At 45.0% G+C, this 57,671-nt stretch carries 52 protein-coding genes, 1 riboswitch and 1 other annotated feature (1 of these 54 running past the window's edge); of the genes, 13 read left to right on the forward strand and 39 right to left on the reverse strand.

Going from position 1 to position 57,671, the window contains the following annotated elements:
• The 5 genes from NLX74_RS15585 to NLX74_RS15605 form a co-directional block, all read right to left on the reverse strand.
• Positions 1-993, reverse strand: the 5' portion of a protein-coding gene (locus NLX74_RS15585; protein ID WP_254329243.1) for a methionine ABC transporter ATP-binding protein. 30 nt of this gene lie to the left of the window's left edge; 993 of the gene's 1,023 nt are visible here — the first part of the coding sequence; it begins with the start codon at positions 991-993; its stop codon lies off the left edge, out of view.
• A gap of 136 nt (positions 994-1,129) precedes the next feature.
• A riboswitch (SAM riboswitch) is annotated at positions 1,130-1,269 on the reverse strand.
• Positions 1,270-1,394: 125 nt separating this feature from the next.
• Positions 1,395-2,120, reverse strand: coding sequence for a Cthe_2314 family HEPN domain-containing protein (locus tag NLX74_RS15590; RefSeq protein ID WP_254329244.1), 726 nt, complete (start codon positions 2,118-2,120; stop codon positions 1,395-1,397).
• A 51-nt stretch (positions 2,121-2,171) separates the two neighbouring features.
• Positions 2,172-3,938, reverse strand: coding sequence for a UbiD family decarboxylase (locus NLX74_RS15595; protein WP_254329245.1), 1,767 nt, complete (start codon positions 3,936-3,938; stop codon positions 2,172-2,174).
• Between the two features lie 129 nt (positions 3,939-4,067).
• Entirely contained in the window at positions 4,068-4,997 is a 930-nt protein-coding gene (locus tag NLX74_RS15600) for a COX15/CtaA family protein (protein ID WP_483311654.1), read from the reverse strand.
• A gap of 219 nt (positions 4,998-5,216) precedes the next feature.
• Complete coding sequence (locus tag NLX74_RS15605; RefSeq protein WP_025723593.1) at positions 5,217-5,561, reverse strand: thioredoxin family protein; 345 nt, start codon at positions 5,559-5,561, stop codon at positions 5,217-5,219.
• Between the two features lie 238 nt (positions 5,562-5,799).
• On the opposite strand from NLX74_RS15605, the gene NLX74_RS15610 reads away from it, so the two are divergent.
• The gene (locus NLX74_RS15610; RefSeq protein ID WP_254329246.1) at positions 5,800-7,089 is read left to right on the forward strand and encodes a DUF2515 family protein; all 1,290 of its coding nucleotides are present in this window, start codon (positions 5,800-5,802) and stop codon (positions 7,087-7,089) included.
• Between the two features lie 17 nt (positions 7,090-7,106).
• On the opposite strand, the gene NLX74_RS15615 is transcribed toward NLX74_RS15610, so the two are convergent.
• From NLX74_RS15615 to NLX74_RS15645, 7 genes are all read right to left on the reverse strand, one after another.
• Positions 7,107-8,741 (reverse strand): putative polysaccharide biosynthesis protein, encoded by a 1,635-nt coding sequence (locus NLX74_RS15615; RefSeq protein WP_254329247.1) that lies wholly within the window; start codon positions 8,739-8,741, stop codon positions 7,107-7,109.
• 138 nt (positions 8,742-8,879) lie between these two features.
• Positions 8,880-9,359, reverse strand: a complete 480-nt coding sequence (locus tag NLX74_RS15620) for a DUF456 domain-containing protein (RefSeq protein WP_061829850.1) — start codon at positions 9,357-9,359, stop codon at positions 8,880-8,882.
• Positions 9,360-9,410: 51 nt separating this feature from the next.
• Positions 9,411-10,160 (reverse strand): Cof-type HAD-IIB family hydrolase, encoded by a 750-nt coding sequence (locus NLX74_RS15625; protein ID WP_061829851.1) that lies wholly within the window; start codon positions 10,158-10,160, stop codon positions 9,411-9,413.
• A gap of 82 nt (positions 10,161-10,242) precedes the next feature.
• Entirely contained in the window at positions 10,243-12,321 is a 2,079-nt protein-coding gene (locus tag NLX74_RS15630; protein ID WP_254329248.1) for a peptidoglycan D,D-transpeptidase FtsI family protein, read from the reverse strand.
• A 178-nt stretch (positions 12,322-12,499) separates the two neighbouring features.
• Positions 12,500-14,584, reverse strand: a complete 2,085-nt coding sequence (locus NLX74_RS15635; protein WP_254329249.1) for a peptidoglycan D,D-transpeptidase FtsI family protein — start codon at positions 14,582-14,584, stop codon at positions 12,500-12,502.
• 20 nt (positions 14,585-14,604) lie between these two features.
• Positions 14,605-15,756, reverse strand: coding sequence for a transglutaminase domain-containing protein (locus NLX74_RS15640; protein ID WP_254329250.1), 1,152 nt, complete (start codon positions 15,754-15,756; stop codon positions 14,605-14,607).
• A gap of 16 nt (positions 15,757-15,772) precedes the next feature.
• The gene (locus NLX74_RS15645) at positions 15,773-16,255 is read right to left on the reverse strand and encodes a hypothetical protein (RefSeq protein ID WP_071558288.1); all 483 of its coding nucleotides are present in this window, start codon (positions 16,253-16,255) and stop codon (positions 15,773-15,775) included.
• 223 nt (positions 16,256-16,478) lie between these two features.
• Between NLX74_RS15645 and NLX74_RS15650 the strand changes: the two genes are divergently transcribed.
• Complete coding sequence (locus NLX74_RS15650; protein WP_235308412.1) at positions 16,479-17,651, forward strand: MFS transporter; 1,173 nt, start codon at positions 16,479-16,481, stop codon at positions 17,649-17,651.
• Between the two features lie 419 nt (positions 17,652-18,070).
• Positions 18,071-18,415 carry a toprim domain-containing protein gene (locus tag NLX74_RS15660; protein ID WP_235308411.1) on the forward strand — a complete coding sequence of 115 codons (345 nt, stop codon included), beginning with the start codon at positions 18,071-18,073 and terminating at the stop codon, positions 18,413-18,415.
• A 90-nt stretch (positions 18,416-18,505) separates the two neighbouring features.
• Here the strand turns inward: NLX74_RS15660 and cyoE are convergent, their stop codons facing one another.
• Positions 18,506-19,450: a heme o synthase gene (cyoE, locus tag NLX74_RS15665; RefSeq protein ID WP_013311855.1), complete on the reverse strand. Its 945-nt coding sequence runs from the start codon at positions 19,448-19,450 to the stop codon at positions 18,506-18,508.
• Between the two features lie 203 nt (positions 19,451-19,653).
• On the opposite strand from cyoE, the gene NLX74_RS15670 reads away from it, so the two are divergent.
• Positions 19,654-20,637: a metal-dependent hydrolase gene (locus tag NLX74_RS15670; protein WP_061829858.1), complete on the forward strand. Its 984-nt coding sequence runs from the start codon at positions 19,654-19,656 to the stop codon at positions 20,635-20,637.
• Between the two features lie 252 nt (positions 20,638-20,889).
• On the opposite strand, the gene NLX74_RS15675 is transcribed toward NLX74_RS15670, so the two are convergent.
• Entirely contained in the window at positions 20,890-21,111 is a 222-nt protein-coding gene (locus NLX74_RS15675) for an alpha/beta-type small acid-soluble spore protein (RefSeq protein ID WP_013311857.1), read from the reverse strand.
• Between the two features lie 121 nt (positions 21,112-21,232).
• Between NLX74_RS15675 and NLX74_RS15680 the strand changes: the two genes are divergently transcribed.
• The gene (locus NLX74_RS15680; protein ID WP_254329251.1) at positions 21,233-21,400 is read left to right on the forward strand and encodes a hypothetical protein; all 168 of its coding nucleotides are present in this window, start codon (positions 21,233-21,235) and stop codon (positions 21,398-21,400) included.
• A 43-nt stretch (positions 21,401-21,443) separates the two neighbouring features.
• Here NLX74_RS15680 and trpS read toward each other — a convergent pair whose 3' ends face one another.
• Positions 21,444-22,433 (reverse strand): tryptophan--tRNA ligase, encoded by a 990-nt coding sequence (gene trpS, locus NLX74_RS15685; RefSeq protein ID WP_061829859.1) that lies wholly within the window; start codon positions 22,431-22,433, stop codon positions 21,444-21,446.
• A gap of 51 nt (positions 22,434-22,484) precedes the next feature.
• Positions 22,485-22,742 (reverse strand) — a binding site (T-box leader).
• Positions 22,743-22,884: 142 nt separating this feature from the next.
• Between trpS and NLX74_RS15690 the strand changes: the two genes are divergently transcribed.
• Positions 22,885-23,850, forward strand: a complete 966-nt coding sequence (locus NLX74_RS15690) for an aldose 1-epimerase (protein WP_235308410.1) — start codon at positions 22,885-22,887, stop codon at positions 23,848-23,850.
• Between the two features lie 90 nt (positions 23,851-23,940).
• Entirely contained in the window at positions 23,941-24,177 is a 237-nt protein-coding gene (locus NLX74_RS15695) for an alpha/beta-type small acid-soluble spore protein (protein WP_013311861.1), read from the forward strand.
• Between the two features lie 122 nt (positions 24,178-24,299).
• Here the strand turns inward: NLX74_RS15695 and NLX74_RS15700 are convergent, their stop codons facing one another.
• Complete coding sequence (locus NLX74_RS15700; protein ID WP_013311862.1) at positions 24,300-24,701, reverse strand: hypothetical protein; 402 nt, start codon at positions 24,699-24,701, stop codon at positions 24,300-24,302.
• Positions 24,702-24,962: 261 nt separating this feature from the next.
• The gene (locus NLX74_RS15705) at positions 24,963-26,750 is read right to left on the reverse strand and encodes a M3 family oligoendopeptidase (protein ID WP_254329252.1); all 1,788 of its coding nucleotides are present in this window, start codon (positions 26,748-26,750) and stop codon (positions 24,963-24,965) included.
• Between the two features lie 97 nt (positions 26,751-26,847).
• Between NLX74_RS15705 and NLX74_RS15710 the strand changes: the two genes are divergently transcribed.
• Both NLX74_RS15710 and NLX74_RS15715 read left to right on the forward strand, forming a co-directional pair.
• On the forward strand, positions 26,848-27,018 hold the full coding sequence (locus NLX74_RS15710; protein WP_013311864.1) for a YycC family protein: 171 nt from the start codon (positions 26,848-26,850) through the stop codon (positions 27,016-27,018).
• Positions 27,015-27,251 carry a hypothetical protein gene (locus NLX74_RS15715; RefSeq protein WP_023990206.1) on the forward strand — a complete coding sequence of 79 codons (237 nt, stop codon included), beginning with the start codon at positions 27,015-27,017 and terminating at the stop codon, positions 27,249-27,251. The genes NLX74_RS15710 and NLX74_RS15715 overlap by 4 nt, the downstream gene beginning before the upstream one ends.
• Before the next feature lie 92 nt (positions 27,252-27,343).
• Here NLX74_RS15715 and NLX74_RS15720 read toward each other — a convergent pair whose 3' ends face one another.
• Both NLX74_RS15720 and NLX74_RS15725 read right to left on the reverse strand, forming a co-directional pair.
• Positions 27,344-28,075 (reverse strand): DUF2225 domain-containing protein, encoded by a 732-nt coding sequence (locus NLX74_RS15720; protein ID WP_254329253.1) that lies wholly within the window; start codon positions 28,073-28,075, stop codon positions 27,344-27,346.
• Between the two features lie 21 nt (positions 28,076-28,096).
• Positions 28,097-28,474: a globin domain-containing protein gene (locus tag NLX74_RS15725; protein WP_023990208.1), complete on the reverse strand. Its 378-nt coding sequence runs from the start codon at positions 28,472-28,474 to the stop codon at positions 28,097-28,099.
• 411 nt (positions 28,475-28,885) lie between these two features.
• Between NLX74_RS15725 and ylbJ the strand changes: the two genes are divergently transcribed.
• On the forward strand, positions 28,886-30,184 hold the full coding sequence (gene ylbJ, locus NLX74_RS15730; protein WP_254329254.1) for a sporulation integral membrane protein YlbJ: 1,299 nt from the start codon (positions 28,886-28,888) through the stop codon (positions 30,182-30,184).
• 66 nt (positions 30,185-30,250) lie between these two features.
• Positions 30,251-31,054: an NAD kinase gene (locus tag NLX74_RS15735; protein WP_013372943.1), complete on the forward strand. Its 804-nt coding sequence runs from the start codon at positions 30,251-30,253 to the stop codon at positions 31,052-31,054.
• 58 nt (positions 31,055-31,112) lie between these two features.
• Here the strand turns inward: NLX74_RS15735 and NLX74_RS15740 are convergent, their stop codons facing one another.
• Both NLX74_RS15740 and lipA read right to left on the reverse strand, forming a co-directional pair.
• Positions 31,113-31,964 carry a YutD-like domain-containing protein gene (locus NLX74_RS15740; protein WP_254329255.1) on the reverse strand — a complete coding sequence of 284 codons (852 nt, stop codon included), beginning with the start codon at positions 31,962-31,964 and terminating at the stop codon, positions 31,113-31,115.
• Between the two features lie 24 nt (positions 31,965-31,988).
• Positions 31,989-32,891 carry a lipoyl synthase gene (gene lipA / locus NLX74_RS15745; protein WP_069290345.1) on the reverse strand — a complete coding sequence of 301 codons (903 nt, stop codon included), beginning with the start codon at positions 32,889-32,891 and terminating at the stop codon, positions 31,989-31,991.
• Between the two features lie 247 nt (positions 32,892-33,138).
• Here lipA and NLX74_RS15750 point away from each other — a divergent pair, with 247 nt between their 5' ends.
• On the forward strand, positions 33,139-34,245 hold the full coding sequence (locus NLX74_RS15750) for a M23 family metallopeptidase (RefSeq protein WP_254329256.1): 1,107 nt from the start codon (positions 33,139-33,141) through the stop codon (positions 34,243-34,245).
• A 46-nt stretch (positions 34,246-34,291) separates the two neighbouring features.
• Here the strand turns inward: NLX74_RS15750 and yunB are convergent, their stop codons facing one another.
• From yunB to NLX74_RS25870, 17 genes are all read right to left on the reverse strand, one after another.
• Positions 34,292-35,098, reverse strand: coding sequence for a sporulation protein YunB (gene yunB, locus NLX74_RS15755; RefSeq protein ID WP_483311655.1), 807 nt, complete (start codon positions 35,096-35,098; stop codon positions 34,292-34,294).
• Positions 35,099-35,227: 129 nt separating this feature from the next.
• Positions 35,228-36,160 carry an aldo/keto reductase gene (locus NLX74_RS15760; RefSeq protein ID WP_254329258.1) on the reverse strand — a complete coding sequence of 311 codons (933 nt, stop codon included), beginning with the start codon at positions 36,158-36,160 and terminating at the stop codon, positions 35,228-35,230.
• 83 nt (positions 36,161-36,243) lie between these two features.
• On the reverse strand, positions 36,244-37,080 hold the full coding sequence (locus NLX74_RS15765) for a carbohydrate ABC transporter permease (RefSeq protein WP_254329259.1): 837 nt from the start codon (positions 37,078-37,080) through the stop codon (positions 36,244-36,246).
• 2 nt (positions 37,081-37,082) lie between these two features.
• Positions 37,083-37,985: a carbohydrate ABC transporter permease gene (locus tag NLX74_RS15770; protein WP_069290350.1), complete on the reverse strand. Its 903-nt coding sequence runs from the start codon at positions 37,983-37,985 to the stop codon at positions 37,083-37,085.
• 32 nt (positions 37,986-38,017) lie between these two features.
• Positions 38,018-39,382 carry an ABC transporter substrate-binding protein gene (locus NLX74_RS15775; protein WP_254329260.1) on the reverse strand — a complete coding sequence of 455 codons (1,365 nt, stop codon included), beginning with the start codon at positions 39,380-39,382 and terminating at the stop codon, positions 38,018-38,020.
• A 99-nt stretch (positions 39,383-39,481) separates the two neighbouring features.
• On the reverse strand, positions 39,482-41,338 hold the full coding sequence (locus tag NLX74_RS15780; RefSeq protein ID WP_254329261.1) for a histidine kinase: 1,857 nt from the start codon (positions 41,336-41,338) through the stop codon (positions 39,482-39,484).
• Between the two features lie 23 nt (positions 41,339-41,361).
• Entirely contained in the window at positions 41,362-42,957 is a 1,596-nt protein-coding gene (locus NLX74_RS15785) for a response regulator transcription factor (protein ID WP_254329262.1), read from the reverse strand.
• 68 nt (positions 42,958-43,025) lie between these two features.
• Entirely contained in the window at positions 43,026-43,715 is a 690-nt protein-coding gene (locus tag NLX74_RS15790) for a DNA alkylation repair protein (protein WP_254329263.1), read from the reverse strand.
• A 19-nt stretch (positions 43,716-43,734) separates the two neighbouring features.
• Entirely contained in the window at positions 43,735-44,352 is a 618-nt protein-coding gene (locus NLX74_RS15795) for a DNA-3-methyladenine glycosylase family protein (RefSeq protein WP_235308403.1), read from the reverse strand.
• A gap of 63 nt (positions 44,353-44,415) precedes the next feature.
• A complete protein-coding gene (locus tag NLX74_RS15800) occupies positions 44,416-45,231 on the reverse strand; it encodes an SPL family radical SAM protein (RefSeq protein ID WP_235308402.1) in 816 nt (271 codons plus the stop codon).
• Positions 45,221-45,763 (reverse strand): methylated-DNA--[protein]-cysteine S-methyltransferase, encoded by a 543-nt coding sequence (locus NLX74_RS15805; protein WP_254329264.1) that lies wholly within the window; start codon positions 45,761-45,763, stop codon positions 45,221-45,223. The genes NLX74_RS15800 and NLX74_RS15805 overlap by 11 nt, the downstream gene beginning before the upstream one ends.
• Complete coding sequence (locus tag NLX74_RS15810) at positions 45,744-46,349, reverse strand: bifunctional transcriptional activator/DNA repair enzyme AdaA (RefSeq protein WP_254329265.1); 606 nt, start codon at positions 46,347-46,349, stop codon at positions 45,744-45,746. The genes NLX74_RS15805 and NLX74_RS15810 overlap by 20 nt, the downstream gene beginning before the upstream one ends.
• Positions 46,350-46,535: 186 nt before the next feature.
• Positions 46,536-48,026 carry an alanine/glycine:cation symporter family protein gene (locus tag NLX74_RS15815; protein WP_254329266.1) on the reverse strand — a complete coding sequence of 497 codons (1,491 nt, stop codon included), beginning with the start codon at positions 48,024-48,026 and terminating at the stop codon, positions 46,536-46,538.
• Positions 48,027-48,246: 220 nt separating this feature from the next.
• Positions 48,247-50,136 (reverse strand): beta-glucoside-specific PTS transporter subunit IIABC, encoded by a 1,890-nt coding sequence (locus NLX74_RS15820; protein ID WP_254329267.1) that lies wholly within the window; start codon positions 50,134-50,136, stop codon positions 48,247-48,249.
• Between the two features lie 250 nt (positions 50,137-50,386).
• Complete coding sequence (licT, locus tag NLX74_RS15825) at positions 50,387-51,217, reverse strand: BglG family transcription antiterminator LicT (RefSeq protein WP_235308397.1); 831 nt, start codon at positions 51,215-51,217, stop codon at positions 50,387-50,389.
• Positions 51,218-51,493: 276 nt separating this feature from the next.
• Positions 51,494-52,933 carry a 6-phospho-beta-glucosidase gene (locus tag NLX74_RS15830; RefSeq protein WP_061829882.1) on the reverse strand — a complete coding sequence of 480 codons (1,440 nt, stop codon included), beginning with the start codon at positions 52,931-52,933 and terminating at the stop codon, positions 51,494-51,496.
• Between the two features lie 1,356 nt (positions 52,934-54,289).
• On the reverse strand, positions 54,290-54,568 hold the full coding sequence (locus NLX74_RS25870) for a rhodanese-like domain-containing protein (RefSeq protein ID WP_367997046.1): 279 nt from the start codon (positions 54,566-54,568) through the stop codon (positions 54,290-54,292).
• Between the two features lie 1,155 nt (positions 54,569-55,723).
• Between NLX74_RS25870 and NLX74_RS15835 the strand changes: the two genes are divergently transcribed.
• Positions 55,724-56,392, forward strand: coding sequence for an ArsR/SmtB family transcription factor (locus NLX74_RS15835; RefSeq protein ID WP_254329268.1), 669 nt, complete (start codon positions 55,724-55,726; stop codon positions 56,390-56,392).
• A gap of 134 nt (positions 56,393-56,526) precedes the next feature.
• Here the strand turns inward: NLX74_RS15835 and NLX74_RS15840 are convergent, their stop codons facing one another.
• A complete protein-coding gene (locus NLX74_RS15840) occupies positions 56,527-57,012 on the reverse strand; it encodes an OsmC family protein (protein WP_235308394.1) in 486 nt (161 codons plus the stop codon).
• Between the last annotated feature and the right edge of the window lie 659 nt (positions 57,013-57,671).

The raw sequence follows: 57,671 nt of genomic DNA on the forward strand, positions 1-57,671 counted from the left end.
TTGCCCAGACACTTCGCGCAACGTATGCTCTATATCCTCATGATTTCCTTCAAAACGAACGATTAGCTGTCCATAGGGTACATTTTTAATCGTAGATATAGTTCCCTGCAAGATCGCAAAATCAACACCAGTACTTCGAGCCGTACGCGACAGAATCGCATCATATGTTTTGCTGCCCAAGAAGGAGATACGCACCACCTGCGCTGACTCGCCGCCACCTGCTGCCGCAATCGCTGCTTGCAGCTCCTCGGGATGTTCTGACTCCCGTTGAATAAAGTCCTTGGTTACCTGGTGCTGCGGCTTCAAAAATACTTCCGCTACCGGACCTTGCTCCACGATGTCGCCCTGATGAATAACACCAACTCGATCACAAATGCTTTGAATGACATGCATTTCATGTGTAATCAGCACGATGGTTAAATTAAAACGTTGATTAATATCCAGCAGCAATTTCAGGATAGACCCCGTCGTCTGCGGATCAAGCGCAGAAGTCGCTTCGTCACACAGCAATACATGAGGATCACTAGCCAGCGCCCGTGCAATTCCTACCCGCTGTTTCTGTCCACCTGAGAGCTGTGACGGATACTTTCTACTATGTTCTTCCAGACCCACCAGTTCCAGCAGCTCACGAACCTTCATGTCCACCTTCTGCTTGGGAGTGTTTACGAGACGCAATGGAAATGCAATATTGTCATACACCGTCGCCGAAGACAACAAATTAAAATGCTGAAAAATCATTCCGATTTTTCGACGTTGCTTCTGTAACTGGGATTGACTCACAGTGGTGAGGTTTACCCCGTCTACCCATACTTCACCTGAAGTAGGGCGTTCCAATAAATTAATACAGCGGATCAATGTACTTTTCCCCGCCCCGGAGTGACCAATCACTCCGAATATTTCTCCACGCTTTATAGAAAGATTCAACCCAGACAGCGCATTAACGCGTCGGTTGCCTTTGCCATAATGCTTGGTTAACTGCTTAAGCTCTATCAACGTGCTGCGACCCCCTTCACTTCTTCCTTACCCTTTTAACCAGTTGTCATCTCTCAGGATTGTATAAAATCGCTATTTATTTATACAAAAAAGAGCCCCTTTCACAGAATGAAAAGGGCCCCACCTTGCGAACCTTTTCTCATCTGCCAAAATCGCTATAACTCTAGCGGTTTTGTAGGAATTAGCACCATCATGTTCCCTCCCAGTGTATTACACCGGGAAAGAACGGGTTGCCGGGCTTCATCGGGCCAGTCCCTCCACCTCTCTGGATAAGAAAAATATGTTAAACTCCAGCTTTAGCTGTCCGTTAAGTTTATATAAAAAAATATAATTCAAGCATTTTTCTGAAACTAGGTTTCAGTATAGATAGTTTACATAGCTTTGTCAAAGGATATTTTCTATCATATTTTTGGGCGTACTGCCCGGTTCTCCCATTGTTTCGCAGTATAAGTAAAGGCGTTTGACAGCGACCGACACACCATTTCCAAGCCCTGCTGCAAATCTTCCAAATGGTGATCGAGGTCCTCCAGTTGGATTTTTCCATACAAAGCTCGGTGTCGTTGCCAGAGATCATCCTGCATTTCCGTATTCATATAGTGTATCTCCGTATTCCGACGCTTACGCAGCCGATTGATGGCATCGTTGTATGTGTCCTTGATATCAATTAAATTATCGGTCAATACAGGATGCATTTTGAGATACTTGAGCTGCCGCAACACGGTAAAATACGAATAATGAGCCTTATACTGCCCTGTTTTTAAATCACACAGATCATTTAGCCAGTTGCCCAGCTTATCTAAAATGGAGAATACCCTCACAAACCCATCTTTATAAAAGAAAACATATAATGCATAGTCGGATTTTTCATCCTCGCTCATATCTTCAGCATATCCGGCTTTCACATTCATACGAAAAAAGGCAGCAGCATGATGGCTCTGCTCCAGTTCATCCAGAGATGACATTAGACCGCGTGTCAAAATATCCGCCTTCCGAAAATCGTGGGTCGGATCTCCACCAGCCTGAATTTGCCGCTCCAGCAGGTTCAACATATCTGACATGCTATTCATGGCATCCAGCAAGATGCCCTTGTTCACACGTGGCGGCTCACCCAGTAGCTTGCGTATCATGCTTACGCCTCCTTATAAATGTAAAATCCGGCTGTAGGTTTCATTAGGGCGTCAAGCGAAATAACTCGTCCATCGTTGATCTACAAGCTTAACAATATCCTCACGCGGTAACACCTCATCCGGATACCCCGGCTTCATACGCGCATCCACTACAATCGGCAGCTTATAGTTCAGATGATGCAAACGCACTTCGCTGTCCGCGTACATATCCGTAGCCGGGTTAAAGCGTGTGAACACTGTCCACAGGAACGAGGCTTGAGAGCGAACAACTTCTTTGGCATCGTCCACAATGAAGACGAGCGGCCACTCTTGCTCACTCGCTGCTAGTCGCTCCAAAACACGTGCCGCCAGCTCAGGCTCCTGCTCAAAGGACGCACCCGATACGACGAGGCATCCTCCGCAATAGGGCTTAATTTCACGAATTCCCGGCAGATCGCCTCCCTCATAAGCACGAGGCAATTCACGTACAGGCTCACCTATCCCCATCAGGATCGCCTTACTACCATGATTCAGCTTGCGGCCTGTGTAATCGAGTGTATCGTGTGACGTGTGATTGAAAATAAATAAATCCGTTGCTGGATTAAATCGCTCCAGAATGGTTTCCAACAGCAGGTTAAAGTCAGATAAATCAATTACTCGATCCGTCAGCATCAGGAACTTGGTCAACGATAATTGACCTTGACCCAAAATAGTAAAACCGGATACAAGCGCTTCACGGGAGTAGCTTTCACGTACGACTGCCGCTGCCAGCGCATGTACGCCCGTTTCCGCATACGCCCACAGGGACTTGACGGAAGGCATCACAAGCGGATATGCAGGCGACAGCAGACGTTGCAAGAACTCACCGAGATAATAGTCTTCTTGCCGAGGCTTACCTACAATGGTTGCCGGATAAATGGCATCCTTGCGGTGATGCATATGTTTGACATGAAATACAGGGAAATCATGCTGTAATGAATAATATCCAAAATGATCACCAAACGGGCCTTCTGGACGGCGTTCATGAGGCGGCACATAACCGCTGATTGCAAATTCTGCTTCTGCTGGAATCCGGTGACCCCCAAGCGGATCTTCTGTCATGGGCAGCTTGCCTCCCATAATAAGCGAAGCCAGCAGCAGCTCAGGTAAGTTTTCCGGTGCTGGAGCAATGGCAGACGCAATCAGGGCAGGCGGGCCACCAATGATAATCGTCGTAGGCAATGGCTCATTACGCAGCTCCGCTTCATGATAATGGAAACCGCCGCCTTTATGAATTTGCCAGTGAATGCCCGTCGTCTGATCATCATAAATCTGAATGCGGTACATCCCCAGATTATGATCCTTGGGCTGACCTGGCTTCTCGGTATACACAAGTGGAAGCGTAATAAACGGCCCCCCGTCCTCATGCCAACTGGTCACTTTAGGCAGTGGCGCTAACGGAGCCTCTGTACGGCGAACTCCCAATACAGGGGCCTCGCTATGAGATACTGTTTTTAGCCCTACTTTTAGCATGTCCTTAATCAGGCCACGTTCATTCCACAATGCTTTGGGTGTAGGTGGAAACAATGTTTTGGTGGCTCCGACAATCGCATCCATCAGTTGCTCTGGTCGCGGGCCAAAAGCCATATCCACACGGCGATTCGTGCCAAACAGATTACTGGCTACAGGAAACGGGGTTCCTTTTACATTCGTGAACAGCAGTGCCGGCCCTTCTTCCTCAATGACTCTTCGATGAATCTCAGCCAGCTCCAAGTAAGGATCGACAGGTGCCTCTATAATTTTAAGATGATTTTCTTTACGCAACGCTTCAATAAATTGGCGCAAATTCTGGTAGATCAACTGGACGACTCCTCCTAAGCAAATCAAGCCCTCGAGAAACTCGTGGGCCTGGTTTGTTTCTTATATGCTATTATACGTGTTTAAACGCCTCTTGGGCAAAAATCCGCTTCACTATGATCTATGAAATGCTTAGGTACGTTGTGCTTGGGTCGGAACAAGCTTGCGGTCTGGTGACAATTGCCATACACGATAGCTCAGATAAGCCAAAATGGAGAACAACGATGCAATCACCAGCATATGTCCCAGCACGATAAACATATAGATTTCAGGTCTGTTGACGTACAACAAGATAATTCCAATCACCACTTGAAGCAAAATTAACAAGACCGATACGACACCCAATATACGGATATCTCGGTGATTCGGGTGATAACGGTATGAGTAGTGACCCACAGCCAAGATAATGACGAACAGCAGACCGGCTGAAATCTGATGAAGCAGCAGTGGAGATATGAAGCCCCCAATATTTACAACCTTCTGGATGACCGAGTGACTAAGCAACGCCCCTGAATAAACAGCAATATAGGTATAGATCGTCGATAGCCATATAAAGTTGCGATAGCCCCGACTGACACGCCCAGGAATCAGACGCGGAGTGTAGCGTGAGTCCGCGTGCTCCTGCCAGGCCCCCAGCGTCATCATAGTTGCACTGGCAAAGGCGATAAGCGCAAAGCCAAAATGCAGTCCCATGACTGCAGCCGATTGGGAGAAAATAACAGCCAACGCCCCCATGGCACCTTGTATGATGACAAACAAGAGCGTGAGCAGCGAGAATAGCTGTAAATCCTTCCGATGCTTCATAAACAGCAAAAAGCCAACAAATGAGGCGATAGAAAGAATCCCGGCCATGGCACTAACGGAACGATGAGAGAACTCAATAAGGGATGCGATCGTATGTGCCGGAACCAGCTTGCCATTGCAAAGCGGGAATTCCCGGCCACAGCCAAGACCCGAATCCGTCCGTGTCACGACACCTCCACCGAAGGTAGCCAAAAACATGACAATACATGTTACGAGTGCCAGCCATTTTAATATTCTAATTTTGTTATTCAAATTCACCCGTATCCTTCCAAATATAATATTTATTCACTTTATATGTTGTGAAATGATCACTTAAAGTAATTATAACTGATATATCGTTCCTTGACATACGAGCTTTGTTGACAAAATGTGAACGTGTCCGTGAGAAAGCCGCCCCCTTAGAAGGAAGCGGCTTTCTGAATGTCTTGATGTTTAAAATTCACTTTGTAACCTTCATGCATGCATGCACAGCATTCATTATTTTGCCAAGCTCGCATGGACTTCAACAGCCCGATCCAAAAATTGCTCAATCTCCTCGCGGGATTTGCGCAGTCTGTTCACCAGACGTACCAGTTCCCTGCCTTCACTGTAAGCGATAAAGCTAGGAATCCCCAATACATTCTGCTCTTGACTGACGCTTTCGGCCTGTTCTACATCAATCTCAATTAATGTAAGCTTATCTGCATATTGTTGTTCCACATCAGGCATGAACGGATCAATGAAATGACAATCCCCACACCAGTCCGCCTTAAATACAGCCACCGTTACGCCGGGAGTAGATATTGCCTTATTAAAGTCTTCATGAGAGACGATTTTTTGCATGGATGATTCCTCCTTAAATTCTTTTTATGCTGAAAAGATTGCACTTTCTATTGTAACGCCAAGTGAAGCTTTTGCACACTCCCCCATTCTGCTCACATGCCGATTGGAAGCCCTCTCATTGAGGCATACTAAAGATACACTTAAGAATCTACACAAGCACGACATCCTAACAGCATACCCAACATACTTGGCAGGATACGGGGATGCTTGCAATTGGAAAGGAGGTTATTTAGTAGTCATGTCTCTTACCGAATGGCTCCATACAGCATCTCGACAGCTTCAAGGAGGGCTAAAGTTACTGGGTTCCGTTCCTCGTGTTGCAGAGGAAGCTTGGGAGGGCAAACGGGCGGCTTGGACCGAATCCCGCAAATTACGCTACCCCTTGCGTGAACTAGCGTGGGATTATCATACAGCACAGGCCGCTATGAATGAAGCTGAAGCGTTAATGCTGGTGAACAGACCCGCTACGCGTCCATCTTCTCTGAATATGCCCTTATGCGAAACAGACTGTGAGCTGCTGGAGCGGATCAAAAATGATACAGCACAGGAGAATCGCAGCAACGTCACCCGCACGGCCGCTTACCTTGAATGCTATCGTGGCTACCCGGAGTTACACTGGGCATTACTGGCCCACCTGGTTTCTCGTAATGGCGGCTATAATATGACCGATCTGAAAGGGGGACTGATTGGCAACCTGTTCGGCGAACAGGAAAAGGAATGGCTGTATCGGCTACTGGAGCGCTGTAATGCCCTTATTTTTCAAGACGCTTATCCGCAGTTGCAACTTTACATGCACAGCCGTCATTTGGGTCGGAGTTGCTTTCATTTGTTGCCTTATTTTCACGTTTCGCCATTCATGAAGCCCTTTTGGGAACGTTTTTGGGCTTGGCGGGATAGCTCTCTGTTGACTGTGGCGCTCATCATTAATGAACAAAACTATATTGAAGGACGTGTGGTAAAAGATCCGTATTTTCAAAAATTCGTGACACACAAGCCGGGCTTTTATTTGCATGACTGGCTCCAGCTTAATCAGGTTATATTTCCACTTGGGCTGAACGGTGGACTTGCTGGACTAGTGATGGAGCGTTTCGGCCATTTGGACGAGCGGATCGGCTTTGGCAAAAGTCTCTATGCTATGCTCTTCGGCCATCAGCAGGTGCTGGACCAGGTATCAGCATTCGCTAACAGTGTGCCACATACGGGTTCACGCAGTGACTATTGGCCCGGATTGTTCACCCCGAATGAAGAAAAAGCGCTGCACTCTCCAGATGAAAGTGCAACGCTTTTAGCACATGAATGGCTACCGCCAGGACAACGTCTGTACAGCCCGGAGCTGAACGCCGTCTGGTCCGATACAGCTTATGATCCAATCCCCCGTTACGACTGGTTTCAGGACGGCTCCACACTTGGGCATCTGAGCGAACCAAGGCGACCCCTGTTATTTGCCATGCGCCATGAGCATCGCCACGGCATCCAAAAAACAGCAATGGCCCACGTTGCCCATAACAGCTTGCAACCTTTCCACTGATAGACTGGAGGACTCTTTTAGCCTTGTTGTCCTGTGGATTCACGCTGTAGGCGCATTAACGGACGCAGTACCTTTTGCAACATACGTGGGTAGTTCCCCAGCTCGTCCCTGCGCAATACGCGCAGTACAACCAGCAACAGCAAGTAGCATACCAGTACAGCTGCCCCGGCAATGCAGCACGCGATCAAGAAGGCCACACGCGCAGGCATCAGATGCACCAGCAGGATACTGGCTTCATTTACACCGTATCCGATAGCTCCCGAGACGATGACTGCGGTTAAGAAACCTGCCCAGCGACGGCCCATGATGGAAAAGGAGACGATCCCTTTAAGCACACGCAAATTCAGCAACGTGATCACGAGGAAACATAATCCGGTTGCGGCAATGATCCCGTAAATTCCAAGCCAACCAGCCAGCAGCCAGCTCGCTGCAAACTTGACGACGATACCGACCATGACATTAACCATTGAAATACGCGGCTTGCCCATACCGATCAGTATTGAATTAGAAGTCATCATCGTAATCTGAAATATCGTTCCGAGTGTCAGAACAGCGATGATACCACTGCCTCCAAGCGAGCTGAACAGTAAACCATTAATAGAATAGGCGGTTACACATAAAGCTAGCACAATTGGCATTCCAGTCAAAATAGAGATACGCAAGGCCAGCGTCATCTGATTTTGTAAATGCTGCTCATCTTTACGGGCAAATGCCGCTGAAATGATCGGAATGAGCGATTGGCTGAGCGCAATGGCCAAAATCGGCGGAATTCCCGCCACACTCTGTGCCCGAGAGCCTAGATAACCCAACTGAGTAGTCGCCTGATCCAATCCCACTTGACCAGATAGCAGTCTCACCACAATTGACGTATCAATAAAGTTGACCGCCGGAACCGTCAGAGACGACAATACAATGGGAATGGAAAGCTTGAAAATATCTTTGTAAATGCGCATCATCGGTAGCGCGGAGCTTTCCTCTTGGAATTGATCTTGGCGGTCCTGTCGATCCTGGCGGCGCAATTTCACCGTGTAGTACAACATGACCGCTAGAGCGCCAAGACTTCCCATGACACCTCCAAAGGAGGCCCCGGCCGCAACCTCGCGATCTCCATAACCCAGCTTCAAAATAATAAAAGCAAGTACAATAGCAGTCGCTACACGTGCAACCTGCTCCACAATTTGTGAAATACCGCCTGCGGTCATATTACCGCGCCCTTGGAAGTACCCACGCATCATGGCGATGGCAGGGAACAGCAGTAATGCTGGTGCCAAAGCCTGAATGGCCAAAGCGGATTGCGGAACCCCCGCTACATGCTCGGCAAAGTAAGGTGCTCCAAAATACAGTAGCGCTGTAATGATAATGCCTGCCGCGGCCGCGAATATCAAAGCCGCACGATACACACGTCGCGCTTCCGAAGGCCGATTCAGTGCATAACGTTCTGAAACCATTTTGCTCAATGTACTTGGAATACCGGCTGTAGCCACTGTGAGCAGCATCAAATAAGCGTTGTTGGCAATGGTAAACGAGGCGTTCCCAACGGAACCAAGCAGATGCTCCAATGGAACACGCTGTACCAGACCAAGCACTCTGGCCACCAAGGCAGCAGCGGCTAAAATAAGCGTACCTTTAAGGAATGTTTCTTTATTGGACAAAATGCGTTCCCTTCTTTCTTGCTGTTCACACGCATGCAAAAGCCCCGCACAAACAGTCATGGCCTGAGCCATCACCGGTGCGGAGCCGCATGTCGATTCTGTCTCTGCAAATCATAATAAACGAAAACGAATCTCGGGTCATAACACCCAAATCAAGAATACAATAATCATGGCAAGCTGCAAAATCACTTTCATCACGGTGCTGGTAAAAAGGCCTAATACAGAGCCAAAGCCCACTTTAATAGCTCGGTCCAGCGGGGCTTTGCCAATTAGCTCACCCAGCACAGCGCCGATAAATGGCCCCAAAATCAGACCAAATGCCGGAATAACGAAGGGACCAATAATAATTCCGACAGTGCTGAGGATCGCCGACAGACGCGAGCCGCCAAATCGCTTGACTCCCCAGGCATTCACAGCATAATCTGCAACAAAAAGGGCAACCACGATTAGTGTTTGTATAATCCAAAACAATGCATTGTATGGAGCAAACGAGAAAAACCAGCCGTAAACAAAAAATGCAAAATAGATGGCGAGCGCCCCCGGCAATACGGGATATACCGCCCCGGCCATGCCCACAATGAACAGCACAATAACAACAATCCAGCCTACAACGTCCATGGGCCTCCTCCTTCTCGTCCATTCATCCTGCTAGCTGCATCATTCGTTTTATTACACAAGCACATAATCACGAATCACTTCTACAATGCCGTCGTCATTGTTCGAAGCCACGACCACATCAGCGGCTTCTTTAACCGTATCCTGAGCATTCCCCATGGCTACGCCCAGCCCAACCGCTTGAATCACAGCCAGGTCATTCAGACTGTCGCCAACGGCAACCACCTGCTCAAGAGTAATGCCAAGCAGGTCGCACACTTCAGCGATTCCACTGGCTTTGGATATACCAGCTGGGTTAATTTCCAAATTTGTCATCGAGGAATTGGAAATTTCAAGTCCCCCCATGTCCTGAAGCTTAAGTAAAATTTGGTGGCGAATTTCGTCATTTTCCGTATTATAACCGAATTTGAGCCATTCCTGTGTGTCCAATGTATCCGGCCAACGATCTCTGTTATATAATTCCTCCGTTGAGTAAGCCCAGAACCAAGAGCCTGTTTCTACGGCAATCTGGTGCATCTTACGAACGAGCTCCTTATCAAGTAAATAACGGCGCCACAACTCGTGGGGTGATTTCCACACCTCACTGCCGTTTACAGTTACCATTGGCGTCTCCAGGCCGAGTTGCTGACCGTAAGGCAGAGCATGCATCGCTGCACGTCCAGTAGATAAGCATACATGGATCCCTTCCTGAATCGCCTTGTTAATCCAGTTAATCGTTTCCAAGGAAATTTCATGATTATCATTCAGTAAGGTTCCGTCCATGTCGAGCGCAAGCAGTTTGTATTTATATTGGTTTTCTCCCATAGTCTCTCTTCCTCCTGTATGTCCCTTATGTCCAACGACATTTTACCATGAAAAAGAGAAGCCCACAAAAGTATTCAAGACCTTACTTGGCTGCCACAGGCTTTTTAGGAGTACCATCTAGCCCGTAAACTTCGTCATACGCATCAAATATTTTACGCGCAACCGGTCCCGCGCTCGTCGCACCAAAGCCCCCTTCAGGAATGATGACCGCTACCGCCAGCTTCGGATTTTGACGCGGAGCAAAAGCGATGAACACCCCATTATCTTTAACCGTACGTCCTACCACCTGCTGAGAAGTCCCCGTTTTGCGGGCATAATCATAAGGAAATCCGTTAAAGGCTTTAACATCCGTAGCCATACCCCGAATCACTGTATTCCAGTACGTATCTGAAAAGGCGACCTCATTCAGCACCTTCGGCTTAAACTCACGTACGAGATTCCCCTGATCATCTACAATTTTGCTGACTAAATGAGGCTGCATACGCTTGCCCTTTGTTGCCAGCACAGTTGTATACTGGGCTAACTGCATCGCTGTATATTTTCCCTGCTGACCAAAGGATGCCTGCACCAAACGTGTCAGCGCACTTTCATGCTTGCTCGTATACTCAAGTCTCCCCGCCCACTCGCCCGGCAGATCTACTTCTGTCGGTACGCCTAATCCAAATTCCTTCATATACTTGTCCCATACGTCAATTCCCTGATGCACCCCTGGATTACTTCCGTATTTTCCATACATTGGCTTGCCAATCATATCTACCATAAACGTATTCGACGAGACCTCAATTGCCCTGCTAGGTGTCAAAGAACCATACACATGTCCGCTAGAATTCCCAACCCGGCTGGAGCGATTTTTGCCGTAGTACGCACTTCCCGTATCCAGATAAGTTTGTCCGGGAGAAAACAGGTTTTCCTTCAACCCGATCAGCACGGTTAGCGGTTTAATGGTTGAACCCAAAAGCACCGAGGATTCTGGATGTGGACCCTCTTTTCCGCTAGGCACGGATTTAATGGTTCCATTTCCCATTTTATGCTGAATTTCGTCATATACCGAAGGCGAGGTACTTCCACTTTTCCATACATTAGAGTCATAATCCGGCATACTGGCCATTGCCACGATATTTCCGGTCTCTACCTCCATCGCTACAGCGAAGCCAGTGGTAGCGTCTTGATGAAGCTTCCCCGATACGGCATGAGTATGAAGCCAGCGAAGCTGATCCATAATCGCTTGCTCGGTTTTTTGCTGAATTTCCTTGTTGATGGTGGAATATAAATGATGTCCTTTTTCAGGAGGAGTAATCGATTCAACGCCCTCCGGCATGCTGCGCGGATTGACTTCTACCGTTTTATAGCCGTTTTTTCCTCTCAGCTCGTCCTGGTATTGCAGCTCCAGGCCATCATATCCAACCGTTTCACTTTCCAGGTAAACCTGTTCTGGTCTTAGAACCTCCGAATTAGCTTGGTACAGCTCTTTATATTTGGTTCGGTTCGCACGGGCTCCTTTGAACTTGTACATATATCCAATCGCTTGGACCGCTACCCGATCCGGGTCATAATGGCGTACACTTTCTTCTACAACCTCTGCACCAGGGAATTCTGTCCGATGCTCCAGAAAATAAGCGATTTCCTCCCGACTCAGGTCGGATTTGACCAATCGCGGGGTAAATCCCCTATATTGATTATAGTCCGGGTCCAATCTCTTTTTTATTTCCTCAGCATTAAGCTGCTCTCCTTCGGTACGACCCAGTTCGTTTAATTTGGCAGCAAGCTTGGCAGCAAATGCATTGAGCTCAGGGAGCAGCTTTTCCCCCGGCTTGCGATCTTTCTCCGTACGCTTGCTATAATCCTTAGATAAAGTTACATACAAGGACTGTACTGAAGTCGAATACGCCAGCTTAACCGTACCTGTGGAGTCATAAATCGTGCCGCGACTCGGAACTAACGGGACATTTTTCGTATTTACGGATTGCTGCTGACTCTTCAGCTCGTCCGATTGTACAAACTGCAATACAGCTAGTCTGGTAATGATCAGGGCAAACAGCACAAAAGCACTAAAAAACAGTAGGTTGGTTCGTAAAACCGTCCGTTTTTTTCGTGACTCTTCATCCTCTTCTTGATTTTTCTTTTTGAATGAAAACTTTTTATCTAAACTTCTTCTGTCCATATTAGCTGCATTACTCCTTCCAATAGGTTTCATATTCCCTGATCCTACCATATCTAAAACAATAAACGATGAATTCTAAGATGACAATTTTGTAAGAAAACGTAGAAAAAACATAAAAAAGCTTCCCTCAGCCCAAAGGCTAAGGGAAGCTTTCATGAAATGACATCGTATAAAAGGATTATGGCTGTTTGATTGCGTTAGGATCGGTTGTCGTGGCATCCTTTTTCTTAGGCACCCCGTCCAATCCATAAACTTCGTCGTAGGCATCAAAGATTTTACGCGCAACTGGTCCTGCACTCGTCGCACCAAAGCCTCCTTCAGGAATAACAACGGCTACTGCAAGTTTGGGGTTCTGACGTGGAGCAAAGGCAATAAATACCCCGTTATCCTTCAGTTTACCGCCTACGCTTTGCTGAGATGTCCCCGTTTTGCGAGCAAAGTCATAAGGGAAACCATTAAATGCACTGACATCTGTTGCCATCCCGCGTATGACTTCATTCCAGTATGCATCTGGGAATTTCACTTCATTCAGCACCTTCGGCTTAATTGTTTGAACTACATTGCCGTTGGTATCTTTAATCTGACTGACCAAATGCGGCTCCATCCGTTTGCCCTTGGTAGCCAGCACAGTGGTATATTGTGCAAGCTGGAGCGTTGTATACTTACCCTGCTGCCCAAAAGAAGCATACGCTAATTTGGACAAGGCCGATTCCTTGCTTTTAGGTCCATATTCTCTCAAACCAGGATATTCCGTAGGTAAATCTACACCTGTAGACACACCTAATCCAAATTCCTTCATATAGCGGTCCCATACATTCACACCTTGATCTTCCTTGGCATTATTAATGTACTTGTTGTACAATCTTTTACCCACCATATCTACCATGAATGCATTGGAGGAATGCCGAATGGCAGAAGCGGGGTCCAACCCGCCGTACACATGACCCGAAGAGTTTCGAACTCGTGACGAATTGTTACGCCCAAAGTAAGCCGCTCCTGTATCCTGGTAGTAGGATGAGGTGCTGAATAGATTTTCCTCCAGACCTATCAACACAGAAAGAGGTTTAATGGTGGAGCCCAAAAGAACAACTGACTCTGGATGTTGACCCGATTGGCCCGATCCGAACGAACGAATAGTACCATTTAAGTATACATTTTGTATTTTCTTATAATTATCACTGGATATATTTCCAGTCTGCCAGTAATTTGCATCATAATCCGGCATGCTAGCCATCGCTACCACATTTCCTGTATCTACTTCCATCGCTACAGCAAAGCCTGTTTTCGCATAAGGATGAGTCTTGCCAGATACAGCATGTGAATGGAGCCATCTCAATTGATCCATAATGGCATTTTCAGTCTTAACCTGAATTTCTTTGTTAATCGTGGAATAGACATTATTTCCTTTTTGCGGAGGAGTAACAGAATCTACACCTTCCGGCATATTACGCGGATCTATCGGAACGGTTTTATAGCCATTTTTCCCTCGTAACTGTTCCTGATATTGGAATTCCAGTCCATCAAAGCCAACCGATTCGTTATCCATATAAATGAGGCCCGGATCATTTTCAGCTGACATAGATTTTTGAATATTCTTATATTTATCCAACGTTTCACGCGCACTTTTATAACTTTTAATATAACCAACCGTTTGAACAGCTACCGTATCTGGATCGTAATGACGTACCGTTTCCTCTACGACATCTACGCCCGGGAACTCACTCTTATGCTGCATAAAATAGGCAACTTCATCTTTATTAAGATTGGTTTTAATCAGACGCGGCGTAAAACCGCTAAACCGTTGATAGTTTCGGTCCATAGCATCCATAATTTGTTCTGCCGTCATTTTTGGCTCATCTTTATTACCATATTGGGCAAATCGATTTGCCAGCTTTTGTGTCATGTTTTCCAGCTCAGGCAACAGCTTTTTATCAGGCTTACGCAACTGCTCCATGCCGTCACTATAGTTCTTGGAGAGCGTGATATACAGCGATTGTACAGGTGTAGAATACGCCAGTCTATTCTGCCCGGTGGAATCATAAATCGTTCCGCGAATCGGCGTAAGTGGTACATTTTTGGTAACATTACTGGCCTCCTGCTGCTTAAGCTGAGGTCCATCTACAAATTGAAGTATCGCCAATCTTACAATAATGACCGTAAATATAATGAACGAGCTGAAAAAGAACAGATTGATCCGAAAGCTAAATCTTTTCCGATCAGACGTCTCATTGTCTTTTCCCTGCTCGTTGTCTATCTTTCTCATGTGCCCTTTTCCACTCCTTATTAAATCACTTTATCCTTGATATGTGTTTGGGCAAAACCAGGCGGATTAAACCAGTCCCCACTTTGCGCCCAGGTCGGGTCTAGCGGTACCCACTGATCCTGTGCGCTCAAATATACTTCATTCCATGCATGGGAACCGTAGCCTCCCTGTCCGTTATAACCAAGCCCTGTCACCACCTTGACCTGTAGCCCCTGCGAACGAGCCATCATTGAGTAAAGGCGGGCATAATCAATGCACACTCCTTTACGTGTATCAAACGTATCTCTAGGAGTCTGTTCATGCCAGTCACCACGTTGCTCATAGGCTTCCACCTTACTGTAATCATAGCTAATACGGGTGCCTACCCATTCATACAACGCTCTAGCTTTTTGCTCGTCACCGCTAGCCCCTTCTGTAATCTTGGCCGCTGCCTGAACGATATCGCTTGGAATGTCCCGGTCGATTATTTCATATTTGCGCTGCATGATGCCATTCAGTTCCTTGGTAACAGCCTGCGTAAATACGGGCAGCTTATCCTTAATCAGAGTCCCGGACAACGGTTCAATGACCGATTGCGCACCTTGCTTATAAATCGGTGAAGCTTGGACGTAGCTGCTAAACCCGCTGTCTGGATACAGACTTACGCCGATGAATAGCAGGGCTATAACCATGATAGCGCGTGCTCCACCAATAAGAGTACCTATTCCAGCCCCTGCCACCCTGCTGAAAAAGCCTGATTTTTTTTCATGCTCATGGAAAGAAGAATCTGACTTGCCACCTACCATCAACACATAAATTGCACGTAGTACAAATTGGGCGATCGCATAACTAAGCATGAACAATACGGCGAACCGCAGCAGCGGAAATCCCTCTAACCCCGCCACCAACGTATAATAAAATTGCTCAATCCCACTTAGTTCTCGCTGAGGCAAATGTTCCATGTAAGTCGCCAGCCATTGTTGCACCTTCGGTGAAAGCCACATGGCTAACCCGAGCGAGCACAAAATACCCGCCACAGTCAGTATGCCATCCACAATAAGACTGAACAGCGCCCCTACAGATCTGGAAGCTCCTCGTCTCCAGCCCTGAATCAACGACAGCAGTACAATGACAATCAAAAACACCGTCACGCCATTCCAATGAAGAATAGGCTCCAGCCAGGATGGTTTCATTGTGTTCCTCCTGTCTCTACGGCGACTGTGGCGACTGTGTTACAGCCGAGCCTTTCGCACCTTCGATATATTTCTTGACGGTATCGCCCATACTCCACTCGCCCAGCGACATCCCCTGAAACCATACCTTGACCTTGTCACCATCAAATGGACCTTTAACTTCCAAGTTGGAGCTGGTTACCGAAAACGTACCATCCGCGTTGGATGTGTATTGGGCATCCCGTCCCTCTTTGATCATCATGTTCAAAGCCTCGCTCTGAACCTTGTTAATCGCATCATCCTTTGCCTGAGTAACGACCTTGCCGACCTGTTCAAAGGAAATGCCACTGTAGATAAGCAAGCCTGCAATTACGACAATGACAATCAGCCATTTTACGAGAGTTCTTACAATCTTCAATATGACTAACAGTAGGACAAGCCCAATTAATATATACATCCAGTTATCCTGAACGATCTGCCAATTATGTTCCAAAAACTCTGTCCAGACGCCCTTATCCATTTCGCTACACTCCCGTTTTCAACTACATCATTTAAATCACAAAATTGTCTCTGTAATTATACATGATTACGTGATGCCCTGTCAGCTTAGCTCTTGTACATACCTTGTTATTCAATTCTTGTCCATACAAAGTGGTCTATGTTCGTCCACTCCAGCGTACAACTTAGGAAGGGCCAATACGTGGTGCAACATGAAAGTTTACATTAGGGAAGGGGGTCATCCCATGAAAACAGCCCTCTGGCTGTATCTCTTTTTATTCATTGCTTTTTTCGATCTGCATGCACAGTATCCTATTTTGACACCATTCGCTATCTCCCTGGGTGCGGCACCTACTTTTATTGGCTGGATGATGGGGATTTACTCTCTAACTCATCTGCCTGGTAATTTGATGGCCGGCCCCAAGGTCGACAAACACGGTAGCCGCCGATATATTATGTTCAGCCTAACAGCCGCAGGCATCATTCTTGTCATTCAATCATACATCCACACACCGTGGGAATTACTTTTTCTTCGGGCGATTAGCGGTTTTGTGTTAGCCTTTTTATCTCCGGCCTGTCTAGCCATGTTGGCACAGCTATCCGATCATCCAGTTACGCAGGGCAAATATATGTCGGGACATGGTGTCGTTCATACGTTGGCCTCTGTCCTGTCTCCAGCCGCTGGCGCTTTTATCGTAGCCAGTTTCGGCTTTAGTGAGACGTTTAGTTCCCTTGGCATCATTCTCGTAGTCACGGGGCTTATGGCTTATTTCACCTTGCCCAAAACAGCACCCGCTCCACAGGCCCAATTATCTGATGGTCATGCGACACCTACTCCGCTATCCGGAGCACAAAAGACTCGCTTACCATTCAATTGGCGTTACCTGCTCCTGCCTTTTGTTTTGGCGTGTGCACAAGGCATTTTATTTTACGAAATTCCATTACGGAATAACGGTTCTGCTTCCATGATGTCCACCGGATTGCTCTTTTCCATCATCAGTTTGGGAGCACTTTGTACGCTCAGCTTGCTGTTTCTGAACAAATATTCACCAATGGTGCGACTACTTTGTGGCATTATTTTGATGTCTCTAAGTTTTTACGCACTCGCCACCACGCCCGAAGCGGCGATTGGCATTATACTTTTTATTTTGGGAACTGCCAAAGGTATCATTTTCCCAGCGCTAGCCTCCCTTTTCATACGAATTGGAGGTGCGCGACTGGGCAAAACCTTTGCACTACAGTCTATTGCAACATCTATCGGCTCCTTTGCCGGGCCTGTACTGGCAGGTCAGCTACCCGATCACATTTCTCCTTTTTTCATCGCATTTCTAATTCTTATGGCTGGCCTGCTATTCGTTCCTATTAAGCGATTATCTCCGACGCCGCCACTGTCTGCCTCAGGACCTTATCATTCCTAGCTAGTCTGAGGGCAGTGGTATGCTAATATGCTACCTTTAAAGCCCAAAATGTCGTTTCAGAGGGCAAATGCACAGTACACTATCCCCCTATCCACATAGACTATTTTGACTGAACATTCACTAACAAAGGGAGGTGCAGCCTGTGAGCCACTGTCATCCTGTAAGCCCTTGCCCTGTTTTTGGAACTTCAACTGGCACCATTCTTGTTCTTTATATTTTGCTCGTCATCATTCTCCGTACTTGCTGGATTTAATGTCTGAATTGCCCTAACATGTTGTCCCTTGTACCCATGCCTGCCACTTCTGGCAGGCTGTTTTGTTATTTTTTGCATGAGAACCCTATTTGGAGCTACACTATACACATATTCTTCATTTCCCGGGGAATTTCGAGCATATGTATCATACAAGGGGTGAGCTTAAATGGCGATAACCGTGATTGTTGAAGGGAAAAATGACCGCAGCAAACTTCGCCGATTACTTGACCCGGAGGTCCACATTTTATGCACCTTCGGTACACTCAACTCTATAAAACTGGAATCCCTCCACAAGCGGGCCAAGCACGACGAAATATTTTTATTTATGGACAATGACAGCTCAGGGAAGAAAATAAGGGGTGTGCTTGCAGACTCTTTTCCGGATGCCTGCCATATGTATACCCGCAAAGGATACGCTGGCGTAGAAGGCACTCCAGACGAATATGTGATCGCTCAATTGGAAAAAGCAGGGTTGGAAGAATACATTATATACCCGCCACCTGTTCTTTAGTCTTGAAAATAACAAAAAAGCTGTCCTCAGGCTGCTTTCATGCCTGTTGGACAGCTATATGGTGCACTATAAAATGCCTCTAAAATGGCATTAGAACTTATGAACCGTATCGACGATCATCAGCAAGAAGCTGAGTGTCAGATGGTTAATGGAAAAGAAAAATACTTTTTTTGCCCAAGAATCCGTTTCTTCTTCCTTAATCGTAAAACCTTTAAAGGCGTAGAATGCCCACAGCACGGACAGTAACACGGACACGATCATAAAAATCATACCGGCATATCCATAAGCATACATAAGGATGGGTACCGGAATCAGCAATACAATATAAGGAATCATCTGGATCTTGGTCCGATGGATACCTTTTACGACTGGCAACAACGGAAATCCTGCTGCGCGATATTCCTCGACTCTGCGAATAGCAAGTGCCCAAAAGTGAGGCGGCTGCCATAAGAACAGGAGAGCGAATAAGAGCCAAGCGCCCATATCAATACGACCTGAAGCGGCCACATAACCAATCACAGGAGGCATTGCACCAGAAATACCGCCGATGGATGTGCTCCATGTAGACGAACGTTTTAACCAAAGTGTATAAATACCGACGTAGACGAACATACCAAGTAATCCCAGTAATCCTGCCTTTACACCAGAGAAGAAGAATAGAACAGCTAACCCGACAACACCCAAAATAATAGCGTATGACAACACCGTTGTAGGGGTCAGACGCCCTGTTGGCAGTGAGCGATTACGTGTACGTTCCATTTTCAAATCCAGCTCACGGTCAAAATAGTTGTTAAAAACACAAGAAGACGCCATAACCAGCATTGTACCTAAAAGTGTAAGAATTAGCTTTATATAATCAACGTCCCATTGCGATGCTAACCAAAAACCACCAAAGGCTGCAACCAGATTGGTACGAAGGATGCCTGGCTTGGTAACTGTAATAAAATCTTTCCAAGTGCCCGCTTTGCCGGGTGGTTTAGATTTTACAGAATAGGTAGCCGCATCCGAAGAAGTCTTATAACTTATATTATCCATTGTGAGTAACTCCCCCTTAGAGATGTATGAATTCGGGAGTAAGTTGAACTCCGATATAAATTTTATCATATACCTACCCCAAAAAGTTTGACAGAAAACGCACAAAACGTTCACAATTCCGATGGCAAATCGCCCCTGTTGATCGTTTACAGTAAATTTGGGTAGTAATAAGTACAGGAAACAATACAAAAGGAGCGACAGATATGGATACAGCCACACACTTTGTCATGGGAATCGGATTGGCCGGGCTGGCCTACACTGATCCTGTCGTCGCCGGAGATCCAAAGTTGGCCGCAGTCGTACTGCTCGCTACAGTCGTAGGGTCACAAGCTCCGGATTTTGACACTTTGCTTCGGTTGAAAAACAATGCAGCCTACATTCGCAATCACCGTGGACTGTCGCATTCAATTCCCTTCTGGTTGATATGGATCTTGTCCATAACAGGACTGATTTGCCTGATCTTCAGAGATGTGCCCCCAGGTCATGTAGCATTATGGGTAACGATTGCTGTCTGCCTGCATGTATTCACAGATTTATTTAATACGTACGGAACACAGGCATTCCGCCCGTTTACAAACAAGTGGATATCTTGGAATATCATCCATATTTTCGATCCCTTTATTTTTGGCACCCATGTTGCTGCGATTATGCTGTGGGTCACCGGATTGATTCCACCCGCTCCCTTATTTATTACGCTGTACGTTATTATTGGCCTATATTACATTTGGCGAACCTGGAGTCATTTTATAACCAGAAAAGCGGTACGTGATATGGACAATGAGCGTCAGGAGGGCGACATCTATTATATCATTCCCACCGTATCATGGAACCGGTGGCATGTGGTAAAAGCTCATCAGAATGGAAGTTATGACATTGGCGGTTTAAATGGCAAACACTTATTTTGGACTAAACATGCGATTCCATCCACACATCCTGCCGTAGAAGCATCCAAATCCTATCGCGATGTGCAGGCATTTCGCTATTTTTCCTCCTTTGCCGTTGCCGAGGTGGAGGAACTGGAATGGGGCTACATTGTGCGATGGGGAGACGTCAGGTATCGACACCGGAGACAATATCCATTCGTGGCTGTGGTCGCGATGGATAAGCAGTTCGGACTGATCAACAGCTATATTGGATGGCTCAGTGACGAAAAGATGCAAAAACGCCTTTCCCTGCATACGAATTAAAACCTGCCTACAAGCTAACAACAAGCCGTATGAACAACAGACAGCAAGTCTCCCTTCATCTGGAGCTTGCTGTTTTTTTGGCCATACGCGTAATAAATCACTTCTCATGAAAGCGCCCTCTTGACGAAGCGGACTTGCGTGATTCACAATGGTGATAAGCCATGCGTAAAAAAATCCGGAGCATGATCGCTCCGGATTTTCTTCATCACAGTTGCTCATAATACAGCTTCCAAGATGGAGTGTTTATGTGTATTACTGCAAACGGCTGCTGCCCGACAAGGATTGTTCTGCTTGTTGGACCAGCTTTTTCGTGATATATCCCCCAAGAGAACCTGTTTCGCGGGAAACGACATTACCGAAGTAACCGTCCTGAGGGATCGTGATGCCAAGTTCTTGAGCTGCCTCATATTTTAATTGTTGTAAAGCGGCGTTGGCCTGCGGTACTTGCAGGTTGTTTGAACGACGTCTGCTCATATTTGAATCTCCTTTCAGTTCTTTGTGAGTGAGGTTCATTGCAAGCTTGCAAGATTATTATGGCTCGCTTACAACTACTTATTCCTGAAATTCAACATTCGAACACTGGAGGTTTTTACCAATGAGCAAAGGTTTATCCCTATGGTTCGCCGCTTCATCCATTGTCCTGCTGACCGCGGCCGCAATATCCATTAGTTATTCCGCATGGCTTGCCATTCTACTGGGGCTATTATCTGTCGGCAATATCGGCTGGGGTTTCGTGGTCAAAGCTCGACAACGCCGCTCCTAATCCAATCCTTTAAAAGGCCTAATCCGTTTCGTCTCAATATGCTTTAGCGTACACGTGGCAGAAAGCCCATGCGCTCTTTGACCGCAGACAGCGTGACTTCAGCCGCTTCTTGTGCACGCTCTGCGGATTGGGCTAAAATACGTCCAATCTCACCGGATTCCCGGATGTCGCGATAGCGTTGCTGAATCGGTTCAAGCATAGCTACAACGGTCTCTGCCAGTTCTTTTTTAAATGTTCCGTACATTTGACCTTCATAGCGATCCTGCACTTCTTGGAGTGACAAACCGGAACACTGGCTGTAGATGCCCATCAGATTACTAATTTCCGGTTTATTGGCCGGATCATATCTAACCTCACTGCCGGAATCAGTAGTAGCGCGGCTGATTTTCTTGCGTATGACTTTCGGTTCGTCTAGTAGCGCAATAAAGCTGCCTGCATTCGGATTGCTCTTGCTCATTTTTTTGGATACATCATCCAGGGACATAATTCTCGCCCCTACTTCAGGGATATACGGTTCAGGAACAGTAAAATAATCTCCATAACGGTGATTAAAGCGACCCGCCAAATCGCGTGTCAGCTCCAGATGCTGCTTCTGATCGTCGCCTACCGGGACGAGATCCGCGTTGTAGAGCAAAATGTCAGCTGCCATCAACGATGGATATACGAACAGCCCTGCTCCTACAGAGTCCTTGCCTGCTGCTTTGTCCTTAAACTGAGTCATCCGTTCCAACTCGCCCATATTCGTCAGTGTTGTCATCAACCATCCCAACTCAGCGTGCTGAGGAACATGGGATTGTAAAAAGACATTGGATTTCTCCGGGTTAATACCTGCTGCGATAAATAATGCTGCTACCGCCTCCGACTGCTCACGTAATTGAGCCGGTTCCTGCGGTACGGTAATTGCATGAAGGTCTACGACCATAAAGTAACATTGATGATCCTCTTGCAATTTGACAAAGTTTTTCATGGCACCAATGTAATTGCCCAAAGTAAGTTGTCCGCTAGGCTGAATACCTGAAAGTACAGTTTTCATATTCTTCCTCCTCAGAATTTCAAAATTAGAACGCAAAAAGGCCCCGCATCCTCAAGGGACGCGAGACCGTGGTACCACCCTTATTCATTGCGTCAGCCTATTACTTGTCGGAGCTACGCTCCGTGGCTGCCTGCAATCTTAAAGCTCCGTTAACGGGGAGCAATCGGCCGTCATACTTAGGACAGTAAATTCCTGTTCTGTGGGGCACTCCAAGGTCCATTCAGCAGTGCAGGCTCACCGGTTCCCATCCACCACCGGCTTTCTGAAGAGCTTATGCGAAAGCTTACTTGTCCTCATCATCGCGTTTATCCATGTCATTACTTTCTAAACTACATTAATGATAATTCCGCATAATGTTATTGTCAAATGACGATTGTGCCCTACGACCAAAAATCTGTTATCATAATGACACGAAGCTTCAACCGATTATAGTGGACAAAGGAGCATGGATATGAAACAAGTGACCAAAGAACACTGGAACGGTTACGACACGTATGTTTTACATAGTGGTGAACTGGAAGTTACGATGATCCCTCGCCTCGGGAATAATATTATTTCAGTGCGTGATCTGAAGCTCAACCGGGATATCGTACGTCGGCCCGGTGAGGAAGAATTGGCTTTCTATTTACAAAAGCCTTATCATTTTGGCTTGCCCATTTTGATTCCTCCAGGCCGAATTCGCAAGGGACAATTTGAGTTTGACGGTGTTCCATATCAGTTCGACCGAAATACAGCCAATGACAATCATATACACGGTCTGCATCGTAATCAGTCCTGGCGCTGCAGTGATATTGAAGAGGATGAAGAAGGTTGCAGTGTTACTACCGAGCTTTTAACAGAAAGTGATCCGCACTGGATGGAACAATTCCCCATTCCTTTACGTCTGGAGATGACGTATCGCTTGCAGGGAGCTGTATTAAGTCAAACGCTGCGCGTAACGAATTTGGGTGAAAAAGCAGCCCCATTTGGCTTGGGATATCACACTTGGTTTATGGTGGACGGAGAACCTGAGCGCTGGCGCCTAAAGCTACCTGTGAACGGCGTATATGAGCAGGATGCTGAACAGCTACCTACAGGTATCATTTCTTCGTTAGATGACTTGGAACAGCTCTCTTCGGGACTTTCTCTGAAAGGAACAAATCTAGACACTCTGCTGCGGGCAACGGAAGGCCCTGCTGAAGCCCTTTTGACTCGTGACGACGGTTATCAAATCCGCTACACAGCAGATGAGCTATACTATAAGTATTGGGTTTTATATACCAAAGGTGAATGCGACCAGTATCTTTGCATTGAGCCTTATACCTGTCTGCCTGATGCGCCCAATTCACCTGATCCTGCCGGGGAAGCCGGACTGATCCGTTTGGAGCCTCAGCAATCCATCGATCTCAAAACTCAGATTCATATCATATATCCGTAATTTTCCTCTAGTCACTTTTCTTCCTTCGGCGCATATTTTCATAACTCTGTCGCATACTAACCTCATCACAGCCGAAGGAGGTGACTACACATGAATGAAGCTAATCAAGGCAGAAGCCGTCGCAGTAACAACCTAGTTGTTCCTCAAGCCAACAACGCATTGCAACAATTGAAATATGAAGCTGCACAAGAGCTGGGCATCACCATTCCGGCAGATGGTTACTACGGTGACATGCCATCCCGTGAAGCTGGTTCTCTGGGAGGCTATATCACTAAACGCTTGGTACAGCTGGCCGAACAGCAATTATCAGGTCGTTCAGGTCAATAAGCGTCATTATTCCACATGAGCATTCCGTTCATCGTAATTTACCAAAATGTGTTATAACGGGTATATAACAAAGGCGGTCTTCCCTTAGGAAGGCCGCCTTTTCTTTACTTTTTTTAATTGAATTATTCGGAATTAGCCGCTCGGTATGTAGGCTTGTTGTAGCGGATCATGAGATTCGCCATGTTGTAGTTGGACTCCAGTGTTGCATCTACCAAAATCGTTCCTTGTCTAATGGCAAAATCGAAAGCAATCTCACCATGAGTCCAGCTACGCTTATGATTTAGCGTTTCTAGAGCCATACGCCGAAAATCCTCCCGATGCTTTGCTGATAACCCCGGTTCTACTGCTGCAAATGTGCCCCCTTTACCTGCAAGCGGATTATGACGAATCCCAAATTTCCCAACTACATTGTTACGTATTTGTACAAATACGATACCTGACGACAAACCTGCGAGTTCATTATCCAGTTCTTTTAAAACGATATCCATCTGCCTTGCTAACGACAATTGACCTACTTCGTCCATTACAAAAACCCTCCTATATACCTTATCAAGAAATAATTAATAGGTCTTACGGCTCAATTATATGCGAAGATTTTTAACCTTACAATCAAAACCAACATAATTGGGTATTTATAACTATTTTCTAAGTATATCCATCATTTTAAATTCCGCCAACAGGTAATGTTAATTAGACTTCGACATTTTGCGACTTTGTTCATCATCTTCTGCAAAAATCACAAAAAAGGCCTCCCTTATAGGAGACCTTTCAAAAGTGTAAATCCGTTACTTTGTCATTTGTAAAAATTGCTCAATATCCTGAACAGTAACTTGCGCGGCATTACGCCAGAAGTCAGCCTGTGTTAAATCGGTACCTAAGTGCTTGGAAGCCAATTCTTCGACTGTCATGCGCCCCGTATCACGCAGCAAGGCATCATATTGGTCGGCGAAGCCGTCAGGATTTTCCTTCGCAAAAGCGTAAATTCCTGCACTGAACATATACCCGAATGTGTACGGGAAGTTGTAGAAAGGAGTGTTCGTAATATAGAAATGTAGCTTGGATGCCCAAAAATGAGGATGAGCCTCATCCAGGATACCACTAAACGCTTCACGCTGCGCTTGTTCCATCAACTCGCTTAATTGTTGCGCTCCTACAACTCCTTTTTTCCGCAGCTCGTAAAAACGGGTTTCAAACAGGAAACGAGCATGAATGTTCATAAAGAAGGCTACACCACGCTGAATTTTATCCTCCAGCAAAGCGACTTTCTCCTGACCCTCGGCAGCTTCCAGCAAAGCATCTGATACAATTAGTTCTGCCAGCGTTGATGCCGTCTCAGCTACGTTCATGGCATAGTTTTGATTCAATGGGTGCAATTCATTCATCACATGCTGATGATAACCGTGTCCGAGCTCATGGGCCAGTGTCGAAACGTTGGATGGTGATCCGGCATAGGTCATAAAAATACGGGTCTCTTTGCTCAGACGCAGAGATGTACAGAAACCGCCCGGACGTTTGCCTGGACGATCCTCTGCTTCGATCCAGCTTTTCTCAAAAGCCATTTGGGCAAAGTCAGCCATTCTTGAGCTAAATTTACCAAATTGCTCAACAATCGTTACAGCAGCATCGTCGTAAGGGATTTTAGTAGTTGACGTCCCCAGCGGAGCTTCAACGTCATGCCAGGAAAGCTTCTCTAAGCCCAGCAGCTTTGCTTTCCGCTCCAAGTATTGGACTACAATAGGCTTTGTTTCATTAATAACCTGCCACATCGTATCTAGCGTTTGTGCAGACATACGGCTGATTTCCAACGGTTCCTTAAGCACATCTGTCCAGCCTCGTTTTTCATATAGCTTCAGACGAAAGCCTGCCAAATGATTCAATGTATCCGCGCAATAGTCCTCTACCTGAGTCCATGCCTCTTCCCAGCGTGCAAACACGTCTTTACGTACGCTGCGATCTGCTTCATCCAGCTTATTAGCAGCCTGACCTACAGACAGGTTTACGATCTCGCCATTTTCCGGCACGGGGATCGTCATATTTTTGACAATGGTATCATAAAAGTCACCCCAGCCATGGTAGCCATCCACTGCGAGGTCCAATGCAAGGCTTTCCAGCTCAGGAGCCATTTTTTCACGTGCTTCGTTCCGATATTCAGTCAGGACAAAAGAAATCGGCTGGATAGCTTCGCGCTCCATCCATTTCTGCCAAATGTCTTCACTGGTTTGTGCCAGCAAGTTCTGGAAAGATACTAAAGCACTTTTCCCTTGGGCATACAGCGTGTTGACACGCGCCCCCAATTGAACAGCCAGCTTGTCGTGCTGGTTTTGAGCAGTTAGACAAGAGACAAAGGAACCCGCCTGCGACGCACCATTAAACAGCTCCTGTAAGCTATTCAGTACACTATCCAGACGCTCGGTATCCAATACCGTTTGTGGTACTTTGGCTGCTTTAAGCTGGGATTGCAGCTGTTGGACCTTGCTCTCCATTTCTTCCAAAAATGCATGAAATGAGGCAGAAGAAGATCCTCCGCTAAAAATAGATTCCAGATCCCATGTTTGCTTTAACGGTGTTTTCATAATAGTTCCACCTTTCTTTTTTGGCGAATTCATCTGGTTTCATATACAATAAAGCTACATCGTGATAGTAAATCACTACAATTGGGAGGAAAACAGGATGAGACCCTTACAAATTTCGCCGGAAACGGCTGTGAAATTATCCGAAAAGCTCGGCATTCCGCTGGAACACCTTATGCATACACCCCAGCACATTTTGATGCAAAAGCTGGCCGAACTGGCTAAAGAAGAAACCGCTGACCCGAACGGCGGAGAATCGAACAAATCATGATCCCTTTTCATAAAACCTGGCCTTATGACATCGTCATGGGAGACGTTTATGTACAGTCTTGTCCATTTTGCGACCATGATAATGTTTTGCTGCCCCTGAAGCCAAAAGAACTTAAGCTCATACACGAAGGTATGAAAAAGTTGCTTGTGTTTCCATGCTGCCATAACAAGGTTACTTTGGTGGATTGTGATGACGATTATTTGCTGTCAGATACCACATTGCGTCATCATTAATTCATGAGGCAGTTGTAAGATAAGATAACCCGTTTTACAAACAAGGTGTGAACCATGAGCCTAAATCGGCCATAGTGCACACCTTTATTTCTTCAAGAGGAGCTAGCGTCCTGCATTTCCTCCGGCAGTTGGAAATTTTTAGCCAACATTTGTTCTCGCAGTACAGACCACTGTTCACGGGAAGCCCGGATCATGGCTGCATCCATAATCTTTTTGTCATTAATGACACGCGAAAACCAACGTACCGCTTCGTGAAAGTTGTCTGTACGTCGATGCAGTTCACCAATCAGATAAAGCAGTTTGGCATTATTCGCCCCGACACCCTCCAGCTCATAGACCCGAACATATGAATCCAGACTAAATTTGAGAAAGCGAAGCTCCTGCTCCTCATTTCCCTGGTATCTGTACATCCATGCGATATGCTGTAATAGACTGGCTACTACGCGTTCCTTTTCTCCGATGACCTGGGCACAGAGCAAACCCAGTTTATACGTTTCTAATGCCTCTTCCCAGCTACGATGCCCGCCATATTCGCGAGACTGCCAGCGATTACCGATTTTATCCTTAAATATCTTGGTTTGCTGATCGCTTAACTGAACGGTAGAGTGCTCTGTCGAGGTAAATCCACAATGAGGACAGACCCTTACGACATAAAAATCCGGATTTTCATTCTTATAATAAGCACAAAAATCTGAATCCGTACGAATGGCCTTCTTTAGGCTTGGTCTGACACGGGATGTCTGAAATTCTTCTTCGCAATGGGGGCAAGCGATTTTGATTTGATATAACGGTTCAAGTTCCAATGTTTTTACAACCCTCTCCAAAATTCGGCAATCCCCGAAAGCTTACGGGGTATTTACAAAATGATGCGCAGGACCAGACAAACGGTTAAGTATGATTGAACGAAGCGGCTCCTCAATGCCCGTATCCGTTAACGCACCTGCCATACAAGACAACCATGCCTCTGCTCGCTCCTCCGTTACGGGAAACTTCATATGTCTGGCACGTAACATCGGATGACCATATGCATCAGAAAAAAGAGACGGTCCTCCAAAAAACTGGCTCAGGAACATATACTGCTTTTCCTTAACTGGTTCCATGTCTTTAGGAAACAGGGGACTTAACAACGGATCTTTATAAACTCTCGGGTAGAAGGCCTCAATAATAGCACGAACACCTTCCGCACCCCCAAGGTTGTCATAAATGCTCAGGCTAGGATTCACTTTTCTCCAACTTTCTGTGCTATGGTAATAAATCTACACCCGTATTATAACAAAAAACAAAAAATGACGCTAAAAATAAGCGTCATTTTATCAATTTAACATATGAAGAGGGTGTGCTTCGTTGCACACAGCTTCGTCATTCTATAAACACAACTAATAACTCCGCCAATCCTCTTCACCGGGATGGACGAGAGAGGCACGAATAACATACACAAAAGCACATACGAACAGACCGGCAACGATACTCATCCTGATCACTCCATCCTTAAGGTTATGGATCGTTGTTTTCCTATTTTAACATACTATTTACAAAAATACAGTATTAGATGTAATCGTTTTCTTTGTTTTTTTTGTACTCTTTGTCCATCCCCGACATAGTTATATTAGTACAACTCCAAAGGAGGGGCCTCTATGTCGCTATACCGTCGTTACTCGCTTCCTCTGCTCATCCTTACACTGCTTTTCCTATTTATGCTTATGGCTGTATACCCGCAGTCTTCTCTGAATGCGGGGCTTCGGGGGCTTGCCATCTGGTGGGACGTGCTGTTTCCGTCTTTATTCCCGTTTTTCGTTATTTCCGAGCTTCTCCTCGGTTTCGGCATTGTTCATTTCATAGGTGCGCTGTTGGATCCGCTGATGCAGCCCCTATTCCGTGTACCTGGCTGTGGGGGTTTTGTCGCTGCGGTCAGCTGCGCATCCGGTTACCCGATTGGAGCTAAACTAACAGCCAAGCTGTGGGAGCAAAAATGGATCACACGCATTGAAGGAGAGCGTTTGGTCGCGTTTACCACTTCCTCTGATCCGATATTTTTGATCGGTGCGGTTTCCGTTGGCTTCTTCCATCAACCAGAAATTGCACTCGTACTGGGCGTGGCCCATTATGGTGGCGTGCTCATCATCGGGCTGCTTATGCGCTTCCACGGTTCCCGTTCAGGGGAAACAGATACTCGCAGCGACCGCCCTCAACCTACTCAAAAAGCCTGGTCGAAGTCCACGAATACAAAAGCAGCAGGTCGCAATAGGCAGCCTGGCCCCCTACGCCAAGCATTATATGCCATGCATACAGCTCGTTTGGAAGATGGTCGCCCATTGGGTGAGTTACTTCGTCAGGCGATTACTTCCTCCCTACGCCTTATTATTGTCGTAGGAGGGCTAGTTGTATTCTTCTGCGTCATTTTAGAAGCTTTGACGAACTCCGGTTTAATGAGCGGGCTTCATCTGCTTACGGCAAGCCTATTGACTGCATGTGGTCTTCCTCCTACGTTAACGGAGTCCATCGTGGGTGGTATTTTCGAAGTCACTTTAGGAGCGCAAGCCGCAGGGGAAGCCACGGCAGCAGCGTTACCATTCAAGGTATCCGCAGCCGCTTTTGTTCTCTCCTGGGGCGGCTTGTCGGTTCATGCGCAGGTTGCAAGTATTTTAAATATGACAAATCTCCGCTATATGCCATTTTTGTTGGCCCGGGCTGCACATGGCATCATCTCAGCACTGCTAGCTCTCGTGTTATGGCGGCCTCTGATGGGACAGGGAAGCTCTCCCGTCTTTTCTCCAATATACGACATCGTATGGTCTCCTGGCTTCTCGTCCGCCATGCTGTTGCAAAGTCTGCTATTTTTTTCCTTTATACTGACAGGAATGCTTAGTCTCTCATGGTTGAGTGTGGGTACAAGTCGCTTATACGTACGTTTGAGAAGAACACACAGGCAATGAACGATTGTGTTCTTGCTCATAATTGATTATGATCGATATATACCCATGACAAAGGAGCTTTTCATCTTGAGATATTATGTTCTGGATCGCGGGGATCAGCACTCCATGGACTTGAGTCAGCAATTTCACCGTCTTGCCCAAGAAAAGAATTTCAAGCTGGATGCCGAATCGCCGGAAATCGTCGTGTCTATTGGAGGCGATGGTACGATGCTTCATGCGTTTCATACCTTCATCGACCGCATTCCGGATATTGCCTTTGTTGGTGTACATACCGGTCATCTGGGCTTTTATGCTGATTGGCGGGCGGACGAGCTGGAGGAGCTAATCCACCTGATGAGTCAAAGCGGATCTGAGGGACCGCTTAACCCGAGAATCGTTAAGTATCCACTGATTGAGTTGGAAATTCACAAGAAGTCAGGCAATGCTTCTTTTATTGCCTTGAATGAGTTTACGTTAAAAGGGGTGGATGGCACTGTCGTTGCCCAAGTAGATATTAACGATATTACCTTTGAAATGTTTCGCGGTGACGGTATATGTGTTTCTACCCCCTCAGGAACGACCGCCTATAATAAAGCACTTGGCGGAGCTATGGTTCACCCCACCATTGAAGCGTTGCAATTGACTGAGATCGCTTCCATTAATAACCGCGTGTATCGGACACTAGGATCGCCATTGCTACTGCCCAAACACCATCATTGTGATATTTTTTCACGGAAAGATCAGCGTCTTTTATTGACAGTAGATCACCTGAACTTTCCTGTCGATGACTTAATCTCTGTTCGATGTCAGGTCGCAAGTCAGAAGATCAGCTTCGCTCGTTACCGTCCTTTCCCATTTTGGGATCGAGTACGCAACGCTTTTCTTAATTAGAACCTATAAAAGAGCCGACTCTGACTCTTTTTTTACAAACAAAACGGTTCCTGAAAATTCAGGAACCGTTTTGTTGTGGAGCTGTAAATGTTTTATTCTTTTTACTTCCCTCAGCTCTTTCGGCTTTAGCAGCTGGCTGGGTCTGACGCTGGCCCTCAGGTTCACGAGAGACACGAACTTGCCGTCCCTCCCGATTTTCCTTTGATTGACGCTCATAGCGTGATCCACGCGATTCTTTTTTATCGAAACTTCCCTGCTGATTGCGCTGTCTACGTGGTTCACGGGTTTGCTGCCCTTCACCCGGATTCCGTCCATCTTTTGCTTCACGTCTTTCTCTGGATGGACGACTTTCGCGAGCTTCACGCGGCTGTCGTTCACGTACTTCTTGGGCATCCTTCGGTTCCCGACGTTGCAATTCACGTGGTTCTCGGGATTCTCGAGGCTGCTCCACTCGCGATTCTTCTGTAGCTGAGGAATCCTGCTGTGGTTGCGGCCACTCCTGTTCTCCAGCTGTATGTTGCAATACTTCTTGCTGCTCTTCGGGTTCTAACGTTCCCGCTTGTTCCCTTTGAGCATCTACCAACTGCTGAATATCTGGAGCAATGATTTCATCATTGACGCCGTTTTTATTGACCACTTCACGGCTTTTTTGCAACACAAAATAGGCACAGCCAAAATTGCAGTATTCATTAATGTAATCGTCCAGTACCACTATAGATGTATCCTTATTTGCTTTGGGATGGCCATCTCGATAAAAGCCCTTCAGACGTAGCTGATTGTAACCCCAATCACCAATAATGTAATCATAGCGATCCAGCACTTCACTATACCGATCACGAAACGCTTCGGGATTCCACCCGTTCTTGTGATCCTGCAACAATTCATAGTTTTTACCACCGATTTGAAACAAGCTATTCTGACCGCCTTTCCCGGATCAAGCCTGCGAAAGGGCGCCTTCTTCCTTATGCTGAGCGGCTGACTTCACCTGCTCATGCGCTTGGTAGGAGCTGCGGACCAACGGTCCAGATTCAACGTGGCTGAATCCCCGCTGTAATCCCTCTTCCTTTAACTTCGCAAAATCTTCCGGTGGATAATATTTTTGCACATATAAATGTTTCTCGGACGGCTGCAAATATTGACCAATTGTCAGAATGTCACAATCGACTTTACGCAGATCATCCATGGCTTGTAAGATCTCGTCCCACTCTTCTCCGACACCTAGCATGATGCTTGATTTCGTTGGAATAGCCGGATTTAATTGCTTCGCATGTTGAAGCAGCTCCAGAGAGCGACGGTATTTCGCTTTAGCCCGAACCTTGTCGGACATACGCTCCACCGTTTCAATATTATGATTCAGAATATCTGGTTTGGCATCCATGACGATTCGCAGCGATTCAATATCGCCCATAAAATCGGGAATCAGTACTTCTACACTGCAAAGAGGTAATCGGCGGCGAATCGCACGAACCGTTTCTGCAAATATAGTAGCGCCCCCATCTTTCAAATCGTCGCGAGCCACACTGGTAACGACACAGTGCTTCAAATTCATGTTTTCAGCCGCTTCCGCGACGCGTTCAGGCTCCTGCAAGTCCAGTTCCGTAGGCATTCCCGTATTTACTGCGCAAAAACGACACGCACGCGTACAAATATCACCCAAAATCATAAATGTAGCTGTCCTATTGGCCCAGCATTCATATATATTAGGGCATCGTGCCTCCTCACATACGGTATGTAATGTCTTGGAACGCATCATGCTCTTGATTTCCTGATAGTTATCGCCTGTCGTAAGTTTAATACGAATCCAGTCGGGCTTAGCTTCCTTTACTTTTCTAGACAATGGCATAGACCTTCTTTCTGATAAGCTTAAGCTGTCATTGCCATACATTATAACATGAAAGCCATGGAAAAACCTCCATTCATTGTTCCCTTTTTGATATGACATTGATGCCGGAAAAAGTAAACTCTTTACATGGATAAAAGCGGCGGATATGGCTCAATCTAAACAAAAGCGCCCTATTCACGCTATTGTATACGGGCCTAGAATTTACCGGGCGATTAAGCCCTTCTATAGGAGGTCGGTTCACGTGCCTTACCCTACGCGGACAGCCCGAGCTGTTCGTTTGTTATCGCTGCTGTTATGTGCTACTACACTGACAACGGCCTGTCCGCTTCCTGCTCATGCCTTTGCCAATCACTTACAGTCCTCGTCCGCCAGAAGCAGCCAGACCGCAAATGTAGATGCTTCACATGCTCAGTCTTCGTCGTATACGTCCAGGCTGGCTTTATATCATTCCATCGAAGCCCTGACTGGAGTTCCTTGGTACAGACTGGCCGCCATCGACCAGTATGAACGCACACTTACGGTGGCCCATCCCAAGGATCGGAAGCATGCGGAACGAATCATAGGTATTTTCATCACGGGACCAGTCTGGTCCGGCCTGATGAACCCTGATTCGGAGGATCGAAATCCGCGCTCCATTGAACTATTTTCCGGGCTGGGACAAGACGGTTCGGGTGATGGAATCGCTGACCGCAATAATGACAAGGATTTGCTGTTCAGCATCGCTTCTTATCTCGGAAATTATGGAAACAACGAGGATGAATTTGGTATTGCCGTTTGGGAATATTACCATAACAGCCGCGCAGTTCAAAGAGTTCAGCAGTTTGCTAAGCTGTATCGGACGTATGGCAAGCTGGATCTGGTCAGTCAAGCTTTCCCCCTTCCTTTAGGCAGCATTTATAGCTACCGTAGCACATGGGGAAGCCGTCGCAGCTGGGGCGGCTACCGGATACATGAAGGAACTGATCTGTTTGCTGGCTATGGAGTTCCAGTTCGCAGTACCTGCTACGGTGTAGTTGAAATGAAGGGCTGGAATCCCTTCGGCGGATGGCGAATCGGAATCCGAGATCTCAACAACCGCTATCACTACTATGCGCATCTTTCCGGCTTTGACAAAACCGTTCACAACGGAGACATCGTTACACCCGGCCAGACGGTTGGGTGGGTCGGAAGCTCGGGCTATGGAAAACCCGGTACCCAAGGCAAGTTTCCACCGCATCTGCACTATGGTATATATCGGGACAATGGTTGGGCAGATTGGTCCTTTGACCCGTATCCGTTATTAAGACAGTGGGAGCAGTCCGAACGCAAAGCGCTCAAAACAGGAAAAACAAAAGGGCCCTCCTCATAGGGGCCCTTTTGTTTTTCCTAGGCAGCTCGCGTCATTCCCCTCCGCTCTATGGCGTTGGGGACTGGCTAGAGGTATTTTGGTTTTCCTGTGCCTCTGGAACACTTACTGTGCTGGGATCTATAGCGCCGCTACTCTCTATAGAATGGGGAGGCAACGCCAACTGCGGAGCGGCTGCACCATTTTTACCCACTGGTTTACCCTGATTGTCATAGTAGTACATCGGAACGTTGCCTACCACTAATAAATAAGAAACCGGAATTTCCGTCTCCACAATCTGAGGTTGCATCTCAAACGGTATAACCACGGACACTTCCGTCGTAATCCGAATGTACACTTCCACCAAGATCATGTTTATGCCCGCATCCTGTTGACGGGTATTTAAATCCACCTTGATTGCTCCATGCGGCTCCACCTTTAGGGGGACCGTTGGTCCATAAGCTGCCAACAGTGGACTGCCCAATGCCTGACCAATCGGAACGCTCTCATCAAAATGGCTCATGCTGTCCATCGTTGCCTTGACTGCTTTGAGCGTGTCTGACGTAATTCTCATATGTTCCGCATAATTCAGAACAAAACCGGAGGTTCTCCCTTGTGCATCCGTTCTCCATTCGATCAGATTATCAGCTGTCTTCCCCTGCTCTACCTGTGCTGTAATTGCTGAATTAATAGCCTCCGTCGCCATTTGTTTAACCCGCACTTTGGCCAGGTGCATCATGGGCGGCTTCAAATGCTGCTCCACATAAGCAGCCACCTGTATGATCCCTACCAGCAGCGCCAGTGCCACAATAAAAAAAAACCTACGTCTGCCGCGTCGCCTTCTGTTGGGTGCGCTGTGCCATTGCGGTCTTCTCATCATCCGATCCCCCCGCAGCGTTGAACTTACCCTACAAGGATATGCGAGTTGTACACGAAAAAGAAGCCGCCCGTCCGGCAGCTTCTCTAGATGGAACAAATATATAATTGCAAATATAAGATGCACTCATTATTTGAAAATATGGTCAATCTTTTCGATATCAGCCTGACTCAATTGGACATTTAGCGTCTTCAGATTCGCCAGCACCTGCTCCGGCCCCTTCGCCCCTGGAATGAGGGCATCAATCGAATCACGGGTCAAATACCATGCGAGTACAACATGAGCAACCTCTGCATTCAACGCATTGGCAATCTTCCGTACCTGCTCCACTTTGTCCAAATTACGAGCAAATGCATCGCCCTGAAACAATGGATTTTTCGCTCTGATGTCCGAAAAGGTCATGTCTTTCGTATACTTACCCCCCAGCAATCCCGAAGCTAGCGGGAAATAAGGTACAAACGAAATACCATTTTCCTTGGTATAAGGCAGCAGATCCTTCTCAGCTTCCCGTTGAAACAAATTATATTGGGATTGAAGCACATCTACATAACCGTCACTATTCGCATCCTTAAGTTGTTCAATGGAGAAGTTAGATATACCAATGGCCTTGATTTTGCCTTCGTCCTTGAGCTTCTTCAGTTCTCCGACTGCTTCTGCCTTCGGTGTAGTTTCGTCCGGGAAATGGATATAAAACAGATCAATATAATCGGTCTGCAATCTTTTCAGACTGGATTCGACGGATTCACGCAAAAAAGCAGGCGAGTTGTCAAAAACGACCTCTCCGTTTACGAATTTGTGTGCACCCTTCGTGGCAATAACAGCTTTATCACGCTGACCACGCTCTTTCAATACCTCACCAATCAACCGTTCCGAGTGCTCAGGTCCATAAATAAAAGCCGTATCCAGAAAATTGATGCCGTTATCCAAAGCTATGCGAACGACTTCTTTGCCCGTTTCATCATTCAAATCGGAAAAGAGATTATGTCCTCCCACTTTATTTGCACCCAAACCGATTGGTTTTACATATAAATCTGTTTTACCAAGACGCACTTGCTCTGCCAATTCACGTCATCTCCTTTTCGAAAGTTACTTCCATTTTATTATTAGATTCCAAAAAAAGCAAAATGCGTACCTGGCAGTTGTCCTCATCCTTTAATCCCCGTCAAGGCAATCCCTTCCATAAAATACTTCTGTCCTATGGCAAACAGAATAATAGCAGGCAAGACTACAATTAAAGATGCGGCCATCAAAACGCCCCATTGAGCCGAATATATTCCCTGAAACTGCTGTAGCCCAATCGCCAACGTAAATTTGCTCTCATCATTAAGGTAAACCAGCGGCCCCATAAAATCATTCCATGTGTTCAAAAACGTAAACAATCCAATGACCAAAATCGCCGACCTCGACAAAGGCAAAATAATACGGGTAAAAATCGTAAAATGATTGCCTCCATCCACAAATACAGCTTCATCCAGTTCTCGTGGTAGAGTCATGTAAAATTGTCTTAGCAAAAAAATATTAAAAACGCCTCCACCAAAAAACGAAGGTAATACCAATGGAACGTACGAATTAACCATACCTAATGCCTGCCAACCAATAAATGACGGAATCAGTGTGACTGCAAACGGAAGCATCATGCTGCTTAATAATAGAGCAAATACCTTATCTCTTCCCTTCCATCTCATTCGCGCAAAGCTATAGGCAGAAATGGTACTCGACAGAAGTACACCCGCCAAAGTACCCGCAACGACGATAAATGTATTCACAAAATAGCGTCCAAACGATAACTCTTCAAACGGCTGTAAAAAATTCTCGAGTACAAAAGGCTCTGGAATCCATTTCGGCGGGATCAAAAAAATCTGACTTAAATCCATCATGGAGCTTCGCACTAGCCAGTAAAAAGGAAACATACAAAACAGGGAGCCCACTATAAGAACTGTGTAGAGTAACACCCTGCTCCCACTCCAACCGTGTTTTTTCATCTTCATGCCCCCCCGCCTTCGTAATACACCCATTTTCGGGCTGTCTTGAACAGAAAGGCAGTGAATACCAAAACGACAATAAAGAGCACCCAAGCAATAGCACAGGCATACCCCATATTCGAAAAGGTAAATGCCTCGCGGAACAAATAAAAGGTATAAAACAAGCTGGAGTTATTGGGTCCGCCCTGAGTCATGACGTAAGGCTGAACAAACACTTGAAACCCACCGATGAAGCCCATAATCGTATTAAAAAAAATAGTGGGCGATGTCAATGGAATTGTAATATACATAAGCTTATGAAGAGCATTTCCACCGTCAATTTCAATGGCTTCATAATAATGTCTAGGTATATCTTGCAAGCCTGCCAGAAAAATAATCATGGTTCCTCCAACGGTCCACAAACTCATTAAAACCAGCGTAGGAACTACCGACCCTTCGCTATAGATCCATTGACTTTCGGGCAAATGCAGCGCACGCAGCACCACATTTAGCAAGCCAAGATCCGGATCAAACAGCCACATCCAGATCATAGACGATGCTATGAGTGGCACAATGGTAGGGAGATAAAAAACAGTCCTGAAAAAAGCCAGACCTTTTACCTTTTGATTAAGTAATATCGCTAAAAAGAAAGCTACAATAATTTGCAGGGGCACACTTAGAAACACATAATAAAACGTAACCCCGAGTGATTTATAAAAAAATTGATCCGTACCGTCAAATAAGTGGACGTAATTATCCAGACCGATAAAATGGGCTTGTGAAGCAACCTTGTAATCGGTAAGACTGAACCAGAGACTAGCGATCATCGGTCCCAGAACAAAAATGACAAAGCCGAGAATAGCAGGGGCGGCAAAAAGCCACCCCAACCCATTTTCCTTCTTACGAATAGAAGATAATGATTGCATTCTATCCCTCTCTTTCTGTCAAAACACTCACCCTATTCTTTTGGATACGTCCCCTTAAATTCCGCGTTGGCCTTTGCGGAAACCTCCCTAAATGCTTGCTCCACCGTTTTCTTGCCTAGCCATACCTGATCCAGCGCCGGGTTAATGATGGCATTGATTTTTTCCGAGTTTTTCAGATAATAGTCGTAAGAATTAACACCGTTATACAACGTTTGGTTCATGACAGCATCACGGTAACCATCGGCATGACCTGGTTTGACATCGGCCCATTTGCTAATCAAGTCTGGTTCGGTGTACCACTTTTTCATGACAGGCATCCACAATCCGCTGGAATGCATGTCAAGTCCGCTTTCAGCATCCAGCAAGAATTTATAAAACATCCATGCTTCTTTAGGATGTTTGGTTTTGGCAGAAATCACTTCCGGTTCGCCAAACAGGATCGTTTTGCTGCTCTTCAGTTTAGGTAACACGCCTACACCAAAATTCACCTTCGATTCTCCAAGATCCAATTGAACCCACTGTCCATCCAGATCCATCGCTACACGTTTACTTTGCAGTGCTACGGCCGGAGAAGGTATATTTTTGGACTGCGTCGGCGACGGTGCCACATGATAAACGTTGATCAGATCAGCCATTTTCTGAACAGCTTCAATCACATCAGGGCTCTCAAGATTAAGGGAGTCCCCTTTGTCTGAAATGACACTTGCGTTATTGGAAGGCACAAGCAAATGCCACATCCATGTATCAAACCGAACTCCATACTGTTTAATGTTACTTGCATCGAAATTGGGACTGAGCGCATTATTCCCCGCTTTATCAATGGTGAGCTTTTGTGCTGTCTCTAAAAACTGCTCCCATGTCCAAGCCTCTTCAGCCTTTACTGGTGGCAAAGCAACACCAGCCTCATCAAACAAATCTTTATTGTAATAGAGGGCGAAAGCTTCCTCAGTTACCTTGACCCCTGCCACTTTGTCCTTATCCCAATAGATGACTGAATTAGGAATAAGACTTTCCTTCGTTAGCTCCTTATCCTCCTTCAAAAATTCATTTAAATTATATAGTTTGCCTTGTTCAGCCCATTGCAGAGCCTGTGCTTTATAAATGGGAAATACATCAGGTGCCTGATTGGCAGCAAACATCGTCGTTAATTTGGTAACGTAATCTCCGGGGATATGCATATAGTTGATTTTGATCCACGGATATTTCTCTGTAAATTTTTTAGCGATTTCCTGCTGAACCTTCTTTTCATTGGTGCTACCCCAACTGGCATAGGTCAGTGTCACTTGCTCGTGACCCTGCAAATCAACTGGTTTGCTGCTGCTCTCATTTGAACTACAGGCTGACATAAGCCCAACGATCAAGCACATGCAGACGATCCATAATTTTCGTTTTAACATGAGTAACGCCCCCAAACCGGTTATTTTTTTATCTTTTCGTTTGTTGCTTCGTCACTAAACTTATTTTAGCAAACGCTTACATTTTTAAAAGTCGTACTCTCATTGGATTGGTGTCATTTGATTAGATCTATGAATTTCTCCGATGCGAATCTGGACGAATGTCCCTTTACCTGCTGGCGAGTGGAGCGTAACTCCATATTCCATTCCATATAATAGCCGTACTCTTCTGTCTACATTTTTAATGCCCGTTGATCTGATTTCTCCAGCTTGAATTAGGCGTATATGATCTTCTTGAATTCCTAATCCGTTATCCTCCACTTTAAAACACACCAATTGCTTCTCAATCCAGGCTGTGATTCTAATCAGACCTCCTGATTCCATTTCCGCGAAGCCGTGAATAATTGAATTCTCCACAAAAGGCTGCAAGAAAAGTTTGGGAACTTCCATCTGAAGCAAAATGGGATCAATATCATATTCCACCGTGAACTTGTCCTCAAAGCGATTCTGCATAATATAAATGTATTTTTCCAGCCAATTCAGATCGGTTTCCAAGCTCCATGTATCGTTTTTGTTTCGAGTAGTAATTTGTAGCATTTCCGCCAGACTAATGATCAATTGGCCCAGCTCCTGCTGTTGATGTTCTAACGCGATCCAATACATGGTCGTTAAGGTGTTATACAAAAAATGGGGGTTGAGCTGTAAATTAAGTGCCATTAACTCCGACTCTTTGGCTCGTAGACGTGACTTGTAATTTTCCTCGATTAAATCTTTAATTTTTTCATTCATTTGATTAAATCGAATCACCAGATCTCCCAATTCATCATAGCCACGTACAGGAATTCGAATATCAAAATGTCCCTTCTCCATTACTTTCATCGCCTGTTTCATATCCGTGATAGGCTTACTGATATAAACAGACAGTAAATAAGCAAGAATAACAGCAACGAGCATCATAAAACCTAAAAAAAACACCGTGTAGGTGCGAATCGTTGACAGATGTCCCAATACATCTTCCATAGGTATGGCTATATAAGATACCCAGCCCGTCGTCTTCATGGCTTCGTAAACCAGTAGTATGCTTTGACCTTTAACGTTTACCATTTTCATCCCTTGTTCCGAAGTAATGGCATCCTTAAGCCAATCCGCCACGGGTTCCCCTACTTGTTGCTGTCTATCTGAACTCATGACCATCCCGTTTTTATCATGAATCATGCCATAGGATAGATGTGCAAATCCGCTACCGGCTGCGTAATCTTCAAAACCCCCTTTTAACAAGTCAGGACGAAAATTCAATATAAGTATAGGTTTTTCCTTTCCCTCCGGAAGCGTATGGAAGGTTCCTGCATCATCTAGTGCAGTCAAATGGAGCTGCTTTACCACAGCAAATAAAGAACTAAACTCATAAGAGCCTCGTTTTAAATCCTGCTGATGGAATGTATCGGCATACGAATAAGCGGGAATCCATTGGGTAGCCCCCTCTGCTTCCACCGCCGTTGTTGCCAACGGAGAAGAATAGAACGGCTGAACAGGAATATACATCCGATCAGTGCTTCCATATGCATAATTTTGCGTCATAATTTGGGAAGCGTATACTTCCTCCATATTGCCAAAATATCTGTACAAAATTTTTGTAATGCTGCGATCAGCTCGTAACAGTGATGAAGAATCCGAAATATCCACGTTCGTAATAGTTTGAAGAAGGTCATGATCGATTGGAATCATATCTACGGTTTTTTGAATAGCTGTCAGCTTGTTATCCAGCAACTGGTTATTACTACGCAGAACGCTTGTAACGCTATCTGTTACATTTGTAGTAATATTCCGTGCGCTCGTTTCAAAGTAAACGAAACCTAGGAGCAAAACGATAAAACCAGACAACAAAAAATAGGACAGCATCAATTTCGTACGAAAGCTACTGTCCAAAAATTTTTGATACATATATTTAACTTGGCGCATCGTATCTTCCTTTCACCTAACAATCAGTTGAATTTCCTACGGAATTCTTCCGGTGTATGCAATACGTTTTTTTTGAACACTTTAAAAAAGTACTTGATATCTTTATAACCAACTTGTCTGCTAATTTCTGCGACCTTGGCGTCTGTATGCAGCAGTAAGTGCTGAGCCTTTTGCATTCTGAGCTTCACCATATATTCCGTGAACGAGAGCCCAAAATGATTTTTGAACAGAATGCTAAAATAGGACGCATTATAGTGGAAGCGCCGGGCCACGATCTCCAGACTAAGGTCTTCATGTAGATGTGCATCTAGAAATTCCTTGCACTTTCTCATAATGGGATCGCCTTTGGAGCCGTTATGAAGCTCAAGAATCAGCTCTTTTAACCATGTTGCAACACCATCCTCAAGATTCCGAAGACAGGTGGCCTCTTCGACAGCTTTGTTCAAACGTTCCGAGAAACGTGAGTAGACTTCCTCACTCCACCCTATATTTAACCGTTGTAAACTAACCAACAGAAGGTGTACCAATTTTGCTTTAAGCGCTTCAGGTGCAGGATACCCTTGCGTCATTTGTCCAATGAAATTCTGCACCCGATCCAATAGCTGATCTGGCTCTCCATTAGAGATAGCGCTTTCAATAAATTTAAAAAAGGCCATTTGTTCGTATGCGCTCATTTCTTGTACTGGCTGCTCATCATCTGAAATGACAAGGTTCAGACATCTGATGTGAGGTGTATAAAAGCGCATGGAGATTAGGCCGACGGCCTTTTCGTGAGATCGGCTTATTTGCATTTCATCAAAATTAAAAGGCTGACCCCAAGCAAACCAGATTGAAATCGCTTGCTGTTGCTCCAACTTTTTCAGCCCAGCTTGAAGTGTTCTTTTGGCCTCCTTGCCTTCAGCCCTATCCTTCCAATTCACCACTGCAACCACATGGTCTTTATGGGTTTCAAGTGGAAACACGACAGAAGACGCCCAAGGCCGCAATATTTCAACAACCGTATTACGGAGCTGAGAATACCACATATGTATATCCTCCGGGTGCGCTGCCGATGCTCCCAACGCGAGCACTTCTCCTACCCCATGCCATCCAAAGTGACTCTTTAATAGGCTTTTCTCGTTAGGCTGTAATTTGTCTGTCACACATCTGCTAAACAAATGCTCCACAAATGCAGGCATACTCTGCTCAATCTTATTCAACGCTGTTTGATTCCCACTCAGTGTTTCCTGTTCCTCTACAATGATCTTCTCCATATGTTGAATCACTTCAATAAGTTGCTGTGATTGCACCGGTTTCACCAAATAATCATTCGCCCCATACCTTACCGCCTGCTGTGCATAGCTAAATTCCTGGTAGACTGTCACTAAAATAACTTTGGTCTCATGCTGACCGAATGTTCTCAATTGTTGAAGATATTCAAGTCCATTCATGATCGGCATTTGAATATCTGTAAAAACGATTTGGATCGGTTTGGATAACGAAATGGTCAGAGCATCTTTCCCGTTCTTGGCTTCCCATACCTCGTATTCGGGACGTAGATCCCTGACCATGGCAGCCAGACCTCGACGCTGTCTAGTTTCATCATCCACAACAAGTACTCCCAGCGGGATCGGATTCACTGACTCCCCTCCTGTCGTTTTCATACACGCATTTTTTTCAGTATAACACTTACAGGTGGGAGCCGATCCTATTTTCTTTTTCGCTTCATACTGCGGATGGTCGTTTTTGTGGCCTGATCCACCCGACATGATTCCGTGATTTTTTGCAGTGCTTTGTTGAAGGTAAAATCATCTAATGTATTATGATTTAAATACGCCATGGTTACCTCAGGTAGCTTGATATAACAGATCGATATCGCCCATGCTACCGCCATTTGTACATAATAATCCTCGCGATGGGTCTGATCCAGTAAAGTAAACACCCGCTTCATATACTGTTCCTCAATATAAAAATTAAGAAGCATAACTACACCAAACCGAATTTCATATTCTTTCTTGGAGAATAGATAGGGCTGAATAAACTCCCACACCCGTTCTTTATGATGTTTCGTGATTTTCAATCCGGCACAGAAACTATCACATACGGACCAATTATCAATTTTAGGAACAAACTTGGCGGTATAACTCAAAACTTCCTCTATATCCGTTTTTACAGAACCAATCACCATACCTTGCAGCATTACTTCTTCGAAGTGTTCACTTTCAGCGGTCTCCAGGTAGAGGCGCCAATCCCCTTTGGCAATATCTTGAGCAAGCTTACGCAGCACTGGCAGACGTACACCCAGCACATTATTAATCGTCGGAAGCAATGCAGCCGTAAATTTCTGAAAATCCGCATCCACATATGACAGTATCTGTTCTCTAATTGTTTTCTCCATCATTTCCACTCCCTGATTCTTAACGAAATGAAATACTCCACAAATAAATGGAGGCCACCGAACCATAAGGCGAATAGACTCGGCGGTACTCCTCAAATTGCTGCTTGGTCAAGGTATCTAAATGGTACAACTTCATCATTCCCCGTCGAATAGCCATATCGCCCCAACTGACGACATCCGGACGCTCCATACAATTAATCAGCATCATTTCAGCCGTCCAAGGTCCTATTCCTTGCAGCGAGGACAATTTCTGAATCACCTGTGCATCGGAAAGCTCATATAATTCCTGTAAATCCAACAGGCCCTGCTCGATCGTTTGGGCTATATTAAGAATACATGTGGCCTTTTTCATGGTGATGCCACAGCTTTGAATATCTAAAGCCGACTGAACAGCTATATTTTGTGGAGTGATCACGCCTAACTTCTCCTGCATCCTTGCCCATATGGTCTGAACCACCTTGGCCGATATAAGCTGTCCCACAATCGCATGAACGAGCGCCGCAAACAGATCGGGAATGATCACACGTTCTACCTTGCCCATTTGCGTCATCGCTGCACCAAGTACGGTGTCTACGTTTTTTAGATAATTGATTTCCTTTTCCCCATAGTCAAAGTTTTTGGTCATTACGGTTTGCATTCGTTCTCCCGTTGCCCCCTTATATGGTTCACTCTTGATTCAATGGCATGGACTGCTTTTACATCAAGGTTCGAAACCTTCTTTGCTCACGTAGAGCTGTTCCTTCGGAAAAACATGGAGAAAACGCTCATAAACCGCCTTATAGGCAGCAGGATGATACCATTCTTCCAGCCCCAATGACTCGTACAGCACACCCATTTTCAAGCTACGCGTTCGTCTCCCCCCACTGCCATCTCCCATAAAATAATCATCAATACAGACACGGTTGACCAGAGGCAAAAGCTTGTCTGCAAAATGTTCACTGCTTGGAAGCATCGGAGCAATCGTAGCTTGCGTCGGTACACCTGCCTCTTTTAAGAGATGTAGCGTTTGGAGACGAGCCTGGATGGGAGGAGCCTCCGGGGTAAAATGTTTGCGTATATCTTCTCGGTCTGTTTCTACAGTCATGCTCACACGAACACGATCCCCCAATCGGAGCAGTAAATCAGTATCCCGCCGTACCAGTGGACTGCGCGTCTGTAAAAAGAGAAAATCCGGGGGATCCTCCACCATCACCTTCAGCAGAGACCGGGTCACCTCTTCCTTGTACTCGGCAGGCTGATAAGGATCTGTGCTTGACGACATGAAAATCGTGACTTTACCTTTGGATTTGGCTCTACGAAGCTCCTTGCAAAGAATATCTGCAGCCTGATTTTTAATATCAACCCATGTCCCCCACGCTTCCTTCCGAAATGTGGAGACTGGCAATTGGCGTACATAGCAATACGAGCAACCAAAGGTACAACCTGTATACGGGTTCAACGAATGTGTATATCCTGACAAGAAGCCGGTCCCTTTATTCAAAAGAGTCTTGGGGGATTTGTAATACTCATTTTTCATACTGAACCGATGCCACACTTTCCTTTTCGAGCTGCAAAAGCTTCACCTTCATGTCCAAACCACCACGATATCCGGTCATAGCTCCATTTTTACCGATGACCCGATGACAAGGGACCGTGACCAAAATCGGATTAGCACCGATGGCAGCCCCCACCGCACGAACAGAGGCTGGCTTTTGAATAGCGTTGGCAATGTCTGAATAGGATAGTGTTTCACCATACGGAATATCACACAACGCATTCCAAACCGCCATCTGGAACGCAGTCCCATGAAAATCAAAGAGCAATGTAAATTGGGCGCGCTTCCCTTGGAGATATTCAATCAACTCCTTGGCATAGGGCTGTAAAGCAGCATCCTCTTCAACTAAAGGACTGCCCGGAAATCGTCTTCCCGCCCATGAAAACAAATCCTCTACAGGTTGATTGGGCGAACTTACATAACATAGTCCTTCCGATGTAGCTGCAATATATAAATTCCAATCCTCATGTGTCAATAATGACCAATAGATCGTTTTATGTATTTGCTGTGCCATGCTGTGTACCTCCATTTTGTATTGCTTTCAATTTGAGTTGGCGATATTGCAATGGGGTGTAGCCTGTATTCTTTTTAAATAACGTAATAAAGTAAGGTGCATTGCACAGACCTACGTTCTCCCCCACTTCCGCAACAGATATATCTGAACAAATGAGCAGCTTCTTCGCTTGTTCCAACCTGGTCTGCTGTATATATTCCATTGGAGTTAGATGCGTAATCCGCTTGAAGGTACGATGTAAATGATACGGACTTCCATGGCTTATTTCAGCCAAGATGTGCAATGTTAAATCCTTCATATAGTTAGAACTCACGTATTCTATAACCAGTGCGATCCATTCATGATCAGGCAATCGTTGTCCTGTCGGTTTACATCTTTTGCATGGACGAAAATGCTGGGCCAATGCCTGCTCTGCTGTTTTAAATATACGGATGTTCTCTCTTTTGGGAGGTCGGGATTTGCAGGAGGGGCGACAAAATATTCCCGTTGTCTTCACAGCGTACAAAAATACCCCATCATATGACTTGTCGTTTTCTACAATAGCTCTCCACTCGTCGTCAGTTATGGATAAATCGGATATACTCATTCAAATCACCTCTCTAATGCAAATGTGGCCTCCCCACATATCCATGGCAGGATTTATTCAAAATCTTCTGTCTAAATTATAGCCTAAATAGTGAACATATGTACCCTTCTTGGAATGTAAAGGCAAGATAACGAAAAAAAGATGACTCCCCGCGGAGCCACCTTTGATCTTACTTATCTATCTTATTTAGGCTTGAAGCTTGCTCGATTTGGCGGTGATTGTCAACTCATCTGAAGGAGGCTGATATTCCTTTGACCAGTACTCGGTATTTGAAATACCTGCTTTCTCCGGGTCGAACACCGGGTCCAGCCCTTGCCTCCGTTGCTGTTCGTAATCCTTAAGCACAAGAAGAGCAGGCTTGGCCAACAGAATCATAGCAATCAGATTCACCCAAAGCATAATGCCGACACCCATATCCCCCAGTGTCCACGCCAGAGCCGATTCCTTGACGACCGTTCCATAGAACGTCGAACCCAGAATAACCAGCTTTAAGACGAACATGGGCCACTTTGCTTTATAATCTGCAACCAGATAGGCCATATTTGTTTCTGCGATGTAATAATAAGAGATAATGGTCGTAAATGCGAAAAAGAACAAGGTAATGGACAGCAGACTCGATCCAAAACCGGGAAATACCGATTCAATAGCAGCCTGTGTATATTGGGTTCCCTCTTCAACACCCGGAAGATGTTGCACAATAAAATCGCCACCAGGTCCCTTCACATTATACATACCAGTAAACAGGACCATAAAAGCCGTAGACGTACAGACTAAAAAGGTATCCACATACACGGAAAACGCCTGAACTAGCCCCTGTTTTGCTGGATGGGACACTTCTGCGGCGGCTGCCGGATGCGCACCAGAGCCTTGTCCGGCTTCGTTGGAATAAATCCCCCGCTTTACACCCCAAGCAATCGCCGTCCCTGCCATACCGCCGAACACAGAATCCACGCCAAAGGCACTACGAAAGATCAGCGAAAACACATCGGGAAGTGCAGTAATGTTCGTCATCATAATGTAGAAAGAAACGAGGATGTAACCGAGTGCCATAAACGGAATGACAACCTGAGCCACATTGGCAATCCTTTTTACACCACCAAAAATGATAAGCGCCAGCAACACGACTACTAAAATCCCCGAAACCTTCATTTCCATGCCAAACGAACTGTGAAAAGCTACAGCAATGGAGTTCGATTGAGTTCCCGGCATCAGTAAACACATTGCGACCAACGCAGTAACCGCAAAAATGACGGCAAACCATTTTAAGCCTGTCCCTTTTTCAATATAAAAGGCTGGACCGCCCCGGTACTGACCATCGCGCTTTACCTTATACACCTGAGCCAGTGTGGATTCTACAAAAGCTGTAGCCGACCCGATAAAGGCCATGACCCACATCCAAAATATCGCCCCAGGTCCACCCATACCAACCGCCAAAGCAATCCCAGCAATATTCCCCGTCCCTACACGCCCCGATAGTGCCATCGTAAAGGCCTGAAAGGAGGATACACCTGCCTCGGAACTTTTCCCTTTAAATACTAGGCGGATCATCTCTTTGAAATGCCTGATTTGTAGGAATCGAGTCATGATCGAAAATAACAGTCCCACACCCAAACAGACATATACCACAGGATTGCTCCAAATGACGCCGTTTACTGCCTCTGCCCACTGCTCTAACATTCCTTGTATTTCCCCCTGATCAATCCATTGATTTTCTAGTCTATGTTTTCAGAAAATTTGCATAATTACAAAAAATTATAGATTAGTTTTTACCCCCATACAAGTTAATTTAATTGACATATTGTCAATTACAAGTAGGCTTACCAGCTACATAAAATGACGACAAAAAAGCTCTGATGATCCGGGAATATGGATCATCAGAGCCTTGTCCTTAAGACATTTAGGCAATGCTTTCTTTCTCATTCAGAGCACTAGACAGTTTCAACAGTGGGGCCTGCTCCGTTACCTCTCCTTGAGCGATTGGAAGGACTTCAGTATATTCGGAAGAATTCGTAATGATAACTGGCGTAATCGTAGGATAACCCTCTGCCCTGATTTGCTCAACATCAAACTCAAGCAGTAGGTCCCCAGCTTTCACCTGATCGCCTTCTTTGATATGGGACGTAAAATGTTTACCGTCCAGCTTGACCGTATCTACTCCGACGTGAATCAGAACTTCTGCGCCATGATGCGAAACAACTGCAAGCGCATGTTTTTTCTTGAACGCCACGGTGATGGTTCCATCGAACGGGGCCACGACTCTGCCCGTTGTCGGTTGGATGGCGATCCCTTTGCCCATAGCTTCCGAAGCAAATGCAGGATCGGGAACCTCCGACAAAGCGACCACAGTTCCTTCAATTGGGCTGAGTACCTCTTCATTAGAAACAACAACTGTAGAGGTCGATTCTTTAGCCGAATTGTTAGTAGTTTCCTCTTCTTCAACTGGATCTTCAAAACCTAAAATATAAGTCAAGATGGCCGACACCAGGAATGAAACGGTAATCCCTAAAATCAATCCCGGGAATCCTTGTCCACCAGGGCCGTAAAAGATCGGCAAGGTCAGCAATCCAGGTGCGCCGGAGGCAAATGCTTGCGTTCCCGCTTGACCGATAATGGCACCACCAACGGCACCGCCGATAATACCTGCAATAAACGGACGTTTCAGTGGCAGCGTAACCCCATAGACGGCTGGCTCCGTGATGCCGAATAAAGCGGTAAGTGTAGCGGAACCCGCCAGCGTTTTCAGCTTCTTATTTTTGGTTTTCAGCATAACACCGAACGCAGCGCCGGTTTGAGCAAAGATGGAAGCCGCAGCGGAAGGCTTGATTCCGTCTCTGCCATTAACAGCAATATTATTAATGAATACAGGTACAAGACCCCAGTGAACACCGAAAATAACGAGCAACTGCCAGCAAGCACCAAGGATTGCTCCAGCTAGCAATGGACTAAAGCTAAATGCAGCAACGAGTGCAGTAGCGATCGCGTTGCCCACATACACCCCGACTGGACCAAACACGATCAGGGTTAGAGGAAGCATAATTACAAGTAAAATCAAAGGTGTAATAAAGTTTTTGACGCTCTCGTGGATCACTCGATTGCACCATTTTTCCAGCTTACTCATGACGATGACGGCTAAAATGATCGGAATAACGGTAGATGAATAACTCATCATAACAATAGGAATACCGAAAAAGTCCGTAGGTGTAGCTTCCGTTTTTAGCGTGACAATGGTCGGGTAAAGCAACCCTCCGGCAATGGTCAGGGCAACGAAGATATTACCTCCAAATTTCCTTGCCGTTGTAACCGCTAACAAGAGAGGGAGGAAATAAAACAAGCTGTCGGCCGCAGCATACAAAATCATATAGGTAGTGTCTTTCGGTAGCAACCAGCCAAGGTTACTCGCAATCAGCAGTATACCTTTCAAAATACCGGACCCCGCCATAACTCCGAGCAAAGGTGCAAAAATGCTGGAAATTACGTCGATTACGGCACCAAATCCTTTGTTGCCTTTTGCTGAATGATCTTCTTTTCCAGTTTCATTCAAGATATTGGATACATTGCCGATTGCATTATATACCTCTGGTACTTTGTTGCCGACTACAACCTGGAACTGACCACCGCTCTGCTTCACAGTGATAATTCCATCGGTTTTTTCCAACTTTCCCTTGTCTGCTTTTGCCTCATCTTTTAGCACAAAACGCAGGCGTGTGGCGCAGTGAACGAGCGATACCACATTTTTTTCGCCACCTACCAGGTGTACAATTTCCTTAGCCAGTTTTTCATAACTCATGATGGACACCTCCATGTTCTAAGGGGCTTTTTACATATTTAGGCACACAAAAAACCTAAGCCTTGAAAAATGGTGGGCACTTTAGTCCCGCGATTTTTCATGACTTAGGTTTTGCCTGCATAACCAGTAACAATCCCAGTTAAAACTTATTAAATTCCTGTTAATCTCATAATATAATCATTCTACCATATTTGTCAACAAAAACTTTTAATCGTCTATTCTTGGTCCTTTTTCGTTAAAAACGTTCGACTTATCTGTTCACCACCCGTTCAATATGCACGGTCAGATACAATTTTTCTTCGTTCGTTAATTCGTGGTTGTATTCTTTTTGCACAAAAGTTCCGATTTTCTCTGTACAAGCAGCCGCTTCCTTATGTTTTTCCTTAATCATGTCATACAAATGATCATAGTTATTTTCGTAGTGATTTCCCTTAAATACGCGCTGGGCGAAAAATTTCAGATGCGTAATAAAACGGAAATAGCTCAGAGAGTCCTCGTCGAACTCCACCTTAAAATGATATTTTGCGATATTGATAATTTGCTGGATAAACTTTGTGATACTCATGGTCGTAATGACTTCCTCGTTCATTTCAGCATTCACGATGTGAATCGCAATATAAGCCGCTTCGTCCACAGGCAGTTCAATACCGAGCCTTTGTTTAATTTGTTCCAACGTTTTCAGACCCATCGCAAATTCTTCTTTGTACAGTTGCTTGACTTCCCACAATAACGCGTTTTTGATTTCCAATCCTTCCCGGTATCTTTCAACAGCGAAATTGATATGATCGGTCAGTGAAACATAAATATTTTCGTTCAGCTTTCTATTCAGATTATGCTTGGCGTCATTAATGACTTCCTCCACAATCACAATCAAATCAAGCGGTACCTCACGCAACAGCATTTTAAAGTTATCGGACGTCTGCTTGTTTTTCAGAGCAAATACCTTCTGAATTCTGGTTTCGTCTACTTTGTCTCCAGGCTTTTTCTTAAAAGCAATCCCCCGACCCATCACCACGAGTTCGGTGCCGTCCGTCTGGTAGACGCTGATTACATTGTTGTTAATGACCTTTGCTATGTTCATCTCGATCCCCCGTTCCATATGCCAGCAAGAGCCACACATGCTCCATCCTCTTTATTGTAAACAGAAAAAAACCGAAGCACGCCAAATAAACAAGACTGTAACATCTGCTTATTCGTGGCTTAGGTTTTGCCTGCTACGCAGTAACAATCCTAAAAATGATGGAATTGCGTCAAGTATAGCCCGAAGAGGAACGATTGTCAACGCTTTCAATGAAGAAACGGAGATCGGAAATCCCCGTGGGCCCGGGACGTCCGATCCTATTTACTTGTGGTACGATTATTCGCCCAGATTTTCGCCGTCGGAATGAATTACATTTTTGTACCAGTGGAAGCTTTTCTTTTTAATACGTTTCAACGAACCGTTGCCTTCGTTGTCACGGTCCACATAAATATAACCATAGCGCTTTTTCATCTCTCCTGAGGAAGCGCTGACAATGTCAATAGGTCCCCAACTTGTGTAACCGATAATTTCGACTCCGTCTTGAAGAGCCTCACCCATTTCGGCAATATGCCGCTTGAGATAGTCGATCCGGTAATCGTCGTTAACTTCTCCTTCAGGCGAAACCACATCATTGGCACCAAAACCGTTTTCCACTACGAACAGTGGTTTTTGGTAACGGTCATGCAATTGGTTGGCTGTGATGCGGAAACCTTTGGGATCGATCGTCCAGCCCCATTCGGACTTGTCCAGATATGGATTGGCTACGGAGCCAAATACATTACCACTGGTCATGTTCTTGACGATTTCCGGGTCTGTGCTGGTCGTCCGGCTCGAATAATAGCTGAATCCGATATAGTCAACAGTATGATCTTTCAGAATGGCTGCGTCGCCTGATTCCATCTCAATGTTTAATCCATGATCCTTGAAGAAGCGCTTCGCATAACCAGGATATTCGCCGCGTGACTGTACATCAATAAAGAAGTAGGACTCGCGGTCTTTTTCCATGCCCTGATATACATCTTCGGGATTACATGTATACGGATAGAAGCTACCGGCAGCAAGCATACAGCCAATCTGGGCATCCGGGATAATCTCGTGACACGCTTTAACAGCCAGCGCACTTGCGACAAGCTGATGATGTGCAGCCTGGTACTGAATTTGTTTAACGTTTTCACCTTCTTGAAAAACAAGCCCGGCACCGAGAAACGGCAAATGGAGCAGCATGTTAATCTCGTTGAATGTCATCCAGTATTTCACTTTATCCTTATAGCGGGTGAATACTGTTTTGGCATAGGTTTCAAACAGGCCTACCAGCTTCCGGCTCCGCCAGCTTCCATATTTCTCGACCAGATCTACCGGCACGTCAAAATGAGCGAGGGTAACGACTGGCTGAATGCCATGTTTATGCAACTCGTCGAACAAATCATCGTAGAATTGCAAACCTGCTTCATTAGGAGTAGCGTCTTCTCCCGTTGGAAAAATACGAGCCCAGGCAATGGAAACACGCAGCGCCTTGAAGCCCATTTCTGCAAATAGCGCAATATCCTCGCGATAGTGATGATAGAAATCAATGGCTTCGTGGGAAGGATAGAATTCGCTTTCAAGTGGAGTCAGCGAGGGAACATTTCCTTTCATTATGCTTCTTCTCTTCTCTCCGGTAGGCAGCAGATCCACCAGACTCAATCCTTTACCGTCTTCCAAATAAGCACCCTCGGCCTGATTGGCAGCAAGAGCACCGCCCCATAAAAAGTCTTTAGGAAAAATATAACTGGACATAAACATTCTCCTTCCAAATGTGTGATAAAAGGGGTAGCGAAGGGTGATAGACAATAAAAAAACCCAAACCAGCCTGTATACACTTACAGTGTAAACAAGCCAATTCAGGTTATGCCCTATCGGTAACATCCCATGAAAAGGTTATACGTATTTGAATGAAACTCTAACAAAGATTTGGGAACCTGTCAAATTCATTTGATATAATAACACGCAGTTAACCAACTAACAACATTACTTCAATCGCCTATTGGGTAATGAAAAAAACTATGAAAGAGACCTCAGATAAACGACTTTACGAAAGATACCTGGCTGTTCGCCTTCGTCTGGAAGGGCACATGTTTTCGGAGATCAGCGATCTACTCAGTCGCTAATTTAAAATATTTTGTTGCAAGAAATTTAGAAAATCCCTTTGCATAGAGCCAAGAGGTATAATTTTTTTGATTATCTTGAACCTCCAGTGCTGTCCTTTACTGTTAAATGACCATATTGCAGAAGACAGATATACGGAATGATATTTTTGTTCTTGTAAATCAGCTACTTCAAATTCAACTTTTTGTACTACTTTAGTGGAAAATAGATTCAGGAAAAGGATAATAATTTTATCATTATTTAGGAGTAATATAGCTCGACTTGTCCAAGCCGAAAGGCTTTGAGGAGTTGAATAGCAGATAAGCATGTTAGGTTCTCTATGCGATTCAGTTAGCTTATTAATAGTTTTTTTGTTAATGAATATCATAATCAAATACCTTTCTATTTGGATGTTCAAATAAAATAGCATTTTAAAGAATATCTTTCAAAATTCCAATTGTTTATGATAAGAGCAAATATATTATATACTCCCATAAGTAAACTATTTATATTATATAATACCACAAGTAAACTATTACAAGAAAGGCTACATACCCTATTAAGATGGTTACTATATAAACCGCAATTTAAGATCATAACCTAAACCAGTAGACGACCAATTTTCCCCAGTAGTTGTTTATGGGATGCAAGAGCAGGTATTAAATTTTTTTATATGCTTTTAGCCTCAGCTACGAATTCGTGAGTAATGAAACCGACTAGAAAGGTTAACAACGTATAAAATCTCGAGTATCGTTTGACCTTTCCCTTTGCCTACGATTTGCAGAACGTATGGGATCGGCATGTTGGTTAAATTGATCGCCGAAGTCCGCAAACTGACAGGCACCTGGCATTTTCGCCACCTCACATAATGGACGCCTCATTGCCGTCCGTAAGTCGGATCGGCATGGAACGTGCGTGCCCCGGTCAGCCGCCTTGACAATCCTCACCCTATATAAGTTTCTCCAACTACCAGTTTCGTTCTTTCGTTAACTTGACTCCCATCACCCTTTATTTACAATAACCTTCTTTATGGTGATAATTCCAGCTCACCCTACTAGTCATTGAAAGATAATACCCTTTAACGGCATACGGTGACGAAACCCACCACACGCCAAAATTCGAGCAGTTTTTCCTTTGAACCAAGCTGCTGGAAAATATGATCACTTTATCATTCGGTGCAAGATTCTTGCTCCATACTAACGGGAGTCTGCCAAAGGAAATATTTAATGAACTCGGAATATGTCCAGTCGAATATTTACTGACATCCCTGACATCTAGAATCTTCACATTTGCAAGCGGTGATGAGATAGGTCCCAATCTTCAAAACTCACATTAGTAAGGGATCGTAGAGGCCACGATTGTATTATTAACCATAAACTAAACAGTCCAATTGAAATGACGAATCACTGTCATCATACTATACTTCCTCCATCCTAAGCTCAGCAGATATTAAGATATATGCGCAAGCTCATTTATTGGAATTATTCGAGATCCTATTATTTCGAGACGTACTACATTCAATTTAGATGACCATAATAACTCCATTCGCCATGCTCAGGACGGGAAAAAATCTATTGACTTGTTTAACCATCGATAGAGAGAAAGTAACAAGCAGCGAAATGAGCAAGAATGGAATTCCAAGACCCAACGAATATACCGCTAACTGCCCTATCCCTTGGTACAATGATTCGGACGACCCTGCCAAAACAAGTATCGAGGAAAGTGCGAGCCCCACACATGGCGTTCCAGCCCGCCCCAATTGCCAATCCAAGGATAAATGAACCAAGCCAGCCACCGTATTTTTTTCCGTTTCCCAACTGCTTAGAACTCATTAAAAACTTGAGTTTGAGTATCCCCATCATTTGTAGGCCCAACACCACAATCAATAGTCCGCCAACCTTCTCAATCAGATCCCTGCGTAAGGAGACAAAATTACCTATAGCGGAGCCAGTAGCCCCATGATCACAAAGATAACACTAAATCACAAGGATGAAGCCCAATGAACGTACGACCAGAATTTTACGATTCACGACAAAGCGACCCCTGCAATCATCGTATCGGATATATGTGAAACATACGCGGACCGGAGAGGGAATACGTAAGGCGACAAAAACGAAAACGAGAGTACGCCTGCTGCAAATACTACTAATAACGTTATCTCCTCCAACTTCTCTCCTCCTCATTAAATCAGAGTATCGCTCGCAAACAGTATTGCAATTTTATCTTATTATTTTTATCAGAATAATGGACTAAACTTGACTTCGTCTCTACACATGTTAAAATTCTATTCATCAATTGATATAGTACTTATTATGAAGAGATTGTGGGTTTCATAGTTTTTTTCAGTGTATGGAGAAGCATTTTTGATTTGCCATATTGGTCAAAACATATAGTGTAGGATCCTTAACATATATCACCAAGTTGAAGTGAGGTTATAAATGAATGGAAGAGATGCTAAAGTGTGCAAAGCTTTTCAAGGAAGATCTATATAAGCAACTGGCTAGAATAGGTAAATGTCTATCAAGTGATAAACGTCTTGAAATCTTGAATGTACTATCACAAAGTCCCAGAACAGTGGAGAAATTAGCCGCATGTACAGAAATGAATATAGCTAATGTTTCTCGTCATCTACAGGTCTTACTGGACGCTAAGCTTGTTAAGTTCACAAAGAAAGGAACTTACGCCATATACTCACTAGCAGATCCTGAGATCACTGACTTTCTCTCTTCACTATGGAAGATTAGTGAGAAGCAAATTCCTGATATCAAGAGAATGAAAGATGACTTTTTAAACAATTTGAATGACATCCATACCCTATCCATGGATGAAGTAAAGAAAAAACTAGATGAAAACTCCATTATCTTAGTTGACTTACGCCCCAAAGAAGAGTTTGAAACAGGACATATTCAAGGAGCAATTTCAATGCCGATGGAAGATCTAGACGTATTAATGGGAGAGTTACCGGAGGAAGCTGAAGTGGTCGCTTATTGTAGAGGGCCATTATGCGTTTATTCGGCACTTGCTACGCAAAAATTGCAAGTTAAGGGATTCAAAGCGTATCGTATGGAAGACGGAGTGAATGAGTGGCAGGAACATTTTCATATACATTAACCAATCTAAGCCTCATCTAAAAAAGACTTCGAAGCCCACATATTTGTGACTTTGAAGTCTTTTTGTGAATAATGCAAACCTGGACATTATACGACTTGATTAGAGCGAATAATACTCATTGACATTCAGCTTTACTATTCCAATCCGTGTGCTGCAATATAGCTACTTGTAAGATCCTCTCCAGAATCGATAGTTACTTTTCCTTGAGTTCCTACGGGAATGCCGACCTTTATCAGTAATTGACCAATATGGCAATTTTCTTCTGCTTTTTGCATCAAAGCTTCTGTCATGCTTATGTCTTCATTGGTCGCTCCTGGATTCAGAACAACATGCGGGCGATGGATAATACTTAATAGATCACCATGAGTTATATTACCTTCTGTATCCATAAAGAATCCTGTCACAGGAAGTTTATTTTTATCTAACATATATGCTAAGGTCATCGTGTAACAAGCTACTGCAGAAGAGATAAGAAGTTGTTGTGGGTCAGCCCCTTTACCACTTCCCCCTTTGGGGACTGGAATTGCAATTTGAGTTTGTAGATTGTCACTTTTAATGCGTCCATCACCCTTTGCATCTTTGTACCAAACCGTATTCATGTTAATTGTTTTTTCTGCCATATTAACATCCCCTTTTAGGTATTGTAAGTCCAAAACTTCGTTAAGGTTAAGATTTATTACTCTATGAGATTTGACAAATTTCTCACTAAGGGACTGCTCTTTTATAAGTTGTATAAAACCTTACAGCCGCCTCACGTTCTGGTGCATTAATTTTCAATGTAATTTGAAGTTATGCCTTTGCCATAGAAATCAAACCTCCAATTAAATTATGTATCGCTCGATTAATACGTCAATTATTCAATCGATCAATTGAATTTTATTATATAATTTTACTAACGTCAAGTATACAACTAACGTACAAAGTGAAAAATTATAACTATTCATGTATTTGTAATTTAACTCCCACCAATATTTACTACTTTCACACCTTATTTCATATTGAAGCCCTCATTGATATAACACTGTAATTTATGTATTGCTTCACATATCAAACGGGGTAGTACCAGCGTCTCAAACGTATGGAATAATCCTACATTTATCTTGTTGGGTTGTTTACGTTAATGGGCAAAGACAGAGCTAGGCTGCCGACATTGATCGGCAGCCTAGTCTTAGTTAGAGATTGAACTATCGTTTCCCGTTAGTTTAATGATCTGACTTTTTTCTTCATCATGACCTCAAGAAAATATAGTAAAGTGTGCATATTAGCTTTTACCCCAATA

Source organism: Paenibacillus sp. MZ03-122A (genome assembly GCF_024213325.1).
In the GTDB taxonomy this organism is placed as follows: Bacteria; Bacillota; Bacilli; order Paenibacillales; family Paenibacillaceae; genus Paenibacillus; species Paenibacillus polymyxa_B.

Coding starts and splice junctions, on each gene's coding strand:
- NLX74_RS15830 (WP_061829882.1), bottom strand. CDS start 52,933: ATGTCCAGTTATATTTTTCCTAAAGACTTTTTATGGGGCGGTGCTCTT.
- yunB (WP_483311655.1), bottom strand. CDS start 35,098: ATGAGAAGACCGCAATGGCACAGCGCACCCAACAGAAGGCGACGCGGC.
- NLX74_RS15805 (WP_254329264.1), bottom strand. CDS start 45,763: ATGGCACAGCAAATACATAAAACGATCTATTGGTCATTATTGACACAT.
- NLX74_RS15795 (WP_235308403.1), bottom strand. CDS start 44,352: ATGCAAACCGTAATGACCAAAAACTTTGACTATGGGGAAAAGGAAATC.
- NLX74_RS15770 (WP_069290350.1), bottom strand. CDS start 37,985: ATGCAATCATTATCTTCTATTCGTAAGAAGGAAAATGGGTTGGGGTGG.
- NLX74_RS15800 (WP_235308402.1), bottom strand. CDS start 45,231: ATGAAAAATGAGTATTACAAATCCCCCAAGACTCTTTTGAATAAAGGG.
- NLX74_RS15640 (WP_254329250.1), bottom strand. CDS start 15,756: ATGAAACCATCCTGGCTGGAGCCTATTCTTCATTGGAATGGCGTGACG.
- NLX74_RS15700 (WP_013311862.1), bottom strand. CDS start 24,701: ATGGACGAAGTAGGTCAATTGTCGTTAGCAAGGCAGATGGATATCGTT.
- NLX74_RS15820 (WP_254329267.1), bottom strand. CDS start 50,136: ATGAGTTATGAAAAACTGGCTAAGGAAATTGTACACCTGGTAGGTGGC.
- NLX74_RS15835 (WP_254329268.1), top strand. CDS start 55,724: ATGGAAGAGATGCTAAAGTGTGCAAAGCTTTTCAAGGAAGATCTATAT.
- NLX74_RS15810 (WP_254329265.1), bottom strand. CDS start 46,349: ATGAGTATATCCGATTTATCCATAACTGACGACGAGTGGAGAGCTATT.
- NLX74_RS15790 (WP_254329263.1), bottom strand. CDS start 43,715: ATGGAGAAAACAATTAGAGAACAGATACTGTCATATGTGGATGCGGAT.
- licT (WP_235308397.1), bottom strand. CDS start 51,217: ATGAACATAGCAAAGGTCATTAACAACAATGTAATCAGCGTCTACCAG.
- NLX74_RS15765 (WP_254329259.1), bottom strand. CDS start 37,080: ATGAAAAAACACGGTTGGAGTGGGAGCAGGGTGTTACTCTACACAGTT.
- cyoE (WP_013311855.1), bottom strand. CDS start 19,450: ATGGATAATATAAGTTATAAGACTTCTTCGGATGCGGCTACCTATTCT.
- NLX74_RS15670 (WP_061829858.1), top strand. CDS start 19,654: ATGGATACAGCCACACACTTTGTCATGGGAATCGGATTGGCCGGGCTG.
- NLX74_RS15705 (WP_254329252.1), bottom strand. CDS start 26,750: ATGAAAACACCGTTAAAGCAAACATGGGATCTGGAATCTATTTTTAGC.
- NLX74_RS15815 (WP_254329266.1), bottom strand. CDS start 48,026: ATGTTAGAGCAGTGGGCAGAGGCAGTAAACGGCGTCATTTGGAGCAAT.
- trpS (WP_061829859.1), bottom strand. CDS start 22,433: ATGAAAACTGTACTTTCAGGTATTCAGCCTAGCGGACAACTTACTTTG.
- NLX74_RS15675 (WP_013311857.1), bottom strand. CDS start 21,111: ATGAGCAGACGTCGTTCAAACAACCTGCAAGTACCGCAGGCCAACGCC.
- NLX74_RS15645 (WP_071558288.1), bottom strand. CDS start 16,255: ATGGATAAGGGCGTCTGGACAGAGTTTTTGGAACATAATTGGCAGATC.
- NLX74_RS15590 (WP_254329244.1), bottom strand. CDS start 2,120: ATGATACGCAAGCTACTGGGTGAGCCGCCACGTGTGAACAAGGGCATC.
- NLX74_RS15690 (WP_235308410.1), top strand. CDS start 22,885: ATGAAACAAGTGACCAAAGAACACTGGAACGGTTACGACACGTATGTT.
- NLX74_RS15775 (WP_254329260.1), bottom strand. CDS start 39,382: ATGTTAAAACGAAAATTATGGATCGTCTGCATGTGCTTGATCGTTGGG.
- NLX74_RS15605 (WP_025723593.1), bottom strand. CDS start 5,561: ATGCAAAAAATCGTCTCTCATGAAGACTTTAATAAGGCAATATCTACT.
- NLX74_RS15630 (WP_254329248.1), bottom strand. CDS start 12,321: ATGGACAGAAGAAGTTTAGATAAAAAGTTTTCATTCAAAAAGAAAAAT.
- NLX74_RS15660 (WP_235308411.1), top strand. CDS start 18,071: ATGGCGATAACCGTGATTGTTGAAGGGAAAAATGACCGCAGCAAACTT.
- NLX74_RS15680 (WP_254329251.1), top strand. CDS start 21,233: ATGAGCAAAGGTTTATCCCTATGGTTCGCCGCTTCATCCATTGTCCTG.
- NLX74_RS15840 (WP_235308394.1), bottom strand. CDS start 57,012: ATGGCAGAAAAAACAATTAACATGAATACGGTTTGGTACAAAGATGCA.
- NLX74_RS15715 (WP_023990206.1), top strand. CDS start 27,015: ATGATCCCTTTTCATAAAACCTGGCCTTATGACATCGTCATGGGAGAC.
- NLX74_RS15625 (WP_061829851.1), bottom strand. CDS start 10,160: ATGGGAGAAAACCAATATAAATACAAACTGCTTGCGCTCGACATGGAC.
- NLX74_RS15710 (WP_013311864.1), top strand. CDS start 26,848: ATGAGACCCTTACAAATTTCGCCGGAAACGGCTGTGAAATTATCCGAA.
- ylbJ (WP_254329254.1), top strand. CDS start 28,886: ATGTCGCTATACCGTCGTTACTCGCTTCCTCTGCTCATCCTTACACTG.
- NLX74_RS15610 (WP_254329246.1), top strand. CDS start 5,800: ATGTCTCTTACCGAATGGCTCCATACAGCATCTCGACAGCTTCAAGGA.
- NLX74_RS15650 (WP_235308412.1), top strand. CDS start 16,479: ATGAAAACAGCCCTCTGGCTGTATCTCTTTTTATTCATTGCTTTTTTC.
- NLX74_RS15620 (WP_061829850.1), bottom strand. CDS start 9,359: ATGGACGTTGTAGGCTGGATTGTTGTTATTGTGCTGTTCATTGTGGGC.
- NLX74_RS15780 (WP_254329261.1), bottom strand. CDS start 41,338: ATGCGCCAAGTTAAATATATGTATCAAAAATTTTTGGACAGTAGCTTT.
- NLX74_RS15695 (WP_013311861.1), top strand. CDS start 23,941: ATGAATGAAGCTAATCAAGGCAGAAGCCGTCGCAGTAACAACCTAGTT.
- NLX74_RS15635 (WP_254329249.1), bottom strand. CDS start 14,584: ATGAGAAAGATAGACAACGAGCAGGGAAAAGACAATGAGACGTCTGAT.